Annotated in this window: 45 protein-coding genes and 2 pseudogenes; 26 read left to right on the top strand and 21 right to left on the bottom strand. The window is 73.0% G+C overall.

Annotation, left to right across the window (positions count from 1 at the left end):
• From GVN67_RS07430 to GVN67_RS07410, 5 genes are all read left to right on the top strand, one after another.
• Positions 1-2,353: TonB-dependent siderophore receptor (locus GVN67_RS07430; protein WP_159994353.1), on the top strand; the 2,353-nt coding region annotated here is incomplete at its 5' end.
• A gap of 5 nt (positions 2,354-2,358) precedes the next feature.
• The gene (locus tag GVN67_RS07425; RefSeq protein WP_159994351.1) at positions 2,359-3,180 is read left to right on the top strand and encodes a siderophore-interacting protein; all 822 of its coding nucleotides are present in this window, start codon (positions 2,359-2,361) and stop codon (positions 3,178-3,180) included.
• The gene (locus GVN67_RS07420) at positions 3,180-4,148 is read left to right on the top strand and encodes an iron chelate uptake ABC transporter family permease subunit (RefSeq protein ID WP_159994349.1); all 969 of its coding nucleotides are present in this window, start codon (positions 3,180-3,182) and stop codon (positions 4,146-4,148) included. The genes GVN67_RS07425 and GVN67_RS07420 overlap by 1 nt, the downstream gene beginning before the upstream one ends.
• A complete protein-coding gene (locus GVN67_RS07415) occupies positions 4,145-5,068 on the top strand; it encodes an iron chelate uptake ABC transporter family permease subunit (RefSeq protein WP_159994347.1) in 924 nt (307 codons plus the stop codon). The genes GVN67_RS07420 and GVN67_RS07415 overlap by 4 nt, the downstream gene beginning before the upstream one ends.
• A complete protein-coding gene (locus tag GVN67_RS07410) occupies positions 5,065-6,003 on the top strand; it encodes an ABC transporter substrate-binding protein (RefSeq protein ID WP_159994345.1) in 939 nt (312 codons plus the stop codon). The genes GVN67_RS07415 and GVN67_RS07410 overlap by 4 nt, the downstream gene beginning before the upstream one ends.
• 16 nt (positions 6,004-6,019) lie before the next feature.
• Here GVN67_RS07410 and GVN67_RS29955 read toward each other — a convergent pair.
• Together GVN67_RS29955 and GVN67_RS07400 are read right to left on the bottom strand one after the other, a co-directional pair.
• Positions 6,020-6,199 (bottom strand): annotated as a pseudogene (locus tag GVN67_RS29955) (Atu4866 domain-containing protein); the annotation flags it as partial.
• Positions 6,200-6,388: 189 nt separating this feature from the next.
• Positions 6,389-7,612 carry an MFS transporter gene (locus GVN67_RS07400; protein ID WP_159994343.1) on the bottom strand — a complete coding sequence of 408 codons (1,224 nt, stop codon included), beginning with the start codon at positions 7,610-7,612 and terminating at the stop codon, positions 6,389-6,391.
• A gap of 200 nt (positions 7,613-7,812) precedes the next feature.
• Between GVN67_RS07400 and GVN67_RS07395 the strand changes: the two genes are divergently transcribed.
• Positions 7,813-9,114, top strand: a complete 1,302-nt coding sequence (locus GVN67_RS07395; RefSeq protein WP_235035064.1) for a sorbosone dehydrogenase family protein — start codon at positions 7,813-7,815, stop codon at positions 9,112-9,114.
• Positions 9,115-9,129: 15 nt separating this feature from the next.
• Here GVN67_RS07395 and pqqE read toward each other — a convergent pair whose 3' ends face one another.
• The 5 genes from pqqE to pqqA are packed head-to-tail and all read right to left on the bottom strand — an operon-like array spanning position 9,130 to position 12,312.
• A complete protein-coding gene (pqqE, locus tag GVN67_RS07390) occupies positions 9,130-10,239 on the bottom strand; it encodes a pyrroloquinoline quinone biosynthesis protein PqqE (RefSeq protein WP_255430376.1) in 1,110 nt (369 codons plus the stop codon).
• Positions 10,236-10,505 carry a pyrroloquinoline quinone biosynthesis peptide chaperone PqqD gene (gene pqqD, locus GVN67_RS07385; RefSeq protein ID WP_235035062.1) on the bottom strand — a complete coding sequence of 90 codons (270 nt, stop codon included), beginning with the start codon at positions 10,503-10,505 and terminating at the stop codon, positions 10,236-10,238. Before pqqD ends, pqqE begins: the two co-directional genes overlap by 4 nt.
• Complete coding sequence (gene pqqC / locus GVN67_RS07380) at positions 10,502-11,242, bottom strand: pyrroloquinoline-quinone synthase PqqC (RefSeq protein WP_159994339.1); 741 nt, start codon at positions 11,240-11,242, stop codon at positions 10,502-10,504. The genes pqqD and pqqC overlap by 4 nt, the downstream gene beginning before the upstream one ends.
• The gene (gene pqqB / locus GVN67_RS07375) at positions 11,239-12,171 is read right to left on the bottom strand and encodes a pyrroloquinoline quinone biosynthesis protein PqqB (RefSeq protein WP_159994337.1); all 933 of its coding nucleotides are present in this window, start codon (positions 12,169-12,171) and stop codon (positions 11,239-11,241) included. Before pqqB ends, pqqC begins: the two co-directional genes overlap by 4 nt.
• Before the next feature lie 33 nt (positions 12,172-12,204).
• Positions 12,205-12,312, bottom strand: coding sequence for a pyrroloquinoline quinone precursor peptide PqqA (gene pqqA / locus GVN67_RS07370; protein WP_200845162.1), 108 nt, complete (start codon positions 12,310-12,312; stop codon positions 12,205-12,207).
• Between the two features lie 201 nt (positions 12,313-12,513).
• Between pqqA and GVN67_RS07365 the strand changes: the two genes are divergently transcribed.
• Positions 12,514-12,831, top strand: a complete 318-nt coding sequence (locus tag GVN67_RS07365) for a helix-turn-helix domain-containing protein (RefSeq protein ID WP_159994335.1) — start codon at positions 12,514-12,516, stop codon at positions 12,829-12,831.
• On the top strand, positions 12,828-14,132 hold the full coding sequence (locus GVN67_RS07360; protein WP_200845161.1) for a type II toxin-antitoxin system HipA family toxin: 1,305 nt from the start codon (positions 12,828-12,830) through the stop codon (positions 14,130-14,132). Before GVN67_RS07365 ends, GVN67_RS07360 begins: the two co-directional genes overlap by 4 nt.
• On the opposite strand, the gene GVN67_RS07355 is transcribed toward GVN67_RS07360, so the two are convergent.
• Positions 14,129-14,689: a TetR/AcrR family transcriptional regulator gene (locus GVN67_RS07355; protein ID WP_159994333.1), complete on the bottom strand. Its 561-nt coding sequence runs from the start codon at positions 14,687-14,689 to the stop codon at positions 14,129-14,131. The genes GVN67_RS07360 and GVN67_RS07355 overlap by 4 nt on opposite strands.
• Before the next feature lie 137 nt (positions 14,690-14,826).
• Between GVN67_RS07355 and GVN67_RS07350 the strand changes: the two genes are divergently transcribed.
• Positions 14,827-16,119, top strand: a complete 1,293-nt coding sequence (locus GVN67_RS07350) for an ArgE/DapE family deacylase (RefSeq protein WP_159994331.1) — start codon at positions 14,827-14,829, stop codon at positions 16,117-16,119.
• Here the strand turns inward: GVN67_RS07350 and GVN67_RS07345 are convergent.
• Together GVN67_RS07345 and GVN67_RS07340 are read right to left on the bottom strand one after the other, a co-directional pair.
• A complete protein-coding gene (locus tag GVN67_RS07345) occupies positions 16,106-16,957 on the bottom strand; it encodes a VOC family protein (protein WP_159994329.1) in 852 nt (283 codons plus the stop codon). The two genes, GVN67_RS07350 and GVN67_RS07345, sit on opposite strands and share 14 nt — an antisense overlap.
• Before the next feature lie 17 nt (positions 16,958-16,974).
• Positions 16,975-17,961, bottom strand: coding sequence for a tripartite tricarboxylate transporter substrate binding protein (locus tag GVN67_RS07340; RefSeq protein ID WP_159994327.1), 987 nt, complete (start codon positions 17,959-17,961; stop codon positions 16,975-16,977).
• 113 nt (positions 17,962-18,074) lie between these two features.
• On the opposite strand from GVN67_RS07340, the gene GVN67_RS07335 reads away from it, so the two are divergent.
• The 4 genes and pseudogenes from GVN67_RS07335 to GVN67_RS07325 all read left to right on the top strand — a co-directional run bounded on the left by GVN67_RS07335 (position 18,075) and on the right by GVN67_RS07325 (position 22,774).
• Complete coding sequence (locus GVN67_RS07335; RefSeq protein ID WP_159994325.1) at positions 18,075-19,826, top strand: amidohydrolase; 1,752 nt, start codon at positions 18,075-18,077, stop codon at positions 19,824-19,826.
• 261 nt (positions 19,827-20,087) lie between these two features.
• Positions 20,088-20,942: pseudogene (locus tag GVN67_RS30330) on the top strand (amino acid ABC transporter permease); the annotation flags it as partial.
• 72 nt (positions 20,943-21,014) lie between these two features.
• Positions 21,015-21,809, top strand: coding sequence for an amino acid ABC transporter ATP-binding protein (locus tag GVN67_RS29660; protein ID WP_408906348.1), 795 nt, complete (start codon positions 21,015-21,017; stop codon positions 21,807-21,809).
• A gap of 23 nt (positions 21,810-21,832) precedes the next feature.
• Positions 21,833-22,774 carry an ABC transporter substrate-binding protein gene (locus GVN67_RS07325; protein WP_159994321.1) on the top strand — a complete coding sequence of 314 codons (942 nt, stop codon included), beginning with the start codon at positions 21,833-21,835 and terminating at the stop codon, positions 22,772-22,774.
• A gap of 41 nt (positions 22,775-22,815) precedes the next feature.
• Here the strand turns inward: GVN67_RS07325 and GVN67_RS07320 are convergent, their stop codons facing one another.
• From GVN67_RS07320 to GVN67_RS07310, 3 genes are read right to left on the bottom strand one after another with little or no spacing between them, the layout of a single operon-like run.
• On the bottom strand, positions 22,816-23,400 hold the full coding sequence (locus GVN67_RS07320) for an alkylhydroperoxidase domain protein (protein ID WP_159994319.1): 585 nt from the start codon (positions 23,398-23,400) through the stop codon (positions 22,816-22,818).
• Between the two features lie 17 nt (positions 23,401-23,417).
• The gene (locus GVN67_RS07315; protein ID WP_159994317.1) at positions 23,418-24,005 is read right to left on the bottom strand and encodes a CMD domain protein; all 588 of its coding nucleotides are present in this window, start codon (positions 24,003-24,005) and stop codon (positions 23,418-23,420) included.
• Positions 24,002-25,054 (bottom strand): putative FMN-dependent luciferase-like monooxygenase, encoded by a 1,053-nt coding sequence (locus tag GVN67_RS07310; RefSeq protein ID WP_159994315.1) that lies wholly within the window; start codon positions 25,052-25,054, stop codon positions 24,002-24,004. The genes GVN67_RS07315 and GVN67_RS07310 overlap by 4 nt, the downstream gene beginning before the upstream one ends.
• Positions 25,055-25,452: 398 nt before the next feature.
• On the opposite strand from GVN67_RS07310, the gene GVN67_RS07305 reads away from it, so the two are divergent.
• From GVN67_RS07305 to GVN67_RS07295, 3 genes are read left to right on the top strand one after another with little or no spacing between them, the layout of a single operon-like run.
• On the top strand, positions 25,453-26,073 hold the full coding sequence (locus GVN67_RS07305; RefSeq protein ID WP_159994313.1) for a GNAT family N-acetyltransferase: 621 nt from the start codon (positions 25,453-25,455) through the stop codon (positions 26,071-26,073).
• 5 nt (positions 26,074-26,078) lie between these two features.
• Positions 26,079-27,020: an LLM class flavin-dependent oxidoreductase gene (locus GVN67_RS07300; RefSeq protein WP_159994311.1), complete on the top strand. Its 942-nt coding sequence runs from the start codon at positions 26,079-26,081 to the stop codon at positions 27,018-27,020.
• Between the two features lie 18 nt (positions 27,021-27,038).
• Positions 27,039-28,301 (top strand): LLM class flavin-dependent oxidoreductase, encoded by a 1,263-nt coding sequence (locus GVN67_RS07295; RefSeq protein ID WP_159994309.1) that lies wholly within the window; start codon positions 27,039-27,041, stop codon positions 28,299-28,301.
• Here the strand turns inward: GVN67_RS07295 and GVN67_RS07290 are convergent.
• Positions 28,298-29,512 (bottom strand): MFS transporter, encoded by a 1,215-nt coding sequence (locus GVN67_RS07290; protein ID WP_159994307.1) that lies wholly within the window; start codon positions 29,510-29,512, stop codon positions 28,298-28,300. The two genes, GVN67_RS07295 and GVN67_RS07290, sit on opposite strands and share 4 nt — an antisense overlap.
• A 149-nt stretch (positions 29,513-29,661) precedes the next feature.
• The gene (locus GVN67_RS07285) at positions 29,662-30,456 is read right to left on the bottom strand and encodes a YggS family pyridoxal phosphate-dependent enzyme (RefSeq protein WP_159994305.1); all 795 of its coding nucleotides are present in this window, start codon (positions 30,454-30,456) and stop codon (positions 29,662-29,664) included.
• A gap of 132 nt (positions 30,457-30,588) precedes the next feature.
• Here GVN67_RS07285 and GVN67_RS07280 point away from each other — a divergent pair, with 132 nt between their 5' ends.
• Entirely contained in the window at positions 30,589-31,527 is a 939-nt protein-coding gene (locus GVN67_RS07280) for a glyoxylate/hydroxypyruvate reductase A (RefSeq protein WP_159994303.1), read from the top strand.
• Positions 31,528-31,567: 40 nt separating this feature from the next.
• Here GVN67_RS07280 and GVN67_RS07275 read toward each other — a convergent pair whose 3' ends face one another.
• A complete protein-coding gene (locus GVN67_RS07275; RefSeq protein ID WP_159994301.1) occupies positions 31,568-33,799 on the bottom strand; it encodes a TonB-dependent siderophore receptor in 2,232 nt (743 codons plus the stop codon).
• A 253-nt stretch (positions 33,800-34,052) separates the two neighbouring features.
• On the opposite strand from GVN67_RS07275, the gene GVN67_RS07270 reads away from it, so the two are divergent.
• From GVN67_RS07270 to GVN67_RS07260, 3 genes are all read left to right on the top strand, one after another.
• A complete protein-coding gene (locus GVN67_RS07270; protein WP_159994299.1) occupies positions 34,053-35,384 on the top strand; it encodes a class I SAM-dependent methyltransferase in 1,332 nt (443 codons plus the stop codon).
• Between the two features lie 61 nt (positions 35,385-35,445).
• Positions 35,446-36,471 carry a low specificity L-threonine aldolase gene (locus GVN67_RS07265; protein ID WP_159994297.1) on the top strand — a complete coding sequence of 342 codons (1,026 nt, stop codon included), beginning with the start codon at positions 35,446-35,448 and terminating at the stop codon, positions 36,469-36,471.
• Positions 36,472-36,554: 83 nt separating this feature from the next.
• Entirely contained in the window at positions 36,555-37,955 is a 1,401-nt protein-coding gene (locus GVN67_RS07260) for an L-serine ammonia-lyase (protein ID WP_408906347.1), read from the top strand.
• Between the two features lie 15 nt (positions 37,956-37,970).
• Here the strand turns inward: GVN67_RS07260 and GVN67_RS07255 are convergent, their stop codons facing one another.
• On the bottom strand, positions 37,971-38,894 hold the full coding sequence (locus tag GVN67_RS07255; RefSeq protein ID WP_159994295.1) for a LysR family transcriptional regulator: 924 nt from the start codon (positions 38,892-38,894) through the stop codon (positions 37,971-37,973).
• A 118-nt stretch (positions 38,895-39,012) separates the two neighbouring features.
• Between GVN67_RS07255 and GVN67_RS07250 the strand changes: the two genes are divergently transcribed.
• The 3 genes from GVN67_RS07250 to GVN67_RS07240 are packed head-to-tail and all read left to right on the top strand — an operon-like array spanning position 39,013 to position 42,340.
• The gene (locus tag GVN67_RS07250; protein ID WP_159994293.1) at positions 39,013-40,848 is read left to right on the top strand and encodes a CocE/NonD family hydrolase; all 1,836 of its coding nucleotides are present in this window, start codon (positions 39,013-39,015) and stop codon (positions 40,846-40,848) included.
• A complete protein-coding gene (locus GVN67_RS07245) occupies positions 40,845-41,348 on the top strand; it encodes a GAF domain-containing protein (RefSeq protein ID WP_159994291.1) in 504 nt (167 codons plus the stop codon). Before GVN67_RS07250 ends, GVN67_RS07245 begins: the two co-directional genes overlap by 4 nt.
• Positions 41,345-42,340: a tripartite tricarboxylate transporter substrate binding protein gene (locus GVN67_RS07240; RefSeq protein WP_159994289.1), complete on the top strand. Its 996-nt coding sequence runs from the start codon at positions 41,345-41,347 to the stop codon at positions 42,338-42,340. The genes GVN67_RS07245 and GVN67_RS07240 overlap by 4 nt, the downstream gene beginning before the upstream one ends.
• A gap of 14 nt (positions 42,341-42,354) precedes the next feature.
• Here the strand turns inward: GVN67_RS07240 and GVN67_RS07235 are convergent, their stop codons facing one another.
• Together GVN67_RS07235 and GVN67_RS07230 are read right to left on the bottom strand one after the other, a co-directional pair.
• The gene (locus tag GVN67_RS07235) at positions 42,355-42,969 is read right to left on the bottom strand and encodes a class I SAM-dependent methyltransferase (protein ID WP_159994287.1); all 615 of its coding nucleotides are present in this window, start codon (positions 42,967-42,969) and stop codon (positions 42,355-42,357) included.
• A gap of 208 nt (positions 42,970-43,177) precedes the next feature.
• Positions 43,178-44,389, bottom strand: a complete 1,212-nt coding sequence (locus tag GVN67_RS07230) for a multidrug effflux MFS transporter (RefSeq protein ID WP_159994285.1) — start codon at positions 44,387-44,389, stop codon at positions 43,178-43,180.
• Positions 44,390-44,729: 340 nt separating this feature from the next.
• Between GVN67_RS07230 and GVN67_RS07225 the strand changes: the two genes are divergently transcribed.
• Positions 44,730-45,746 carry a zinc-dependent alcohol dehydrogenase family protein gene (locus GVN67_RS07225; protein WP_159994283.1) on the top strand — a complete coding sequence of 339 codons (1,017 nt, stop codon included), beginning with the start codon at positions 44,730-44,732 and terminating at the stop codon, positions 45,744-45,746.
• Between the two features lie 30 nt (positions 45,747-45,776).
• Here the strand turns inward: GVN67_RS07225 and GVN67_RS07220 are convergent, their stop codons facing one another.
• Positions 45,777-46,673: a LysR family transcriptional regulator gene (locus GVN67_RS07220; protein WP_159994281.1), complete on the bottom strand. Its 897-nt coding sequence runs from the start codon at positions 46,671-46,673 to the stop codon at positions 45,777-45,779.
• Between the two features lie 181 nt (positions 46,674-46,854).
• Here GVN67_RS07220 and GVN67_RS29945 point away from each other — a divergent pair, with 181 nt between their 5' ends.
• Positions 46,855-48,057 carry a carboxymuconolactone decarboxylase family protein gene (locus GVN67_RS29945; protein WP_159994279.1) on the top strand — a complete coding sequence of 401 codons (1,203 nt, stop codon included), beginning with the start codon at positions 46,855-46,857 and terminating at the stop codon, positions 48,055-48,057.
• Between the two features lie 32 nt (positions 48,058-48,089).
• A complete protein-coding gene (locus tag GVN67_RS07210; RefSeq protein ID WP_159994277.1) occupies positions 48,090-49,079 on the top strand; it encodes an aldo/keto reductase in 990 nt (329 codons plus the stop codon).
• Between the two features lie 20 nt (positions 49,080-49,099).
• Here the strand turns inward: GVN67_RS07210 and GVN67_RS07205 are convergent.
• On the bottom strand, positions 49,100-50,066 hold a 967-nt coding region (locus GVN67_RS07205), incomplete at its 5' end, for a TAXI family TRAP transporter solute-binding subunit (protein ID WP_159994275.1).

Below are 50,066 nucleotides of genomic sequence, written 5' to 3'. Positions count from 1 at the left end.
GGTGGCGGGGGCGGCCGTCGCGCCGGGCCAGGCGATGGCGCAGGAGGCGGCGCGCGACATCGACATCCCCGCCGGCCCCTTGCCGCTGGCGCTGAACCGGCTGGCGGCCCAGGCGCAGATCCATATCGGCTTCGAAAGTGCGGCCGTCGCCGGCCGGCAGACGCCGGGCCTGGCCGGGCGCTACACGCCGCGCCAGGCGCTGGCGGCGCTGCTGGAGGGCACGGGCCTGGCCTTCGACTTCGCCGATGCGCGGACGGCGACGGTGCGCGCGGGCCCTTTGCAGCCGATCGGCAGCGACGGGCTGGTGCTGGAGCCGGTGCAGGTCGATGGCGGCAGCGGCGGCGTGATCAACGCCGCCGGCTATGTCGGCGTCAGCAGCGCGACCGGGGCCAAGACCGACACGCCCTTCGTCGAGACGCCGCAATCGATCTCGACGGTGACCGAGGCGCAGCTGCGCGACCGCAACCCGGCCTCGCTGCTGGATGCCATCGCCTATACGCCGGGCGCCCGGGTCAATGCCTATGGCACCGATCCGCGCTATGATTCCTTCTTCGTCCGCGGCTTCAACCTGACCAACACGGGGGTGTTCCGCGACAACCTGCGCCAGCCGGTCGCGGGCTTCGGCTATTTCCTGACCGAGCCCTACGGCATCGAGGGCATTTCCATTCTTCGCGGCCCGTCCTCGACGCTCTATGGCGCGACGGGGGCGGGCGGGCTGTACAATGTCATCACCAAGCGCCCGACCGAGCAGCGGCTGCGCGAGGTCGGCGTGCAATGGGGCTCGGACCAGCGCTACCAGGCGCAGTTCGATTTCTCCGGGCCGCTGACCGAGGACGGCACGCTGCTCTACCGCCTGACCGGCCTCGGCCGGCTGGCGGAGACCGAGTTCGCCGCCGTCGACAACGACAAGATCTATATCGCGCCCTCGCTCACCTGGAAGCCGCGGGAGGGGACGCGCATCACCCTGCTGGGCGAGCTGTCGCGCTCGAGGACCGGCGGCAACCCGGCCTATTACAACGACCGCTATGGCCATGTGTCGCGCTATGAATCCGGCGACCGCGCCTTCAGCCGGCTCGACCACGACCAGGCGCGCCTGGGTTGGGAGATCGAGCATGCGATCGACAGCACCTTCACCCTGCGGCAGAACGCGCGCTATTCCCGCCAGGATGTCGACACCCGCTATGTCTACACGTATTCCGGCGCGGCGCAGGCGGCGAACCCCGCGCTGATCGACCGCGGCACCGGCTATGAGCTGCACAATCTCGACGCCTTCGTCATCGACAACCAGGCGCAGGCGCGCTTTGCCACCGGGCCGCTGGCGCATACCGTGCTGGCCGGCGCCGACGTCACCTGGTCCAGCTACACGCTGCGCGCCGGCTATGGCGCGGCCAGCCCGCTGAACACCGCGGCGCTGAACTATGGCGGCTTCATCCCGACGCCGGCGCTGACATCGCGCACCGCGCAGCAGCAGGTGCAGACCGGCTTCTACCTGCAGGACCAGATCCGCCATGGCGGCTGGACCCTGACCTTGGGCGGGCGGCATGACTGGGTCTCGACCGACACCAAGAACACCAGCCTGGCGACCGGCGCCGGCACCAGCGAGGGCCAGACCGACCGCGCCTGGTCGGGCCGCGCCGGGCTGACCTACCAGACCAGCTTCGGCCTGGTGCCCTATGCCAACATCTCCACCGCCTTCTCGCCGAATATCGGCGTCAATATCCTGACCAGCCAGACCTTCGACCCCACCACCAGCACCCAGCGCGAGCTCGGCGTGAAATACCTGGTGCCGGGCGCCAATGCCGTGCTGACCGCGGCGCTGTTCGACATCGACCAGCGCAACGGCATTTTCTACGAGGTGATCAACGGGCTGAACACCCAGGTGCAGCGCGGAAGGCTGCGCTCGCGCGGCGTCGAGCTCGAGGCCGTGGCCAGCCTCGATGCCGGCCTGTCGGTCGCCGCCTCCTACACCTACACGGAGCTGCGCATCCTCGAAGGCAATGCGGCAACGGAGAGAAATATCGTCTCGAGCGTGCCTTTCCACATGGCCTCGCTCTGGACCCATTGGACGGCGCAGGAGGGCGAGCGCCTGCACGGCCTGCGGCTCGGCGGCGGCTTGCGCTATATCGGCCGCAGCTATGGCGACGACACCAACACCCTGACCAACAGCGCGCGGCTGCTGGTCGACGCCTCGATCGGCTTCGACCTGGGCGCCATCGCGCCGACCTATGACGGGCTGCGCGTGCAGGTGAATGCCAGCAACCTGCTGAACCGCCGCGACACCACCTGCACCGGCGGCTATTGCTACCTCGATCCCGGCCGCTTCGTGCTCGGCGCGCTCAGCTATTCCTGGTGAGCGGCATGCGCACCTTCTTCAATGTCGAGGTGGCGGCGCGGGCGATGCTGTCGCCCGCCATGCTGCGCCTGACCTTCGCCGGCGAGGAGCTGCGCGACTTCGTCTCCACCGGCATCGGCGACGAATATCTGCGGCTGTTCTTCCCCGACCCCGCGACCGGCGAGCGCGTGCTGCCGATCATCGATGCCGAGGGCCGCTGGCGCTACGACGACGACAAGCCGCCGGTGCGCTGCGCCACCTACACGGTGCGGCGCTTCGACCCGGCGCGCCGTTCGCTGGACATCGACCTGGTGCTGCATGAGGGCGGCACCGCCTGTGGCTGGGCGCGCGATGCCCGGCCGGGCGACGCCATGGTGCTGAACCGGCCGCGCGGCCTCTACGCCCCGCCGGAGGATTTCCGCTGGCAGCTGCTGATGGCCGATGCCACCGGCATCCCGGCCCTGGCCCGCCTGCTGGAGCAGACCCCGCAGGACATCCGCAGCCGCGTCGTCATCGAGGTCGCCGAGGCCGCGCATCGCCAGCCGCTGCCCGCGCATCCCGGCGCGGTGGTCAGCTGGATCGAGGGCGCCGGCAATGGCGTGGCGCCCAGCGCGCTGGAGGCGGCCTTCCGCGCCCTGAAGCTGCCGGAAACCCCAGGCTATGTCTGGGTCGCCGCCGAGCAGGAGGCGGCGCGCGCCATCCGCCAGCAGGCCAAGCGGACCCGCCGCCTGCCGCCTGAACGCTGCAAGATCGTCGCCTATTGGGTGGAGGCGCCGCGCCGCGCGCCGCCCGCCGCTGGCCTGTCGCCGGCGTTGCAGGCGGCGCTGGCGGAGGGCTGGGCCGGCTGATGCCGGGCCGCCGCGCGCGTCTTGGCGCCCTGGCCGCGGCGCTGGCCGGGCTGGTCGCCGCCAGCCTGCTGCTGGGCGCCCGGCCGCTGCCGCTGCTGCGGGCGCTGGCCGAGCCCGACAGCGAGGCCGCGGCGCTGCTGGCGCTGCGCATTCCGCGCACGCTGCTGGGGCTGCTGGCCGGGGCGGCGCTCGGCGTCTCGGGGGCGCTGATGCAGGCCCTGACGCGCAACCCGCTGGCCGATCCCGGGCTGCTCGGTATCAGCATGGGCGCCTTGCTGGCGATGCTGCTGGCGGCGGGCTTCCTCGCGGCCACGGGGCTGGCGCTGGCGGCCGCGGCGCTGCTCGGCGCGGGGCTCGCCGGGCTGCTGGTGCAGGGCGCGGCGCTGGCCGGCGGCGGCCTGGGCGCGGCGCTGCGGCTGACCATGGCCGGGGTCGCCGTCTCGGCGATGCTGGGCGGTGTCGCGGGCGTGCTGCTGCTGCTCGACCCGGCGCGCTTCGACCGGCTGCGCGGCTGGATGACCGGCGCCCTGGCCACGCCCGACCTGGCCGGCCCCGCCGCCGTCGCGCCGCTGGTCGGGCTGGGCCTGGCGCTGGCGCTGCTGGCGGGGCGGGGGCTGACCCTGCTGTCGCTGGGCGAGGCGCCGGCCGCGGCCCTCGGCGCGCCGGTGCGGCGGCTGCGGCTGGCGGCGGGGCTGGCCGCGACCCTGCTGGCGGGGGCGGCGACCGCGGCGGCCGGGCCGGTCGCCTTCCTCGGCCTGATGGCGCCGCAGCTGGCGCGCCGGCTGCTGGGCGCCGACCAGCGCTGGATCCTGGCCGGCGCGGCGCTGCTCGGGCCGGCGCTGCTGCTGGCCGCCGATATCCTGGGCCGGCTGCTGGCGCCGCCGGGGGAAATTCCCGCCGGCATCCTGGTGGCGCTCGGCGGCGCGCCCTGCTTTCTGGTCGCGCTGCGGCGGGTGGGGCAGGGGTGACGCGGCGCGGCTGGGCCGTGGCGCTGCTGGCGCTGGCGCTGGGCTTTGTTGGCCTGTCGCTCGGCCGCTATCCGACGCCGCCCGCCGCCGTGCTGGCGACGCTGCTGGGCGGCGGCGACGCGGCGCAGCAGCTGGTGATCCTGGAATGGCGGCTGCCGCGGGTGCTGGCGGCGCTGCTGCTGGGCGCTGCGCTGGGCGTCAGCGGCGCCATCCTGCAGGCATTGTCGCGCAACCCGCTGGGCAGCCCGGACCTGGTCGGCATCGATGCCGGGGCCTTCGCCGGCATGCTGCTGGCCGGGCCCTTCCCGGGGGCGCTGCTGGGCGGCGCGCTGGCCATGCTGGCGGCGCAGGGCCTGGCCGGCGGCGCCGGCGGGCTGCGCTTCGTGCTGACCGGCGTCGGCCTGGCCGCCATGCTGAACGCCTTCAACAGCTGGGTGCTGGCCGGCGCGCAGCTGGAGGTCGCCGCCGCCGCCGCCGCCTGGGCCGGCGGCACGCTGGACGGGATGGAGCCCGCGCAGCTCTGGCTGCTCGGCCTGGCGCTGCCGCTGCTGGGCGGCGCCCTGCTGCTGCAACGCTCGCTCGGCCTGCTGGCGCTGGGCGACGATGTCGCGCGCGGGCTCGGCCTGCCGGTGCGGCGGGCGCGCGGCGCGCTGCTGGCGCTGAGCGCGGCGCTGACCATCCTGGCCACCGCCTGCGCCGGGCCGATCGGCTTCGTGGCGCTGGCCGCGCCGTCGCTGGCGCAGCTGGCCACCGGCGGCACGGCGCGGCAGCTGGCGCCCGTGGCGGCGATGGGCGCGCTGCTGCTGGTGGCCGCCGACCTGCTGGCCACGCATCTTTTCGCGCCGGTCCGCCTGCCGGTCGGGCGGGTGACGCTGGCCTGCGGCGGCGCTTGGCTGCTGTGGCGGCTGCTGCGGCGATGAGGCGCCGCGCCCTGCTGCAGGGGCTGGCGGCGATGCCGGTCGGGGCAGCGCCGTTTCCGCTGACGCTGCGGCATGCGCTGGGCGCGGTGACGATCCCGCGGCGGCCCAGGCGCCTGGTCTCGCTCGGGCTGAACGACCACGACTTCCTCTATGCGCTGGGGCTGGCGCCGCTCGGCGTGCGCGACTGGTGGCGGCACCAGCCCTTCGCCACCTGGCCCTGGAGCGAGGCGCGCCGCCAGCAGCTGGGTGCTGCGCCCGCGGTCATGGCGGGCCCCGCCATCGACCCCGAATGGGTGCTGGCGCTGCGCCCCGAGCTGATCGTCGCGACCTATGCCGACCTGGCGCCGGCGCTGTACCGGCGGCTGTCGCGCATCGCGCCCGTCCTGGCGCGGCCCGAGGGCTATCCGCCCTGGACCGCGCCCTGGCAGCATCAGCTGCGGCTGATCGACCGCGCGACCTCGGGCGACGAGACGGCGGCCGCCGGCATCGTCGCGGCGCTGGAGGCGCGCAGCGCGGCGCTGCGCGCGGCGCATCCCGAATTCGCCGGCCGCCACGCGGCGTTCGTCGATCTGCGCGACGGGCAGTTCGTGCTGTCGGGCGGCGGCACCGGCCCGGGGCGGCTGCTTGGCGCGCTCGGCCTGGCGGTGCCGCCGCGGTTGCAGGCGCTGGCCGGGGCCGATGGCTGGATCCGGCTGAGCCTGGAGCATGCCGCGCTGCTGGAGCTCGATGCCGCCATCTGGCCGGAAGGCGGGCGCGCGCGGGTCGAGGCGATCGCCGCCTATCGCCGGCTGCGGCTGCACCGCGAGGGCCGTTCGGTCTGGCTGCAGCCGGGCAGCGACATGTCGGCGGCGCTGTGGTTCCAGTCGCCGCCCTCGATCGGCCATGCGCTGGAAGCGGTGTCCACGCTGCTGGCGACCGCGATCCCGCCGGGCTGACCCGGCGGCGCGGCACCATGCCGCCGTGATGCGGCGTTTCGGCATCGACGAAGTCGCCATCCGCTGTGAAGCCGGTATCGTCCCGGTCTTCGATATGCGTTGCCGTCACCTCGTCGCGGCCGTCGGGCAGCAGCGCGTGGCGCACCCGGTTGTCGTCGGTGACCCGGAGGCCGGCACAGGGATGCGGGGCCGGCATGCGCGTGGTCTTCGCGACGCGGGGCCTGGCGGCCGCGAGGGTGATCATCGGGCCGGCGGCGAGGATCTTTCCGGGTGCCATGACAGCGCCTCCTCCTCGCCCATGGGTGTGGCGGGACGAAGCTGGGCAGGGGGCGCTGGCGCCACGATCCGGCGCCGCTGAACCTGGGCGGTCAGCGGCGCCGACCCATCAGCCGGGCGCGGCGTCCCGGCCGCGGGCGGCGCTGGCGGCCAGGGCGGCGATGGCCACCACCAGCGGCACGAAGGACAGCCACAGCACCGTGTTCCAGCCATAGGCGGTCAGCAGGCCGCCCGACAGGAAGGAGCCGAAGGCCATGGTGCCGAAGACGACGAAGTCGTTGAAGGACTGCACCCGCGTCCGCTCCTCCGGCCGGTGGCATTCCAGCACCAGGGCGGAGGCGCCAACGAAGCCGAAGTTCCAGCCCAGGCCCAGCAGGATCAGCGTTCCCCAGAAATGCGCGACATCGACGCCGGCCAGGCCGACGGCGGCGGCCGCGGCGGTCAGCGCCAGCCCGGCCATCACCACCCGCGGCGCGCCGAAGCGGGTGATCAGCCGCCCGGTGAAGAAGCTCGGCCCGTACATGGCGATGACATGCCATTGCAGGCCGAGGTTGGAGGCCTCCTGCGGCAGGCCGCACATCTGCATGGCCAGCGGCGCCGCGGTCATCAGGAAGTTCATCAGCAGATAGGAGACCACGCCGCAGATCACCGCGGTGACGAAGCGCGGCTGCCGCACGATGGTGCCGAGCGGCCGGCCGCGCGCCGCATCGCCCGCCGCCGGGCGCGGCAGCCGGATGCCGAGCAGCAGCAGCGCCGAGACGGCCGCGACCGCCGCCTGCGCCAGGTAGGTGGCGGCGAAGACATGCGGCAGCCACAGGTTCATCGTATGGGTCACCAGCTGCGGCCCGATGACGCCGGCGAAGACGCCGCCCGCCATCACCGCCGACAGCGCCCGCGCCCGCCGCTCCGGCGGCGCGCAATCGGCGGCGGCGAAGCGGAAGGACAGCACCACCGCGGCATAGGCGCCGCCGAAGAAGGTCGCCACGCAGAACAGCCAGAAGGCGCCGAGCAGCACCGCCAGCGCCGCCAGCAGCCCGGTCAGCACGCCGCAGCCGGTGCCGGTCAGGAAGGCGGCGCGGCGGCCATGGCGCTGGGCGATCATGCCGGCGGGCAGGGTGCAGGCCGCCATGCCGACGACGAACAGCGAGATCGGCAGCGTGGCCAGCGCCGGGCTGGGCGCCAGCATGTTGCCGAGGATGGCGCCGGTGGCATAGACGACGACCGAATTGGCGCCGGCCAGCGCCTGGGCGACCGCCAGCCGCAGGACATTGCCCCGCTCATGGCGGAAGTGCTCGGCCGGAAGGGTCCCGGCAGGGGGGTGGGCGTGCGACATGGCGTTCCTCGGGCCGGCAGCGGGTGGTCGAGCAACGCCCGGGCCTTTCGGTGCCGCTGCTGCCGCCGATGCGCATGACCCCGGCGGCCAGGTCGGGCGCCAGCATAGGGCGGGTCGCGGAAGGGGCAAAGCCGGCTGGGTGCTTGATCTGGCCGCCCCCCGCTGCTCTTTTGGCAGCGACAGTGGACAGGAGCGGCCCCTTGAGCTTTTCGGCAGTTTTCGCGCAGGTGGTGGCCGCCGTCGGCCGTGTGACCGTCGCCGTCCGCCGGATGAGCGATGGCGACCCGACCCCGGCCTGGGGCCGGGCCCCGGCAATTCCGACGGCCAAGCCGCAGGGCGCCATCCCGACCCTGAAGATGCCGACGGCGCGCGGCTGGAAGGATGGCCGGCTGCCGACCACCGCGCCGGGGCTGAAGGTCAATGTCTTCGCGGGCCAGCTGGCGCATCCGCGCTGGCTCTGCGTGCTGCCGAATGGCGATGTGCTGGTGGCCGAATCCAGCAGCGTCACGCGCAAGGCGAAGAACCTGTGGGACTATGCCCAGGTCGCCACCATGCAGCGGGCCGCCGCCATGGGGGTCAGCGCCAACCGCATCACCCTGCTGCGCGACGCCGATGGCGACGGCGTGGCCGAGATCCGCGAGACCTTCCTCGAGGACCTGAACCAGCCCTTCGGCATGGCGCTGGTCGGCGACACCTTCTATGTCGGCAACACCGACGGGCTGGTCGCCTTCCCCTACACGCCGGGCGCGACGCGCATCACCGCGCCGGGCCGCAAGATCTGCGACTTCAAGCCCGGTGGGCATTGGACCCGCAGCCTGCTGGTCAGCCCAGACCAGACGAAGCTGTATGTCGGCGTCGGCTCGATGACCAACATCGCCGACAATGGCATGGCGGAGGAGGAGGGCCGCGCCGCCATCCATGTCATCGACCTGGCGACCGAAGAGCGCCGCATCTTCGCGACCGGGTTGCGCAACGCGGTGGGCATGGCCTGGGAGCCGGTGACCGGCGCGCTGTGGACCGTGGTCAACGAGCGCGACGGGCTGGGCGACGAGACGCCGCCGGACTACCTGACCAGCGTCGTCGATGGCGGCTTCTACGGCTGGCCCTATTGCTACTGGGACCGCATCGTCGACGACCGCGTGCCGCAGGACGCGGCCAAGGTCGCCGGCGCCACCACGCCGGATTACGCGCTGGGCGGGCATACCGCCTCGCTCGGGCTGTGCTGGCTGCCGGAGGGCACGCTGCCCGGCTTCCCCGCCGGCATGGCGATCGGCCAGCACGGCTCCTGGAACCGCAGCATCCTCAGCGGCTACAAGCTGGTCTTCATCCCCTTCGTCGACGGGCACCCGTCGGGCCCGCCGCGCGACATTCTCTCCGGCTTCCTGTCGCCGGACGAGAAGGAGTCCTATGGCCGTCCCGTCGGCGTGCATATCGGCCCCGATGGGTCCGTGCTGATGGTCGACGATGTCGGCGACGTCGTCTTCCGCGTGACGGGTGCCTGAAGCCGGGGTGCCTGATCAGCGGTTGCTGCGATAGACCAGCGGCGGCGGCGGGGCATCGCCCGCCGCCAGCGCGTCCAGCACGCGGCGGTGATGCGGCGAGCGGTCGCAGACCGGGTCGGAGGCCGCCGCGTCGCCGACCAGCGCCAGCGCCTGACAGCGGCAGCCGCCCCAGTCGCGCTCCTTCAACGCGCAGGACTGGCATTCCGACGGCATCCAGGCGGTGCCGCGGAAGCGGGAAAAGGCCTCCGAATTTTCCCAGATGTCTTGCAGCCCGTGCTCGCGCACGGAGGGAAAGTCCATGTCCGGGATGGTCTCGGCGGCGTGGCAGGGCAGGGCGCGGCCGGCGGGCGAGATATTGATGAAGCGCTGGGCCCAGCCGCCCATGCAGGGCTTGGGCTGCGTCGCGTGATAGTCCGGCGTGATATAGTCGATCGCCATCCGCCCGGCGTAGAGCGGGCGCGCCGCCTCCACCGCGGCGGTGGTGGCCTCGAGCTGCGCGGCGCTGGGCAGCAGCGCGTCGCGGTTCATCAGCCCCCAGCCGTAATACTGGGTATGCGCGATCTCGACACGGCGCGCGCCGAGCTCGGCGGCCAGCGCGATCATGCCGCCGACATGCGCGACATTCTGCCGGTGCACGACGAAGTTGATGGTCAGCGCCAGATCGGCGGCGCGGATCATGCGGGCGGCTTCCAGCTTGCGCGCCTGCGCGCCCTTCATGCCGCCGATGCGCTCGGCATTCCCGGCGTCGACATCCTGGAAGCTGAGCTGGACATGGTCGAGCCCGGCCTCGACCAGGGCCGCCAGCCGCGCCTCGGTCAGGGTGACGCCGGAGGTGATCAGGTTGCTGTAGAGATCGACGCTGCGGGCATGCGCGACCAGCGCCTCCAGATCACGCCGCGCCATCGGCTCGCCGCCGGAGAAATGCACCTGCAGCACGCCAAGCGCCGCCGCCTGGTCGAGCACGCGCATCCAGCCTGCGGTGTCGAGCTCGTCGGCCGCGCGGTCGAGCGCCAGCGGATTGGAGCAATAGGGGCATTTCAGCGGGCAGCGATGCGTCAGCTCCGCCAGCAGCGCCATCGGCGGCGCGACCCGCGGCAGCGGCGGGCGGGGCGCCAGCACGGTCATGCGCGCAGCAGCCCCTTGCCGGCCAGGTCCTGCAGCATGGCCAGCACGTCGGCCGCGATCAGCTCGCGCGGCGCGGCGTAATCCGCGGCCAGCGCATCGATGATGGCGGCGATGCTGCGCTGGCCATCGACGCGCTGCAGGATGGCGGCGGCCTGCGCGTCCGGCTGGAACAGCCGCTCCGGCGCCAGCAGCGCCCAAGCCTCCCGCGCCTTGTCGAAGCGGAAGCGCACGCCGGGGGCGAAGCGCGGGATATCGGCCTCGGTCACGGCCGCCAGGCGCCCGGGGGGATGACGCCCGGCGCCAGATAGGCATAGGCCAGCGCGTCGAGCTGCGCCCAGAGCACGCCGCATTTGAAGCGCAGCGCGTCGAGCACGGCCTCCTGCTGCCCGGGCGTGCGGGCATGCTGCTTGACGTGGTCGAGGGCGAATTCCACGTCCTTCGGCGCCTGGGTCAGGCGCGGCGTGAAATAGGCCAGCGTCTCCGGCGTCACGAAGTCATAGTGCCGCAGCATGCCCGAGACGCGCTCGCTGATGATATTGGGAGAAAACATCTCGGTCAGCGAGGAGGCGATGGCCTCCAGGATCGGCCGGTCGCGCACGAAGTTGACATAGGCGTCGACCGCATGCCGGGTGCCGGGCAGGATTCCCGTGGTGGAGACGACATAGTCGCGGTCCAGCCCCAGCCCGTCGGTCAGCTTCAGCCAGCGGGCGATGCCGCCATTCTGCGCCTCGCCCTCGGGCAGCAGGTCGCCGTCATGGTCGACGATGCGGGTCCGCCACAGCCGCCGCAGCGCGGGATCCTCGAGGCGGGCGACCAGATAGGCGTCCTTGGCCGGGATCCGCGCCTGGTAGTAGTAGCGGTTCAGCGCCCAGGCCTGCACCTGCGGCCGCGTCAGCTGCCCGTCATGCAGCGCGCGGTGGAAGGGATGCAGGTTGTGGTAGCGCTCGGCGCCGATCTGGCGCAGCGCCGCCTCCAGCGCCTGCGGGGACAGCAGCTCGGTCATGCCAGGCGGATCTCCATGCCGTCATGCGCGACCTCCCAGCCCGCCGCGGCGGCGGCCGCGCGTTCGGGGGAATCGTCCAGCAGCACCGGGTTGGAATTGTTGATATGGACGAAGATCTTGCGGGCGACGCCAAGATCGGCGAAGGCGCGCAGCGCGCCGGCGGGGCCCTCGGCCGAGATATGGCCCATGCGCTGGCCGGTCTTCGGGCCGAGGCCGGCCCGGATCATCTCGTCGTCGCGCCACAGCGTGCCGTCGAACAGCACCAGCGCGGCGCCCTTCAGCATCGCCGCCAGCGCGGGCGTCATCGCGGCGCAGCCGGGGATGTAGAACAGCCGCTGCAGGCCGTCATCGAGGGCGACGCCGACGGTGCCGCCGTCATCGTCGTCGAGCGCCAGCGTGCCGTCGGCCGCCGCCTCCATGTAGAGCGGCACCTTGCCGGGCACTGGGAAGAGCAGCGCGTCGAGGCCGGTGGGCTCGCCCGAAGCGTCGCGCAGCGGGAACCATTGCCGCAGCGGCACGGTCTCGCGCGGCACGGTGTCGCGGTTCAGCGCCTCGAAGATCGGGTTGGCGTCGAGCAGGCCCAGCACCTCGGCCGTGGCCATCAGCCGCAGCGGCTGGCGCTCGCGCAGCGTCAGCAGGCCGGCGACGCAATCGACCTCGCCGCCGGTCAGCAGCACGCCGGCGATCGGCGTCGAGCGCAGGCCGTCCCGCGGCTGCAGCGCGCGGTTCTCGGCGATCTGCTGGCGCAGGTCAGGGGCGGCGTTGATGATGGTCCAGCGGCGGCCATCGGCGCTGACCGCCAGCGAGGCCTGGTGGCGCGGCCGGGCGGCCGGGTCGCCGGCGCGCGCACGGGTGCAGGCGGCGGCGTTGGAGTTCCACTGGGGAAAGCCGCCGCCGGCCGCGGCCCCCAGGACCAGGGCGTGGATCATGCCCCGGTCAGAGGCCCGCGCCGGCGGCGCTGGTCACTTCTTCTCGGCGCAGACGTAGCTGTTGATCTCGGCGCCGAGCGCGATCTCGACAAGCTTCGGGGTCTTCCAGGTCATGGCGATCTCCTGTGCGGTGATGGGCATCAGTCCAGCCCGATCTTAGGCGGGGGCCCGCATCCCGGCCAGATAAAATCTGGCAATCCTGCGGCGCCCCGGACGCTTGCCCGGCCTGCAGCATCGTGCACTTATGCGGATCGGCACGAATGCGCAGATCCGGGACCCGTCCGTCTGCACGAACGTGCAGTTCTGCAGATGTGATCGTCCGTTCACCCCGGGAGGCCCGCCATGCAGGTCCGCACCGCCGCCGAGATCGGCCTGATGATCCGCGCCACCCGCCGCGAGCGCGGCCTGACCCAGGCGGCGCTGGCGCAGCGCGCCCAGGTCAGCACGCGCTGGCTGATCGGCATGGAGGCCGGCAAGGACGCCGCCGAGCTCGGCCTGGTGCTGCGCGTGCTGGCAGTCCTGAACCTGCGGCTGGAGCTGGCCGCCGGCGCCCGGCCGCGCCGCGCCAGGCCGCCCGCCGCGGCCGAGCCCGAGGCCGCGCTGCCGGCGGTGCCCAGCATGCAGGCGGTGCTGCGCCGGCTGGGCGCGCGCGAGCCGTGAGCGCCGCCCGCGGCCTCGACGTGCATCTCTACGGCCAGCGGATCGGCGTGCTGCGCCAGGACGCGCATGGCAACCCGGGCTTCCGCTACGACGAGGCCTGGCGCGGCCGGGCGGGCGCGGTGCCGCTGTCCCTGTCGATGCCGCTGCTGCTGCCGCACTTCGGCAAGCGGCAGGTCGCGCCCTTCCTCTGGGGCCTGCTGCCGGAGAACCCGAAGGTGCTGGAGGCGCTGGCGCGCGGCCACCAGGTGTCGCCCCGCAACCCGGTCGCGCTGCTGGCGCTGATCGGCGAGGATTGCGCCGGCGCCGTGCAGTTCCGCCCGCCCGGCGCCGCGGTGCAGGACGCGGCCGAGGGCGCCGTCGACTGGCTGACCGAGGCCGATATCGGCCAGCGCCTGGCGCAGCTGCGCGGGCAGTCCGGCGGCATGGGCCGCAAGCCCGGCGAGCGTGGCCGCTTCAGCCTGGCCGGCGCGCAGCCGAAGACGGCGCTGCACCTGGCGGGGGAGCGCTGGGGCATCCCGTCCGGCCGGGTGCCGACGACGCATATCCTGAAGCCGCCGATGCCCGGCCTGGAAGGCCAGGTCGAGAACGAGCATTTCTGCCTGTCGCTGGCGCGGCGCCTCGGCTTCCTGGTGCCGCGCAGCGCGGTGCGCCGCTTCGGCGACGAGCCCGCCATCGTCGTCGAGCGCTACGACCGCTATCCGGTCGAGACGGAGAGCGGCACCCTCTGGCAGCGCATCCACCAGGAGGATCTGTGCCAGGCGCTGTCGGTGATGCCGGAGCGGAAATACCAGGCCGATGGCGGCCCCGGGGTGAAGGCGATCCTGCGGCTGCTGGCGGCGCATTCATCGGCCGCCGTCGAGGACCGCCACGCCTTCCTGCGGGCGCTGGCCTTCAACTTCCTGATCGCCGGCACCGACGCCCATGCCAAGAATTTCTCCCTGCTGATCCTGCCGGGGGATGCGGCGCCCGAGGTGCGGCTGGCGCCGCTCTACGACATCAACTCGGCGCTGCCCTATGACGACGACCTGCGCGGCGTCGAGCTGTCGCTGGGCATCGACGGCCGGCGTGGCTTCGACATCATCATGCTGCGCCACTGGCAGGCCGAGGCGCGCGCCAGCCAGATGGATGCCGACCGCGTCGTCACCGAGCTGCGCGCGATGATGGCGGCGATTCCCGACCTGGCCAGCGCCACGCTGCAGGAATGCCGTGCCGAGGGGATCGGCCACCCGGTGCTGCACCGGCTGGTCGACCGGCTGGCGGCACGCTGCGCGCGGCTGCAGCGGCTCTACTTCGCGGCCTAGACCAGCGCGAGCGCCAGCAGCGCCTCGGCATCCAGCGGCGCGATGCCGAAAAGATGGCGGTAGAACAGCCCGCCATAGAGCGCGTCGTAGATCGCCTCCGGCGCGGCGCGGCGGGCGATGCTGCCATCGGCCTGGCCTTCGGCGATGATCTGCGCCAGCGCCGCGCGGCGATGCGACAGGTAGCGGGCGAAGAAGCTGGCCGCCGAGCCCGACTGGGCAATGCATTCGGCGATGACGGCGAGCTGCACGCGGCCCAGATCGCTGTCCAGTGCTGCGATGTAATCGGCGACATGGGCGCGGATGCGGGCAGCGCCATGGCCCTCGCGCGCCAGCGGCAGCGTCGCCGCGGCGTGGTGCAGGAAGGCGTCGATCAGCAGCGGCTCGCGCGAGGGCCACCATTTGTAGATCGTCATCTTCGACACCTGCGCCGCCCGCGCCACGGCGTCGATGGTGGTCGCGGCCAGGCCCTGGCCGGCCATCAGCGCATAGGCCGCCTGCAGGATCGCGGCGGTGGTGGCGGCGGAGCGCGGGCGGCCGCGGGCGGCGGGCAGGGTCATGCGGCGCGGGAGCTCCGTGTCAGGGCCGGGCAGGATAGGGCGCGGCGCGGCGGGCGGCGAATCCCGCTTGCCCTTTCCCATTAAATGGACTTACCGTCCACTTAATGGAAGCCGCCGAGCCGCGGCAGGAGAGACCCATGGCCCTCGACCCCGCGCTGCGCCAACAGATCCTGGATTCGGTGGAGGCCGGCTTCGCCGAGCAGCTGGCCTTCACCCAGGCGCTGATCCGCTTCCCCTCGCTGCGCGGCGCCGAGCATGCCTGCCAGGATTTCGTCTATCGTGCGCTGCGCGACCGCGGCTTCGCCATGGACCGCTTCGCGATGGATCGTGACGCCATCACGGCGCATCCCGGCGGCGGTCCCTGGAGCGCGGAGCATTCCGACGCGCCGATCGTCGTCGGCCTGCACCATCCGCGGCAGGAGACCGGGCGCTCGCTGATCCTGCAGGCGCATGTCGACGTGGTGCCGACCGGCCCGGCCGACATGTGGGGCCACGCGCCCTTCGACCCGGTGGTGGAGGGCGACTGGCTCTATGGCCGCGGCGGCGCCGACATGAAGGCGGGGCATGCCGCCAATATCTTCTGCCTGGACGCGCTGCGCCGCATCGGGCTGCAGCCGGCGGCGACGGTGCTGGTGCAGTCGGTGGTGGAAGAAGAATCCACCGGCAATGGCGCGCTGATGACGCATCTGCGCGGCTACAAGGCCGATGCCGTGCTGATCCCGGAGCCGGAGGAGGAGATGCTGGTGCGCGCCAATGTCGGCGTGCTGTGGTTCCAGGTCGAGGTGCGCGGCCTGCCGGTGCATGTGCGCGAGATGGGCCGCGGCGCCAATGCCATCGACGCCGCCTGGCGCGTCGTGGGCGAGCTGCGCGCGCTGGAGGAGGAATGGAACGCCGCCAAGGCGGGGCGCGAGCATTTCGCCGAGATCGAGCATCCGATCAACCTGAATATCGGCAAGATCGAAGGCGGCGACTGGGCTTCCTCGGTGCCCGGCTGGTGCCGCATCGATTGCCGCATCGGCCTCTATCCCGGCATCGATGCCGGCGTCGCGGCGCGCGAGATCAGCGAGCGCGTCGCCCGCTTCGCCCGCGGCGACGGCTTCATGGGCAACAACCCGCCGGTCGTCACCTTCAACGGCTTCCATGCCGAGGGCTATGTGCAGCCGCCCGGCAGCGAGGCCGAGGCGGTGCTGGCCCGCGCGCATCAGGCGGCGACCGGCCAGGCGCTGCGCAGCTTCATGACGCCGGGCTATCTCGATACCCGCGTCTATGCGCTCTACGATCGCGTTCCGTCGCTGTGCTACGGCCCGATCTCGGAGAATATCCATGGCTTCGACGAGCGGGTCAGCCTGGCCTCGGTGAAGCGCATCACCGGGGCCATGGCCTTGTTCGTCGCCGAATGGTGCGGCGTGGAGCCGGTCAGCCCGGGCTGAAGACCAGCGCTGCGCCGCCAGCCAGGGCGGGCGGCACCATCAGCCCTTCGGCCACCGGCTGCAGCACATCGCCGAGCAGCGCACGCACCGCCGCATTGCCGTCGTCGGTGCGCACGACGAAGCCCGCGGTGAAAGGCAGGCTGGGCACGGCGACGCCCGGCAGCACCGCCGGCAGCGCGGCGGGCGGCAGGATCCGCACGGCGCCGCGCGGCAGCCGCAGCACCCAGCCGCCGGCGCCGTCGGCCACGGCGGCGATGCCGGTCAGCGTGCCGAGCCGCGCAGCACTTTCGCCCGGGTCCTCCGCCACCAGGATGGCGCTTTCCAGCGCGACGGCGCGGTTGCGATGCGTCAGCCAGGGCTCGCGCCACAGCAGCTCCGGCGTCAGGTGGCGCACCAGCTGCACGCGGCCTTCCGGCGCATCCGGCACCGGCAGCCGGGCGAAGCGCGCGATCGGCCCATCGGCCTCGCCCACCGGCCGCTGCAGCCAGGCGACACCCGGGATCGGCACGCCGGCGCCGCGCAGCCGCTCGAGATTGGCGACCTCGTCCTGCATCTCGAAGGCCAGGATATGGACGCCCTCGTGCCGCGCGAGGAATTGCTTCAGCCCATTGTCGAACAGCGTCGGATCGACGAGGCCGAGCAGCTCGATGAAGCCCTCGCGCAGCATGACGCAGTGGTTGGCGCTGCCGAACAGCTCGACCGGCAGTTCGGGCGACCGCCTGCCGCTCTGCTGCGACAGCGGCGACAGGGTGAAGCCCAGCCGCGCGTACAGCGCGCCCAGCGCGCGCGGATCGGCGGTGGCCAGGCCGACATGGTCGAGCGCGGTGGCAGCGGTCATGGCGAGTTCTCCGGCGGTCATTCGGGTTCGAAGCCTGCCAGGCGCAGCAGCTCCTGCGTGCGACCGTATTCCTGGCGGATGAAGGCGTCGAGCGCCGGGCCGTCCTGGTGCAGCGTCTCGATGCCCAGCGTCGCCACGCGCGCGCGCAGCGCTGGGTCGGGCAGGATCGTCGCCAGCGCGCTGCTGAGCTTCTCGGCCACCGCGTCGGGCAGGTCGCGCGGCCCCCAGATCGCCCACCAGGTCTGGATGTCGACGGTGGGGAAGCCGGCCTCGGCGGTGGTCGGGATCTGCGGCACCGCCGGGTTGCGCGCGGCGGAGGAGATGGTCAGCCCCTGCGCCTGGCCGCCCAGCACCGGCGGCAGCGTCGCCAGCACCGGATCGAACAGCAGGCCGATGGTGCCGGCCATCAGGTCGGCCAGCGCCGGCGCCGTGCCGCGATAGGGCACGACGGGGATATCCACGCCCAGCTGGCGGATGAATTCCACCGTGGCTAGGTGCCCGGCCGAGCCCAGCGCGCCGGTGCCGAAGGACCAGCGCCGCGGATTGGCCCGCGCCGCCGCCACCACCTCGGCGATGGTCTTCTCCGGCCGGTCCTTCGAGGTCAGCAGCAGCACCGGCGCCTGGCCGACGCGCACCACGGGCCTGAGGTCGGTCAGCGGGTCGTAGCCGGGGTTCTTCAGCACCAGCCGCTGCACCGCCTGGATGCTGGCGGAGAACAGCAGCGTGTGGCCGTCCGCCTCGCCGCGCGCCACATAGGTGCCGCCGACCGCGCCGCTGGCGCCGCTGCGATTCTCGACGACGAAGGCCTGGCCTAGCGTTTCCTGCAGGCGCTGGGCCAGGATGCGGGCCATGCCGTCGACCGAGCCGCCGGGGGCGAAGGGCACGATCAGCCGCACCGGCCGCTGCGGCCAAGCGCTGGACGATTGCGCGCGACCGCGGCGCGCGGTCAGCAGGAAGGGGGTGGCGAGGGTCAGGGATGCCAGGATTTGGCGGCGCGCGGCCATGGCGATGCTCGATCTCGTCGCTGTTCGCCGCCAGCTTACGGATCGTGGCACGATTTGCTATGGTCATTTCTCAAATACACGAAAACATACCGCGTTAATTTCAGGAGCGCTGCATGTCCGCATCCCCGCCGCCCCCCTTCCAGGAGACCCGCGGCGCCACCAGCCCGGCGGTCGCCGCCGGCGCGGTGGAGGCGGCCGAGCTGATCCTGCTGCGCGGGCGCATCCACACCATGGACCCGGCGCAGCCGGCGGCGGAGGCCGTGGCCATCGCCGGCGGCCGCTTCCTGGCGGTGGGGCCGGAGGCGGCGGCGCTGCGCCATCAGGGGCCGCGCACGCGGCTGCTGGCGCTGGAGGGTGCGGCGGTGGTGCCGGGGCTGACCGACGGCCACGCGCATATGGACCGCGAGGGGCTGCGCGGCCTGCTGCCGAGCCTGGCCGGCTGCCGCTCGATCGCCGAGATCCAGGCGCGCATCAGCGATCTGGCGCGACAGGCGCGGCCGGGCGACTGGATCGTCACCATGCCGATCGGCGACCCGCCCTTCTATCTCGGCCTGCCCGGCAAGCTGGCGGAAGGCCGCTGGCCGACGCGGCAGGAGCTGGACGCGGCCGCCCCCGACAACCCGGTCTATATCAAGCCGATCTGGGGCTATTGGCGGCACACGCTGCCGCTGGTTTCCATCGCCAATTCGCGCGCGCTGGCGCTGGCCGGCATCGGCCGCGGCACGGCGCCGCCCTCGCCGGATGTCGAGATCCAGCGCGACGCCGCGGGCGAGCCCACCGGCATCTTCCTGGAAAACACCTTCATGCCGCTGGTGGAGCTGACGCTGCTGCGCGCCGTGCCCGGCTTCACCACGGCGCAGCGCGCGGCCTCGCTGCCAGCGGCGATGGCGGCCTACCACGCGCAGGGCACCACGGCGGTCTTCGAAGGCCATGGCGTGGCCAGCGAGCTGCTCGACGCCTATCGCCGCGTGCATGCGGCCGGGCAGATGACGATGCGCACGCATCTGGTGGCCAGCCCGAGCTGGCGCCAGCTGGGCGACGTCGATCCGGCGGCGCTGATCGCCGGCTGGGGCCACGGGCTGGCGGGGCAGGGGCTGGGCGACGACCGGCTGCGCCTGGCGGGGCTGGCGGCCGAGCTCGGCCAGACGCGCGAGAACCTGCTGCGCGCCGCGGCGGACAGCACCGGCTGGGCCGGCTTCCACTACGATGCCGGCATGGAGCGGGACCGCGCCAAGGCGCTGCTGGTGGCCTGCGCGCGGGCCGGCATCCGCGTCACCGGCATCTGGCCGAACATCCTGGAGCTCTTCGCCGAGGTCGACCGCATCGCGCCGATCCGTGACCTGCGCTGGGTCTTCGGCCATATCACCGCGCTGACGCGCGACCAGGTCGGGCAGATCCGCGACCTCGGCCTTGGCGTCACGACGCACACCAACCGCTATATCCGCAAGGAAGGCCATCTGCTCGCGGACCGCCTCGGCCTGGACACCGAGGAGAAGATCGTGCCGCTGCGCTGGCTGGGGGAGGCCGGCGTGCCGGTGTGCCTGGCCACCGACAATGTGCCGATCTCGCTGTTCCCGCCGATCGCCCAGGCGGTGACGCGCTGGAGCCCAGCGGCGCAGCGTGCCATCGGCCCGGGCCAGGCGCTGAGCCGGGCCGAGGCGCTGGGCTGCGTCACCCGCAACGGCGCCTGGCTGACCTTCGAGGAAGACCGCCGCGGCAGCATCACCCCCGGCAAATTCGCCGATCTTGCCGTGCTGGACGCCGATCCCTTCACCGTCGCCGACGCGGCGCTGGAGCGCATCGCCGCGCGGGCGACGCTGGTGGGGGGCGATTTCGTCCATGGCGCGCCGGCGCCGGCGGCATAAGCACGGTATCGGGACGTATGAATATTGACTCACGCTGATGAAGCGTGACTAATGCTGCCCATCGGGCCTGCGCCGGGCGCAGGGGATCGGGGGGACGCAGCATGCTGATGGATTGTCGACGCTAGCACCCCTTGCGCGGCGGTGCCCTGGCCGAGGCCGGGGCGCGCCGCTGCCCGCCTGACCCATCGCCGGCCTTGCCGTGACCCGCCCTTGCCGGCGGGTGCTGGCTCGCGCCCGGCCGTCTCCAAGCAGGGTGGCTTCATGAGCGTCTCGACCGACAGGCTGGGCGGCATCGCCGTGCCCAAGCCGCAGCCCTGCGACCTGGCCGGGCTGCGGCTGCGCCCGGCCCGCCATCCGGCGCGCCGCATCGGCACGCTGCTGGCGGCGCTGCTGCTGCTCGCCGTGCTGCACTCGATCCTGGCCAATCCGCGCTGGGGCTGGGATGTCTTCGCCGAATGGTTCCTGGCGGAGCCGGTGCTGGTGGGCCTCGGCCGCACGCTGCTGCTGACGGCGCTGGGCACGGTGTTCGGCTTCATGCTGGGCACGGCGCTGGCGCTGGCCCGCGTCTCCGGCTCGCCGCTGCTGGCTGGCGTCGCCTGGGGCTATGCCTGGATCTTCCGCTCGATCCCGCTGATCGTGCTGCTGCTGATCCTGAACAACCTCGGCTATCTCTACCCGACGCTGGTCCTCGGCATCCCCTATACCGACATCGCGCTGTTCAGCGCCTCGACGACGCAGCTGATCACGCCCTTCGCGGCGGCGGTGCTGGGGCTGACGCTGAACCAGGCGGCCTTCTCCTCCGAGATCATCCGCGGCGGCATCCTGTCGGTCGACCAGGGACAGCTGGAGGCGGCGGCGGCGCTCGGCCTGCCGCGGCATCGCCAGGCCTTCCGCATCGTGCTGCCGCAGGCGATGCGCTCGATCCTGCCGAACGCCTTCAACGAGATCATCGGCTTGGCGAAAGGAACTTCCCAGGTCTACATCCTGGCATTGCCAGAACTGTTCTACACCATCCAGGTGATCTATCGCCGCAACCTGGAGGTGGTGCCGCTGCTGATGGTGGCCACCGTCTGGTACCTGATCATCCTGACGGCGCTGTCCATCATCCAGCGCCAGGTCGAGCGCCACTATGCCCGCGGTGCGCTGCGCGAGGTTTCTTCCAGCCTCTTCGCGCGACGTCGCGCGCCGGTGGTGGCGGCCACCGACCTGCCGCCTTCGCCGCCCGGCGCCAGCGTCGAGATCCGTGGCGTGACCAAGAGCTTCGGCGCGCTTCGGGTGCTGGACGAGGTGTCGCTGCAGCTGCCGGCCGGCAGCGTCACCGCCATCATCGGCCCCTCGGGCTCCGGCAAGTCGACGCTGCTGCGCGCCATCAACCGGCTGGAGCGCCCCGACAGCGGCTTCGTGCTGATCGACGGCGAGGTCATGGGCTATCGCCGCGAGGGCGATGTGCTGCAGGAGCTGAAGGAAAGCGAGACCCTGCAGCGCCGCGCCGTGCTCGGCATGGTGTTCCAGAACTTCAACCTCTTCCCGCATCTGACCGCGCTGCAGAATGTCGCCGAGGCGCCGGTCGCGACCGGAGGCGCATCCCGCGCGGTGGCTGAAGCCGAAGCCGCGGCGCTGCTCGCCCGCGTCGGCCTGGCGGACAAGGCGGAAGCCTATCCGCGGCAGCTTTCCGGCGGCCAGCAGCAGCGCGTCGCCATCGCCCGCGCCATGGCGCTGCGGCCGCGCGTGCTGCTGTTCGACGAGCCGACCTCGGCGCTCGATCCCGAGCTGGTCAAGGAAGTTCTCGACGTCATCCAGGCGCTGGCACGGTCGGGCACCACGCTGGTGATCGTCACGCATGAGATCGGCTTCGCCCGCGAGGTCGCCGACCGCATCGTCTTCATGGAGGCCGGCCGCATCGTCGAGGCCGGCACGCCCGAGCAGATCTTCAACAACCCGCAGCAGCCGCGCACCGCCGCCTTCCTGGCGAAGGTGCTGTGACGCGGCCTGACAGGAGCATCGCCATGGCCAGCCTTTCCCGCCGCCTCTGCCTGCTGGGCGGCATCACCGTCGCCGCCTCGCCGCTGCTGCCGAGGCCCTTGCGCGCGCAGGAGGAGATCGACCTCAGCCCGGCGCAGCCGCATCGCGTGCGCGCGCAGAAGGTGGAGGAGGCGATCCGCCTGCTGCCGCGCGACCTGCGCCTGGCCAATGCCGGCAAGCTGACGGTGGCCACCAACCCCGGCCGCTTCCCCTTCGGCGGCTATGCGACGGACAGCCGCACGCCGATCGGCGCGGAGATCGACATCGCGCAGCTGGTGGCCGACAGCCTGGGCCTGACGCTGGAGGTGGTGCCGACCGCCTGGGCCGACTGGCCGCTCGGCCTGATCTCCGGCAAGTTCGATGCGGTGACCAGCAATGTCACGGTGACGGAGGAGCGCAAGCAGCGCTTCGATTTCTCGACCTATCGCAACGACCTGCTCGGCTTCTATGTCGCGGTGGAAAGCCGGCTGCAGGCGATTGCCAAGCCTGAGGATGTCGCCGGGCTGAAGGTCATCGTCTCCTCCGGCACCAACCAGGAGCAGATCCTGCTGCGCTGGATCGAGGCCAACCGCGCCAAGGGCCTGCCCAACACCGAAGTGCAGTACTATGACGACGAGGCCGTGCTGGACCTGGCGCTGCAATCGGGGCGTGCCGACGCCTATCTCGGGCCGAATGCCACCTCGGCCTTCAAGGCGGCGCGGCAGCGCAAGACACGGCTGGTCGGCACCTTCTCCGGCGGCTGGCCGGTGACCGCGGAAATCGCGGTGACGACGAAGAAAGGCGTGGGTCTCGCCGAGCCGATCACCGTCGCGCTGAACGCGCAGATCGAGGCCGGCACCTATGCCCGCGCGCTCGGCCGCTGGAATCTCTCGGCCGAGGCGATCCAGCGCTCGCGCACCAATCCGCCGGGCCTGCCGCCGAAGTGACCGGCGTGGCGGCAGCCCGCGCGGGTTGCCGCCGCCGCGTTTCAGGCGGGCACGGTCGCGCCGCCCAGCGCCAGCATCAGCCGGTTCGCCCAGTTGAAGAAGGCGGCGGACTGGATGACATCGGCGATGCCGAGCTCATCCAGCCCGGCGGCGCGCAGCCGCTGCACATGCGCGGGCCCGAAGGCGATCGGCGTCGCCGTCAGCGCGACCGAGGCGGCGACGATGGCGTTCCAGCGCTCGCCGAGATCGGCGCCGGTGCCTTCTTCCAGCAGCCGGTCGACATCGGCCTCGCGCTTCGCATAGGTGGCGGCGAAGCGCGCATGCACCGAGGCGCAGTAGATGCAGCCATTCGCGCGCGACACCGCGGTCGCCGCCAGCTCGCGATCGGCGCGCGGCGCGCCGCCCTCGGGATTATAGAAAATATCCTTGTCGGCCAGGGTGCGGTGCTGCAGCGCCGCCGGGTCGCGCGCCAGCAGGCGGAAGTAGGGATTCTTCGCGCGGGCCGCATCGATCAGCGCCTCCAGGTGGCGCGGCGTCAGCTCGGCCTCGGTCAGCGGCGGCAGCCAGGGCGTCCAGCCGATCTGCGCGCGGGTGAAGGCGGTGGGTTCGGCAAGGCTGTCGGACATGGCTTGCTTCTCCGGCATCAGGGCGTCGTGGCCAGCACGCGCAGCCCGGCGGCGACGCGGATCTGGAAGGCGAGGAAAGCGACCAGCTGCGACAGCGTCACCAGCCCGTCCGGCGTCCATCCCGCCGCCTGCAGCGGCGCGAAGCGCTCGGGCGCCGCGTCGCGCGGGTGGAAGACCAGGAAATGCGCATAGGCGAAGGCGGTGGCCAGCTTCGCGCCGAGCAGCGCTGCCACCGCCGGCGGCAGGGCGAAGCCGGGCGCCGGGCTGTCCTCGGCGCTCAGCGGGCCGGGCGGGAAGGCGCCGCGCGGGCCGGTCGCGGCGGTCGCGGCGGCGGCCTGCGCCACGGCCTCCGCCAGCGCGGCGCCGCCATGCTGCGCCAGGCCCGCGGCGTAGAGCGCCACGGCCTCGGGCGCGCCGTGCAGGCCTGCGACGAAGCGGGCGACGGCGAAGCGCTCGGCCAGGCTGACATCGCCCGGCGCGTCGGGCGACAGCAGCGCGCGGTGGCTGGCCTCGGCATGGTCGCGCGCGGCCGGGCGCCCGGCGCGGATCTTTTCCAGGGCCGAGCCGGGGGCGATCCCGGCGAGCCGATCGATGGTGTCCGTCATTGGGCGGCAACTCCTGCCTGGTGGGCGATGGCGCGGGGCGCGCTGCGCTGCCAGCCGAGCGCCGGCGCGACGCCCTGGGCGACCAGCTCGATGGAGCGCAGCGTGACGTCATGCGGCGGGTCGATGGAATGCACCTGCACCGCCAGCTCCGTCGCGCGGTCCAGCACGCGGTCGGCAGCGAGCGAGGCGGTGACCTCGTCCACCGTGCCGACATGCGAATCCTGGCGGCGGATGATCTCTGCCAGCGAGCGCGGCGCGTCGGGCAGGCGGCCCTGCGCCACCAGCCGCGCGTCGAAGCGGCGCAGCCCGGCCTCGGCCAGGCGGTGGGCTTCCTTGCTGTCATCGGCGACGAAGACCGAGCGGCTGGCCAGGATGCGCGGCGCGACGCCGGCCGGCAGCGCGGCCAGATAGGCATCGACCATCGGGTCCTGGATCTCGGCCAGGCTTGCCGCGGGCGCCTGCTGCGGCCGCGGCTGGGTGCGCGACAGCAGCAGCCCGGCGCCGCGCTGCCCCGCCGCCCGCGCGCCCTCGACCGAGAAGGTCGCCTGCCACAGCCGCTGCCCCAGCCCGGGATGTGGCGGATAGAGCCGGTCGCCGCCGGGCAGCGCCTGCTGCGCCAGGGCCGCGACCAGCGCGTCCAGCTTGCCGTCGAACAGCGCGCGGCGGTCGGCATCCCGCAGGCCGAAGGCGGCGAAGGCCTCCGGATTGCCGCCCGATCCGACGCCGAGCTCCAGCCTTCCGTTCGACAGGATGTCGAGCACGGCGGCATCTTCGGCGACGCGGATCGGCAGTTCCAGCGGCAGGGTGACGATGCCGGTGCCCAGGCGGATGCGCGTGGTCAGCGCCGCCACCTGCGCCAGGAAGACGAAGGGCGCGGGCAGGCCGCCCTCGGCCGCGTGGAAATGATGCTGCGCCACCCAGGCGCTGTCATAGCCCAGCGCCTCGGCATGGCGGATCTGCGCCAGGGCGCAGCGATAGCGCTCTGCTGGGCTGCCCTCGTCGAGCAGCCGGGTGAAGAAGCCGAGCCGCAGGCCCTGTCGCGCCGTCATGCCGCTGTCTCCGCCGCGCCGGGCGGGCGCGCCGGGCCAGCGTAGGCCGGCGGGCGGCACCGCGGCAATTGCCGGGGCCAGGGGTGAAGGGGGGTCGGCATTTTCTGTCCGGAAGCGGCTTCGGTCATGAATATGCGGTGGTGAATCGTGATTGGCAATGTGGCGGGTCGATGCGTTGATTTCCTGGATATAAACAGAGCTAATCCAGCGGATTGGCCAACCCCCTCGCCGCCCGCTCTGGCGCTGCCCCTGCCACCCGAGACCACAAAACCCACGGCGCCATCCAAAAAAACGCCTAAGAAAAATGTGAATCACTTGAAGACGCGTTCGAACAGGGACAATCTGCGCCGTGACGCAAGGCCGCTCCCCGCGACCCCCTGGCTGAGAAGAGGCTCGAGATGAGCGACACGATCATCCATTCCCCGCTGCAGGCGCCCGAAGCCCAGGCCGTGCTGGACGCGCTGGTCGAAGAATTCGCGGCCATGTACGGCACCGACCGCCCCGGCGGCGCGCGCGGCGAGGTCGACCGCTATCCCGCCGCCGCCTTCGCCCCGCCGCTCGGCGATTTCCTGGTGCTGCTGCGCGACGGCGTGCCGATCGCCGGCGGCGCCTTCATGAGCCATGACGACGAGACCGCCGAGATCAAGCGCGTCTGGGTGCATGCCGATCATCGCCGCCAGGGGCTGGCGCGGCGCATCATGGCGGCGCTGGAGGCGCGCGCGGGCGCGCTGGGCTATACCCGCGCCTATCTCACCACCGGCTTCCGCCAGCCGGAGGCGGTCGGGCTCTATGTCTCGCTCGGCTATCGCGCGCTGTTCGACCTCGAGGCCGATCCGGCGCTGTTCCGCTCGCTGCCGTTCGAGAAGCATATCGGCGCCCGCGCCGGCCAGCCCGCCACCTCGCCGCGGCGGCGGCCGGCGGCCTCGCTCGACGCCGCGACGATCGAGGTCACCGCCACCAAGCAGGCGCAGGAGCGCCGCATCCTGGCGCGGCTGGCGCAGCACGCGGCGGTGGTCTGAGCGTCATGCGCATCGCCCTCGGGCTGGAGGCCGCGCAGCCCGGCCTGCTGCCGCTGCTGGCCGATCCTGGCCTGCTGGCCGCGATCGATGCCACGGCCGAGCTGCTGACCCTGGCCGATGGCTTCGCGCAACCGGGTGCCGACGGTCCGGATGCGCTGCTGCTGGCCAATTGGCTGGGCGCGCGCAGCCGCCAGGTCGGCATCCTGCCTGGCGTCGCCGTGAACTTCCTCGAGCCTTTCCATGTCTCCACCGGCATCGCCACGCTGGACCATGTGACCGAGGGCCGCGCCGGGCTGCTGGTGCAGCCATTGCGCGGCGCGCGCCCTGCCCAGGCGCGCCGCGCCATCGGCCCGCTGCCCGGCTTCCCGGAGCCCGAGGCCGCGGCGCTGGCCGCCGACACGGCGGAGGCCATCGCGGTGATCCGCGCGCTGTGGGACAGCTGGCAGGACGACGCCATCATCCGCGACCCGGTCAGCCAGCGCTTTGTCGATGCCGAGAGGCTGCATTACATCCGCTTCCAGGGGCAGCGCTTCAGCGTGCTCGGCCCCTCGATCACGCCGCGGCCGCCGCAGGGCCAGCCGGTGGTCGCCATCGATCTGCAGGCCAGCGACGACCCGGCCCAGGCCGCCGGCGCCGAGCTGGTCTTCCTGGGCGCGGAGGCCACGGCGCTGGCGCCCGCGCTGCGCGGCGCGCCGCTGGTCTTCGCCGATGTGCTGGTGGGCGACAGCGCGCGGCCGGGGCTGCGCTGGGACGGCAGCGCCGGGCAACTGGCGGCGCTCGGCCGGCTGCCGGGGGTCGCCGGGCTGCGGCTGGTCCCGGCCGATCCGGCGCGCGACCTGGCGCCGCTGCTGGCCGCGCTGCCGCCGGTCCGGCCGGGCGCGGGCAGCCTGCGCCAGCGGCTCGGCCTGCCGCCGGCGCCGAACCGCAACATCAACGTCGCCGCCTGACGCCGATCGGACAGCAGCATGGCGAAGAAGCAGGTCATCCTCGGCGCGCAATTCCCGGGCGTGAACAATTTTACCGTCTGGAGCGACCCGGCGGCGGGCAGCCAGATCGCCTTCTCCTCCTTCCGCCACTTCGCCGAGACGGTGGAGCGCGGCAAGTTCGACTTCATCTTCCTGGCCGAGGGGCTGCGGCTGCGCGAGCAGAAGGGGCGGCTGCACGAGCTCGACGTCGCCGGCCGGCCCAACACGCTGGCGGTGCTGACGGCGCTGGCGGCGGTGACACAGCATGTCGGGCTGGTCGGCACCCTGACCACCACCTTCAACGAGCCCTATCCGCTGGCGCGTCAGCTGGCGACGCTGGACCTGCTGTCGGGCGGCCGGGCGGGGTGGAACTTCGTCACCTCGCCGGGCGCCTTCACCGGCGCCAATTTCCGCCGCGGCGACCACCTGCCGCATGCGCAGCGCTATGAGCGCGCCCGCGAGTTCGTCGAGGCCGCGCGGCAGATCTGGCGTGGCGGCGACTTCGCCGTGCTGTCGCGGCATTTCGACATCGCCGGCCGCAGCGGGCTGGGGCCGCTGCCGCAGGGCGCGCCGGTGCTGGTGCAGGCCGGCGAATCCGATGCCGGGCGCGAGCTGGCGGCGAGCCATGCCGATGTCATCTATTCGCGCCACAGCGAGCTGGAGGCCGGCCGCGCCTTCTATGCCGACGTCAAGGGCAGGCTGGCCCGCTATGGCCGGCGGCCCGACGCGCTGAAGATCCTGCCCGGCGCCAATTTCGCGCTCGGCGACACCGAGGCGGAGGCGCGGGACAAGGCGGCGCAGATCCGGCTGCAGCAGGTCAGCCCGCGCAGCGCGATCACCTTCCTCGAGCAGGTCTGGAACCGCGACCTCTCCGCCTATGACGCCGAGGGGCCGCTGCCGGCGATCGACCCCGATGTCGAGGCCGATGCGCTGTCGCAGGGTCGCGCCATGCGCTACGACGACCGCCTGGCGACGGCCCGGAAATGGCGCGAGATCGCCGAGCGGGACGGGCTGTCGATCCGGCAGCTGGTGATCCGCGTCACCGGCCGCAAGCAGTTCACCGGCACGCCGCAGGCCGTGGCGCTGGAGATCGAGCGCCACGTGCAGGAGGATGCCGCCGACGGCTTCGTCCTGGCCCCGCATCTGACGCCGGGCGGCTTCGACGAATTCGTGGCCAAGGTGGTGCCGGTGCTGCAGGATCGCGGCGTGTTCCGCCGCGACTATGCGGCCAGCACGCTGCGCGGGCATCTCTGGGCGGCTTAGGCAGCCGCCCTCCGTGGCCGGCTGCGCAGCAGCAGCGTCACCACGATCAGCACATTCGCCGCGTTCCACACCACGCCGTTGACGAAGGCCGCCGCATAGCTGCCGGTGGCATCGAAGATGACGCCGGACAGCCAGCCGCCCAGCGCCATGCCGAGCAGCGTCGAGCTCAGCACGATGCCGACGCGGATGCCGACCTCGGAGGCCGGGAAATTCTCCCGCACCACGACGGCGTAGGAGGGCACGATGCCGCCCTGGAACAGGCCGAACAGCGCCGAGAGGATGAACAGCGAGCCCAGCCCGTCGAAGAACAGGAACAACGACAGCGCCGCGCCTTGCGCGATCGCGCCCAGCAGCAGCGTGCGCAGCCCGCCGATACGGTCGGCCAGCAGCCCGGAGACCAGGCGCGAGACGATGCCGCAGGCCAGCATCACCGACAGCATCTCCGCTCCGCGCGCCACGCCGTAGCCCAGGTCGCCGCAATAGGCGACGATATGCACCTGAGGCATCGCCATGGCGACGCAGCAGGCGATGCCGGCGATGGCCAGCACCAGGGTCAGCCCGTTGCGCGACAGGCCCAGCGGCCGGGCCTCGCCGGCGGCGCTGCGCGGGCCGCCGCCGTGTGATCCCGGCGCCCGGGCGCGCAGCATCAGCGCCAGCGGCAGCATCGCCACCAGGCAGATGCCGCCCACCACCATATGCGCGACCCGCCAGCCATGCGCCGCGATCAGCGCGGTCAGCAGCGGCGGCCAGACCACGCCGGCCAGGTAGTTGCCGGAGGCGGCGAGCGCCACCGCGATGCCGCGACGCCTTCGGAACCACAGCGAGGCGTCGGCCATCAGCGGCGCGAAGGAGGCGGAGGCGCCGAGCATGCCGATCATGCCGCCCTGGGCCAGGGCATAGACCATCAGGCTGGGCGCCATCCCCGCCACGACATAGCCGGTCGCCAGCATCAGGATGGCGAAGAGCAGCGGCCGCATGGCACCAAAGCGGTCGGCCAGCCGCCCCATCAGCACGCCGCCGATGCCGAAGCCCAGCATGGTCAGGGTATAGGGCAGCGAGGCGTCGGCGCGGCTGGCGCCGAAATCCGCCTGCACATGCGGCAGCGCCACGACCACGGTCCACATGCCGGCGCCGCCCAGCGTCGACAGCGCGACGATGGCGCCGAGCCGGATCCAGGCGGCGCGGGAATCCAGCAATTCCTCGCCGCTCATGCGGCGGCCGCGCGCCGCAGGCCACCGTCGCCGGTGGCCGCCCCGGAGATCGTCATATCCGCGTTTCCTCTCGCCATCCTGCCGCCGGTTGGCCGGCGTGCCCTTGAAGCTTGGCGCAACACGGCGTGCCGCGCCAGGAGGGGGGGCGCTCAGCCCGGCGTCGGCAGCAGCCCCGGCCAGTAATGCCCGTCCGGCGTCGGGCGGCGGCCGAAGATCGCCTGGCCGACGCGGATGATGCTGGCCCCCTCGGCGATCGCCGCCTCGAAATCGCCGGTCATGCCCATCGACAGCGCGGCCAGCCCCGGATGGTCGCGCAGGGCAGCGTCGCGGATGTCCCGCAGCCGGGCGAAGCAGGGGCGGACCTGCGCCATGTCGCTGCTGAACAGCGCCAGCGTCATGAAGCCGCGCGGCCGCAGATGCGGAAACCGCGGCAGGGCGTCGAGGAAGGCCGGCACCTCCGCCGGCGGCAGGCCATATTTGCTGGCCTCGCCCGAGGTGTTGACCTGGACGAAGACATCCATCGTCTGACCCTCCTGCGCCAGCCGCGCCTCCAGCAGCCCGGCCAGGCGCAGGCTGTCCAGCGCGTGGAACTCCTGCGCCAGCCGGGCCAGGTGCTTGACCTTGTTGGTCTGCAGATGGCCGATGATGCTCCAGGCGATGGGCAGGTCGGCCAGGGCCTCGCGCTTCCCGGTCGCCTCCTGGATCTTGTTCTCGCCGAAGGTAGTGACGCCGGCGGCATGCGCCAGGCGCAGCACGCTGGCCGGCACCGTCTTGGTCACCGGCAGCAGCCGCACCTCTGACCGGTCGCGCCCGGCGCGCTGGCAGGCGGCGGCGATGCGCGCCTCCAGCGCCGCGAGGTTGTCGCGGAAGCGCGCCTCGGGATCGGGGCCGAAGCGCTCGATCTCCTCGGCGGTCAGCGGGGCCGGCGCGATGGTGCTGCTCATCCGGCCAGTCTGGGCGCTGACTGGAACAGAGGGAACGACCAGTTCGCTGGATTCGGATTGGTCCAGTTGGGCGTCTGGCCGGGGCGGCGCCGCTGCCGCATAGTGCCGCTCCTTCCGGAAAAGGTCCCCGCGGTGAGCATTCTTCTGATCGGTTCCCTCGACGACGACGAATATGCCGAGTGGAAGACGCATCTGCTGGCGCATCTGCCGGCGGGCGAGACGCTGGTGCTGGCAACCGAGCCGCATGATGTCGACGCCGTTGAGATCGCGCTGGTCGCCAATCCGCCGCATGGCACCCTGGCGCGCTACCCCCAGCTGCGCTTCGTGCAGAGCCTCTGGGCCGGGGTCGACCGCATGCTGCTGGACCCGGCCTTCCCGCGGGCGATCCCGATCGCCCGGCTGGTCGACCCGGCGCTGACCCAGGCCATGGTCGAATGCGCGCTCGCCAGCGTGCTGCTGCTGCACCGGCAGTTCCCTGCCTATGGCCGGCAGCAGGCGCAAGCCGACTGGCGGCAGCTGGCGCAGCCGCTGGCGGCGCAGCGCCGGGTCGGCGTGCTCGGCCTCGGCGCGCTGGGCGGCGCCTGCGCCCAGGCCATCGCCGCGGTCGGCTTCCCGGTCTCCGGCTGGAGCCGCGCGCCCAAGGCGATCGCGGGCATCGAATGCCTGAGCGGCGCGGACGGCATGGACCGGCTGGTCGCGACCTCGGACATCCTGGTCAACCTGCTGCCGCTGACGCCCGACACCGCCGGCATCCTGGATGCCCGGCTGTTCGGCCGGCTGCCGCGCGGCGCCGGGCTGGTCAACCTGGCGCGCGGCCGCCACCTGGTCGAGGCCGACCTGCTGGCGGCGCTGGAAGCGGGCCAGGTGAGCCATGCCGTGCTCGACGTCTTCACCCAGGAGCCGCTGCCGGTCGAGCATCCCTTCTGGGCGCATCCCGGCATCACCGTGCTGCCGCATGTCGCCGCCTATAGCGCGCCGGAATCGGCAGCCCGCATCGCGCTGGAGAATGTCGCGCGGCACCGCGCCGGGCAGCCGACCACGGCGATGGTCGACCTGGCCCGGGGGTATTGAGGCGGGGGGGCGGGCTGGTCGGCCCGCCCCCTTCTGTCGTTCAGAACGACGCGGTCAGGCTGACGAAATACGCCCGGCCGGGCTCGTTGTAGCTGTTGGCGCCGGCGCCGCTGGAATTCGCCTCGCGGAACAGCTGCTTGTCGAGGATGTTGTTGACGCCGGCGGAGACGCGCGTGTTCGGCGTGATGTCGTAGCTGGCGCTGAGGTCGAGCACCGAATAGGGCTTGCGCTCCAGCAGCTCGTTGCCGGTGCTGGCGAAGCCGATCATGCTGACGGTGCGCGCCTCCTGCCGGCCGTAATGCGTCAGGCCGAGGCGCAGCACCAGGTCTTCCCGCGCCTGCCAGTCGACCGTGCTGTTGATGGTGTATTCCGGCACCAGCGACAGCGGCTGGCCGGTGGTCTTGTCCTCGCTCTCGATCATGTAGGTGAAGTTGGTGTTCCAGGTCAGCGTCTCCAGCACGGGGATGCTGACATTGCCCTCGATGCCCTGGATGATCGCTTCCGGGGTGTTCTCCCAGCGCAGGATGCGGCCATTGCTGGTGGTCTGGCCGGTGGGAACCAGGCCGGCGACGATCTTGTCGCGATAGTCGTTGTGGAAATAGGTCAGGCTGCTGCTGAAGCCGCCGCGGGCATAGGCGACGCCGATCTCCTTGTTGACGCTGGTCTCCGGCTGCAGCTCGGGATTGCCCTGCACGTAGCAGCCGGCGCCGAGGCTCGGATAGCCGTTGGGGCAGCCATTGCCCATGCTGAAATAGACGTAGTTCGGGTTCGACTGGTACAGGTTCGGCGCCTTGAAGGCGCGGGCGATGCCGCCCTTGATCGAGAAGCCGTCGAAGACCTCGTAGGAGGCGTTCAGCGACGGGCTCCAGTTCGCGCCGAACTCGCTGTGGTGGTCGAAGCGCAGGCCGGGCGTCAGCACCAGCCGCGAGGTGGCGTAGACATTGTCCTCGACGAAGAAGGAATAGGTCTCGGCGAAGGCGCTGCCCGGGCGGGTGCCGGTGGCAGCCCCCGGCAGCTGGCCGCCGGTCGCCAGGCTCTGCGACATGGAGTAGGGGTCGCTCATGTTCTCACGGAAGAACTCGGCGCCCAGCGTCAGCCGCTGCGGCGCCAGGAAGCTCAGCGGGATGTTGAGCTCGCCGCTGGCCGTGTAGTTGTTCAGCGTCGCGCTCGACCAGCCGGTCTCGGTGTTGATGCTGCCTTCGGAGGAGCCGGCGGTGCCCTCGTTCAGCCGCTTGTTGACCGTGCCCTCATACATGAACAGCAGCCGCGAATCCGCCCAGCCCCAGTCGCCGCGATGCAAGAGCGACGCGGTGCTGCGCGTCATGATGTTGGTCTCGGCGCCCTCATTGGCCAGCTGGGTCAGCAGGGCGCTGCCGGCGGCGCTGACGGCGCGGTCGCCGGCGTAGAGGTTGCCCTGGCGGCTGTAGCCGAGCTCCAGCTCCAGGCTCTGCCGCGCGTCGATGTCCCAGCGCAGCAGCGTGTTGATGTCGCGGTTCTCGACGCCCTCGCGCCCGGCCGGCGGCGTGGTGCCGGCGGCGGCGCCGGAGGCCGCGCGGTTCAGCTCGACGTTGTCGGCATCGGTGCGGTTGAAGTTGCCATAGGCGCGGAAGCTCAGCCCGGGCAGCGTCGTCGGGCCCGACAGCGTGGCGGTGACGCGGTTGCTGCTGCCCTCGTCACGGTCCTCCGGCTGCGCGGTGTAGAGCGTCACCGAGCCGTGATAGTCGTCCGTCGGCGGCTTGGTGATGATGTTGACGACGCCGCCCGCCGCCCCCGAGCCGTAGCGCGCCGCGGCCGGCCCGCGGATCACCTCGATGCGCTCGATGGCGTCGGCCGGCACCCAGTTGGAATCGCCGCGCGTGTTGCGCTCGCCCGAGCGGCCCATGCGGACGGCGTTGCGCGAGCGCACGGGCTTGCCGTCGACCAGGACCAGCGTGTTCTCGGGCCCCATCCCGCGCAGGTCGATCTGGCGGTTGTTGCCATACTGGCCGCTCGACGAATTGCCGGTGAGGTTGACGCCCGGCATGGTGCGGACGATCTCGGAGATGTCGTTGACCGGCGGCGCGCGGCGCAGGTCTTCCCGGTTGATGATCGAGACGCCCGGCGCCTGCTTCACCTGCTCCTCGGCGGTGGCCACCACGTCCATCTGCGGCAGCTGCACGGCGGCCGGGCCCTGCTGCGCCCGCGATGCGGAAGACGGCAGGGCGAGCAGCGTGACGCTGCCCAGCAGCGCGGCGCGCAGGGTGGTGGTGAGGCGGGGGCCGTGGGCGTGCATGGGAAATCCTGTCCGTCGTCGAGGTGTCACCTGCGCAGACGGACGAGCCCCGCAGGCGGACAGCGGCGCGGCGCCGGGTTGCGCCCTGTTTTCGTGACGAAAAGTAACGCCGCAGGCGGACAGAAGAAAAACGCCGGGGCATGCAGAAAAACGCGCGGCTGCGCTGTCCCTCGGGCGGTCTCGTCCGTCCCTATCATGGGAGCCGCGCGCTCCGCCCGTTCCACGCCGCAGCCCGAGGTCGCCGACGCCCGCCATGAATGCCGACTATGTGCGCGACCTGGTCTATCCGGCGCAGTTCCACCGCGAGATGACGCCGGCCTGGATCGATGCCGTGGGGCGCGGCCTGGGCTTCGCCGCGCCCGAGATCGGCCGGCCGTTCCGCTGGTGCGAGCTGGGCTGCGGCGAGGGGCTGAACGCCCTGGTGGTGGCCGCCAGCCATCCGCAGGCGCAGGTCGTCGCCATCGACGCCAATGCGGCCGCCATCGCCGGCCTGGCCGCGGCGGCGCAGGCGGCGGGGCTGCGCAACCTCGTGGCGCTGCAGGCGGAATTCGCGGACCTGCCGGAGGCCGGGCCGGGCGGCTTCGACTTCATCGTCACCCATGGCGTGCTGTCCTGGGTGTCGGATGCGACGCGCCAGGCGATGCTGCGCTTCATCGACCGCGCGCTGGCGCCGGGCGGCCTGGTCTATGCGCATTACATGACGCATCCCGGCCTGTCGGCAGCCGTCGCCGCGCAGCAGCTGGTGCGCCGCCACGCGGCGACGGGCGATGGCGATTCCGCTCAGCGCGTGCAGCGCGGCCTGGCCCTGCTGTCGCAATTGTCGCAGGCGGGCGCGGGCTTCTACACGACCTATCCGCAGGAGCGGCAGCGGCTGCAGGCGGCCGCCGGCCAGCGCGCCGAGACCCTGGCGCATGAGCTGCTGGCGGCGCATTGGCGGCCCTTCCATGTCGCGGCGATGCTCGACGAGATGGCCGGCATCGGCCTCGACTATCGCGGCAGCGCGACGCCGCCCGACAATATCGACGCCGTCAGCCTGCCCGCCGCCAGCCGGCCGCTGCTGGCCGGCCTCGCCGACCGCGCCACGGCCGAGACGCTGCGCGACCTGGCGCGCAACCAGGCGCTGCGGCGCGACCTGTACCAGCGCGGCGGCGCCAGCCTGGCGCCGGCCGCGCATCGCCAGGCGCTGGACGGGCTGGCCCTGGCCGCGCTGCCCGGCCTGCCGGCGACCGCCTCGCTGCGCTTCGACACGCCGATCGGCCCGGTCGAGGGCGATCCGGCGCTGTTCGGCCCGATCCTGGCGGCGCTGCGCCAGGGGCCGCGGCGGGTGGGGGAGCTGGCGCGGCTGCCCGGCTTCGCGCCGCATCCGGTGGCGCTGAACCAGGCGGTGCAGATGCTGCTGTGGAGCGGCTGCGCCCATCCGGTGCTGCAGCCGCTGCCCGACCCCGCGGCCGGCCAGGCGGTCAGCCGCGGCCTGTCGGGCTGGCGGGTGGCGCCGGCGCTGGGCACGGCGCTGCCGGTGCCCGACGTCGTCGATGCCGCGACGCGGGCGCAATGGGTGGCCTTCGGCGCCGTGCCGCCCGGCTGAGGCCGGCTTGCCGATCGCCGCCGTTGCGCCATGATGCGGCCGCGCAAGGAGCGGGGGACCGATGCAGGGCGATTTCCAGAGCGACAATGTCGCGGGCATCCATCCGGCCATCATGGCGGCGCTGGCCGCGGCCAACCACGGCACCGCCACGCCCTACGGGCTGGATGACAGCGCCCGCGCGCTGAACGACCGCTTCTCGGCGTTCTTCGGCGCGGCGGTGACGGTGTTCCCGGTCTCCACCGGCACGGCGGCCAATACCTTCGCGCTGTCGGCCTGCCTGCGCCCCTATGCCGGCGCCTTCTGCCACGAGGGCGCGCATCTGCGGCTGTCGGAGGGCAATTCGCTCGCCGCCGCCGGCGGCGGCGCCGCGCTGATCGGCCTGCCCGGGGCGCTCGGCCGCATCGACCCCGCGGCGCTGCGCGAGGCCGTGGCGCAGGCGCCGCGCGGCAACACCCAGAAGCCGCAGCCGGCGGCGGTGACGGTGACCCAGGCGACCGAGCGCGGCACCGTCTACAGCCTGGACGCCCTGGCCGCGATCGGCGCCTGCGCGAAGGAGAACGGGCTGCTGTTCCACATGGACGGCGCCCGCTTCGCCAATGCCCAGGCCTGGCTCGGCTGCTCGGCGCCGGCGATGACCAGCGGCATCGGCCTCGACCTGCTGTCCTTCGGCGCCACCAAGAACGGCGTGATGAGCACCGACGCGCTGGTGGTCTTCCGCCCCGAGCTGGTCGAGCCGGTTGCCTTCACCCTGCGCCGCGCCGGGCAGACCTGGTCGAAGATGCGCTTCGCCGCGGCGCAGCTGCAGGCCTATGTCGCGGGCGACCTGCATCTGGCGCTGGCGCGCCGCGCCAATGCCCTGGCGGCGCGGCTGGGCGAGGGGCTGTCCCGCCTGCCCGGCGGCGCGCTGCTGGCCCCGGTCGAGGCCAATATCGTCTTCGCGACGCTGCCGCCGGCCATGATCGACGCGCTGCAGGCGCAGGGCTTCTCCTTCTATCGCCGCGGCGCCGGCGAGGTCCGCCTGGTCTGCCGCTTCGACCAGCCGGAGGCGGAGATTTCGGCGCTGCTGGCGGCGGCCGGCGCCGCCTGAGGCGGCGGGCCCTGGCGCACCCCCTGCCGGGGGTGGTCTAGTTCGGGCGCGGGACGTGCGGATGGGCGCGGCGACGAGGGGGAATGCGAATGACAGATGGCTCGGCGACGGCGCCGCCCATGCCCTGGGCCGGGCTGTTCGACCTGTTCAGGATCGGCATCGGCCCGTCCAGCTCGCACACCGTGGGCCCGATGATCGCCGCCTACCGCTTCGCCAGCGCCCTGCCGGCAGCCCCCGTGACGGCGATCACCGTCGCGCTCTACGGCTCGCTGGCGCTGACGGGCAAGGGGCATGCGACCGACAACGCGGTGATGCTCGGCCTGCTCGGCGAGCGGCCCGACAGCATCGACCCCGATGCGGCGTCGTCGCTGCTCGACGCGCTGCGCGACAGCGAAAGCCTGGCGCTGCCCTCGGGCCGGCGCGTCGCCTTCCGGCCGGCGCGCGACATCCTGTTCCACAAGCGCGAGGTGCTGCCGCGCCACACCAACGGCATGGCCTTCACCGCGACGCTCGATGACGGCACGCAGCATCGCCGGGTGTTCTATTCGATCGGCGGCGGCTTCATCGTCGAGGAGGGCGATGACGGCGTCGGCGGCGACATGGCGGCGCCCGAGACGCCCTATCCCTTCGGCACGGCAGCCGCGATGCTGGCCATGGCCGAGGCCGCCGGCGTCAGCATCGCCGAGCTGCAGCGCCGCAACGAGCGCTGCTTCCGCAGCGATGCCGAGATCAGCGCCGGCATCGCGCGGATCTGGGCGGCGATGCGCGACTGCGTCGCCCGCGGCCTGCGCCAGGGCGGCGAGCTGCCGGGGGGCCTGCGCGTCCGCCGCCGCGCCCCCGCCCTGCACGAGCGGCTGCTGGCCCGGCGCAAGGCGAACGAGCTGGACCCGCTCTACGGCATGGACTGGGTCAATCTCTACGCGCTCGCGGTGAACGAGGAGAATGCCGCCGGCGGCCGCGTGGTCACCGCGCCGACCAATGGCGCCGCCGGCATCGTGCCGGCCGTGCTGCACTACTATGTCCGTTTCGTGCCCGGCGCCGACACCGCCGGCGTCGAGACCTTCCTGCTGGCGGCGACGGCGGTGGGCTCGCTGATCAAGCGCAACGCCTCGATCTCGGGCGCCGAGGTCGGCTGCCAGGGCGAGGTCGGCTCGGCCTCGGCGATGGCGGCGGCGGGGCTGGCGGCAGCCCTCGGCGGCAACAACCGCCAGGTCGAGAATGCCGCCGAGATCGGGCTGGAGCACAATCTGGGCCTGACCTGCGACCCGATCGGCGGCCTGGTGCAGATCCCCTGCATCGAGCGCAACGCGATCGGCGCGGTGAAGGCGATCAACGCCGCGCGGCTGGCGCTGCATGGCGACGGCGAGCACCATGTCAGCCTGGACCAGGTGATCCGCACGATGCGCGAGACCGGCCGCGACATGCTGTCGAAGTACAAGGAAACCTCGGAAGGCGGCCTCGCGGTCAACGCCATCGAGTGCTGAGGCGGGGCGCGCGGGTCAGCCGCGCCGGGTCGCCGCCGCCAGCGCCGCCGCATGCCGCTGCCCGGCCGCGGCGACCAGGGCAGCGAAGGCCTCGACCGTGCCGGAGCGCGGCTGCCAGGTCGGGAAGAGCAGCCCGTAATGCAGCGGGATCGCCGGGCGGAAGCGGCGCATCACCAGCGGCGCCGCGCCGCTCGATTGCGCGACGAAAGGATCGGCGATGGCCAGCGCGATGCCGCGCGAGGCCAGCTGGCAGGCGACCGCGCCGCTGGTGGTCTCGAAGCGGATGCGCGGGCTCTGGCCGGCTTCGCGGAACAGCGCCTCCAGCCGCTGCCGGATCAGCGAGCGCGGATGCGTCACCACCAGCGCCTCGCCGGCGATATCGGCGAGCTCCAGCGCGTCCCGCGCCGCCAGCGGGTGGTCCGGATGCAGCGCGGCCACCGCCTCGACCTGGCAGAATTCCTCGACCTCCAGCGCCGGATGGGTCAGCGGCAGCACGGTCACCGCCAGGTCGAAATGCTCCTGGCCGACCCAGCTCTCGATATCCAGCCGCACCCGGGATTCGACCGTCGCGGTGAAGCCCGGCGCGCGCTCGGCCATCGCCGCCAGCGCGTCGCCGATGAAGGCGTTGCTGACCTGCGGCGCGATCAGCAGCCGCAGGTGGTCGTCGCGCTGGCCCTGGCGGATCTCGCGGCCCAGCCGGTCCAGCCCGTCATGCCCGGCCAGCACCCGCTCGGCCTGGGCGTAGAAGCGGGCGCCCTCGGCGGTCAGCAGCAGCCGCCGGTTGTGCCGGGTGAAGAGGGCGAAGCCGAGCTCCGCCTCCAGCGCCGCCAGCAGCCGGCCGACCTGCGGCGCGGTGCGGCCGAGGCGGGCCGCGGCCTGCGCCACCGAGCCGGTCTCGACGAAGGCGCGCAGCGCCGCCAGCGAGCGATAGCCAAGCATGCCGCGGATCCTTCAGCGGGACATAAGCTGTGGAAAGCGCAGCTCGACGCCGGAATTACGCATTTGACGCATTTGTTGCAACTCAGCACGCTGGGCCCCAGCAGCAGCGGAGGCGACCATGTCCGACGGCGATACCGGCAGCGCGGCCTGGCAGCTGCCGCCCGGCGACTACCTGGCGGCGCGCGCGGCGCCCTATGGCCGGCCGGAACAGCCGGCCTCCCGCTACCTGACCATGCGCGACGGCTGCCGCATCGCCATCGACGTCTGGCTGCCCGAGGGCGCGACCGGCCCGCTGCCCGCGATCCTGGTGCTGACCCCCTATTACCGCCGCTTCGCGCTGCGCCCGGGCGGCGGCGGCGACGCCACGCCGAACGCGGGCAAGCTGATCAACCTGTTCGTGCCGCGCGGCTATGCCGTGGTGGTGGTCGATGTGCGCGGCACCGGCGCCAGCTTCGGCACCCGCGACAGCTTCCGCTCGCCGCGCGAGCGCGAGGACAGCCGCGAGATCGCCGACTGGATCGTGGCGCAGCCCTGGTCGGACCAGCGCATCGGCGCCACCGGCATCTCCTATCCGGGCGCCGCCTCCGACTTCCTGGCCAGCACCGGGCATGCGGCGGTGAAGGCCATCGCGCCGCTCTTCGCGGTCTGGGACACCTATGCCGACAACTACTATCCCGGCGGCATCCTGCTGAAGGAGCTGGCGCGCAGCTACGACGCGCTGATGGTCGCCATGGACCATGACCGCCGCGACCTGCTGAAGGACTTCGTCTACTACGCCAATCCAGACCTGGCCGGGCCGCATCCGGTCGACGAGGATGCCGATGGCGCGCTGCTGGCCGAGGCGCTGCACGGGCATCTCGGCAATTTCCGCCAGCCGGACTTCATGGGCGAGTTCCGCTTCCGCGAGGAGCCGCTGCCCTATGACCCGTCCTTCTCCTCGGCCTCCTTCAGCCCCTATTCGGTGCGCGAGGGCATCCGCGCCGATGTCGCGGTGCTGGCGGTCTCCGGCTGGATGGACGGCGCCGGCTATGCCAATGGCGCCATCGCCCGCTTCCTGACGCTGCGCGACAACCCGGTGCATCTGCTGCTGGGCCCCTGGGACCATGGCGCGCGCTGCAATGTCTCGCCCTGGCGCGCCCGGCAGGAGCCGGATTTCTCCCTGCTGGGCGAGGTGCTGCGCTTCTTCGACCACTATCTGATGCAGCGCGCCACCGGGCTCGAGGCGGAGGCGCGCATCCATTATTTCAGCCTGCATGCCGAGGCCTGGATGCCGGCCGCCGCCTGGCCGCCGCTGCCGGAGACGCGGCGGCTGGCGCTGGCGACGGAAGGCCTGCTGGCCGAGGCCGCGCCCGCCTCGGCCACCACCGCCGAGACCCACGCCGACTTCGCCGCCGGCAGCGGCCATGGCACCCGCTACGAGCGCATCGCCGGCATCAACAGCGTTCTCTACTATGCCGACTGGCCGGCGCGGGAGGCGAAGCTGATCGGCTGGTCCTCGGCGCCGCTGGCCGAGGAGAGCGAGCTGACCGGCCATGGCCTGGCCGATCTGTGGCTGTCCTCCAGCGAGCCGGATGCGGCGCTCTTCGCCTATCTCTCCGAGGTCGAGGCCGACGGCACGGTGCGCTACGTCACCGAGGGCCTGCTGCGCGCCCTGCACCGCAAGGAAAGCCCGGCCCCCGACCACTACCGCGCCAGCTGGCCGTTCCGCAGCTTCCGGCGCGAGGATGCGGCGCCGCTGGTGCCGGGCCAGGCCGAGCGCATCCGCATCCCGCTGCTGCCGGTCTCCTGGGTGTTCCGCGCCGGCAGCCGCATCCGCCTGTCGCTGGCCGGCGCCGATGCCGACCATTGCGTGCAGGTGCCGCATGGCCGGCCGCCGCTGTTGTCGCTGCGGCTGGGCGGCGCGCAGGCCTCGGCGCTGGAGCTGCCGCTGCGTCCCTGGCGCGCGGCCCGATGAGCCTGGACGCCGTCATCGACGCCTTGGCCGCGCCGTACCAGCCCCAGGCCGCGCTGGCGGCGCTGGACGCGGCGCTGCAGCAGGCGGTCGGGCATCGCTTCCTCTCCGTGCTGGTCTATCGCCATGCCGAAGGGGTGGCCGAGCGGATCCACAGCAACCGGCCGGAGCTGTTCCCGGTCGGCGCCCGCAAGGCCTTCGCCGACGCGCCGACCCAGCGGCGCGTGGCGGAGACCGGGAAGCCCTATATCGGCCGCGACGCCCACGACCTGCGCCGCGACTTTCCCGACCACGAGAAGATCTTCGCGCTCGGCTGCGAGAGCATCCTGAACATGCCGGTGCTGTGGCGCGGCCGGAGCCTGGGGCAGGTCAACCTGCTGCACGGCGCCGGTCACTATCATGACGACCATCTGCCGCCCGTCCGCGTGCTGTCCCACCTCATGATCCCCGTCCTGCTGCTCGCCGGCCACGGCGCGGCGGACGGAACTGCGAGCACCGCATGACCGAACTTTCCTGTCCCCGCCGCGGCCTGCTGGCCGCCGGGCTGCTGGGCGCCCTCCTGCCGGGCGCGGCCCGCGCGCAGCCGGCGGCGCCCTGGCCGCAGCGCGGCCCGATCCGCCTGCTGGTGCCCTTCGGCACCGGCGGCGCCACCGACATCGTCGCCCGCGTCTTCGCCGAGGCGATGTCGCGCCACCTGGGGCAGACCGTCGTCGTCGAGAACCGCCCCGGCGCCGGCGCCACCATCGGCACCACCGCCGCGGCGCGGGCGCCGGCCGATGGCTACACCCTGGTGGTCTCGACCATCAGCGGGCTGGCGATCGGCCAGACGCTGTATCGCGACCGCATCGCCTGGGACGCCGATCGCGACTTCGCCCATATCGGCATGATCCTGCAGACGCCCTGGATCCTCTGCGTCCGGCCGGGCGGGCCGGTCCGCAGCCTGGCCGACTGGCTGGCGGCGGCGCGCCGGGCCGAGGGGCTGGCCTATGGCACCACCGGCGTCGGCTCGGTGGCCCATCTGCTGGGCGTGCAGCTGGCGCAGGCCTCGGGCGCCACGATGGAGCACGTGCCCTATCGCAGCCTGACCCAGTCCAGCGCCGACCTGATGGGCGGCGTGCTGCCCGGGGTGATCGAGAGCCTGACGGCGACCAGCGGCTTCATCCGCGCCGGCAGCATGCTGCCGCTGGCCAGCTCCGGCTCGCAGCGCTCGCCGCTGTTCCCGGAGATCCCGACCTTCGCCGAGCTCGGCTTCCCGGGCGTGGTCGCCGATGGCTGGGCCGGGCTGGCGGCGCCCGCCGGCACGCCGCGCCCGGTGCTGGCGGCGGTCGCCGCCGCGCTGCGCGCCGCCCAGGCCGAGCCCGCCGTCGGCCAGCGCCTGGCCGACCTGTCCAGCACCCCGGGCCAGCTCTATCTCGACGACGCCCAGGGCTTCGTCCGCCAGCAGGTGGCGCAATGGGCGCCGGTGGTGCGCGCCTCGGGCGCGGTGCCGGAGTAAGCGGCGAGGGGGGGTCAGCCCCCGGCCGGCGCCTCGCCCAGGACCGCGTAGTAGCGGGAGCGGTTGAGCAGCGCCGCCAGCGGCGCGCCGGCGGCGTGCAGCTTCACCGCCGTCACCCAGGACAGGTCCAGGGCGCGCGCCGCCTCCAGCCCGGCCTGGCGCCAGCAGGCCAGCGCCGGCCCGGCATCGGCCGCCGCCGCCAGCGGGCCGCCGCCATGGCGGCCGGCGGCGCCCAGGCGGCGCTGCAGGGTTGCGATCCAGCTGCGCTCGTGGCGGTGGCTGGCCTCGATGGCGGCGACCCGCCCGCCCGGCGCCACCAGCCCCCGCCAGCGGCGCAGCGCCTGGTCCGGCCGGGGCAGCAGCCACAGCAGGTTGCGGCTGACGATGGCATCGACCTCGCCGGGCGCCAGCGGCGGATCGGCGGCATCGCCGCTGCGGCATTCGGCCTGCGGATAGGGCGCCAGCCGCTGCCGGGCCAGGGCCAGGCGGCTTTCGGCGCGGTCGATGGCGATGACGGCGCAGCCCTGGCGCGCCAGCAGCTCGGCGACGATGCCGGTGCCGCAGCCCAGGTCGGCCACCCGGCGCAGCGGCCGCTGCCCGGCGCGGGGCGCCAGCAGCAGCGGCAGCACCCCGGCCCAGACCGGGTGCTCGCGGAAGCCGTCGGCGCGGCGCGCGCCGTCATGGCGCAGGATGCTTTCGGCGTGGCCGCGGGCGTCCCAGTAATCGGCATCGGCTGCAGGCAGGGCGGTGCTCCTTCTCGTCGCGACCGGCGGGCCAGCGTAGCAGGGATCGCCGGTCAGCGCGTCGCCGGACAGCGCCGTGGGTCAGCGCCGTGGGTCAGCGCGCCGCCGGCCCGCGGATCAGCAGGGTCGCCGCGGCCAGGCTGCCGAGCCCGCCCACCGCCATCAGCCAGCCCATGGTCCAGGGCGTGCCGTCGGCGAAGCGGTCGATCAGCGCCGTGCTGAGCACGCCCGAGCCGTAATGCACGGCGCCGACCAGGGCCGAGGCCGCCCCGGCGCGCCGCGGATGGAAGGCCAGCGCGCCGGCGACCGAATTGGCGATGATGAAGCCGGCCATCGACATATAGACGAACAGCGGCGCCACCAGGGCGGGCAGCCCGCCCCATCCGGTGCCGGCCTGCAGCGCCGCGGCCAGGCCGGACAGGGCCAGGCCGGCGGCGCCGAAGCGCAGCAGCCGGGCGCTGCCGAAGCGGCCGACCAGCCGGGCATTGACCGCGTTCGTCGCCATGACGCCCAGGATGCTGGCGCCGAACAGCAGGCCATAGAGCCGGTCCGGCACCTGGTAGTAGGCGATATAGGCGAAGGGCGTCCCGGCGATATAGGCGAAGGCGCCGGCATAGAAGAAGCCGCCGACCAGGGCGAAGCCCATCACCGCCGGGTCGCGCGCCAGCAGCAGGTAGTCGCGCAGCGCCCCGGACAGCGGCGCGCGGCTGCGCCGGGCCGGCGGCAGGCTCTCGGGCAGGGCCAGCAGGCTCAGCAGCGCCACCAGGCCGATGCCCGCCAGGATCCAGAAGATGCTGCGCCAGGTGCCGAAGGCCAGCACCTGCCCGCCCAGGATCGGGGCGATCAGCGGCGCGATGGCCATGACCAGCATCAGGCCGGACAGGATCTGCGCCGACCGTTCCCGCCCGTGCAGGTCGCGCACCATGGCGCGCGCCAGCACCGGCCCGGCGCAGGCGCCCAGCGCCTGCACCAGGCGCCAGCCGACCAGCTGCCAGGCGGTCTCCGACAGGGCGCAGCCGGCGGAGCCGATGACGAACAGGACCAGCCCGGCGGCGATCGGCAGCCGCCGGCCATGGCGGTCGCCGATCGGGCCCCACAGCAGCTGGCCCAGGCTGAAGCCGACCAGGAAGCCGGACAGGGTCAGCGCCATGCGGCCGGGGCTGGCCTGCAGCGCGGCGCCCATGGCGGGCATGGCGGGCAGGTACATGTCGGTGGAGATGGAGGCGAAGCCCATCAGCAGCGCCAGGATGCAGCTGGTCCGCAGGCCGCTGGCGGGCCGGGCCGCGGGGTTGGAGGCTTGGGGCATGGTGTCGGGGGATCCGCGGCAGCCGGGCGCGGGCGCCGGGCGGGGAGACAGGGTGGCGCGGCGAGGCAGGGCAGCGCCGCGGCGGGTCGATGCTACACCCCCGCCGCGGCCGCGATCATGCGTCGAGAGCTGCATGAGGCGATGCTGCGCCTTCATGAATGCCGCCCTGCAGCCTCCCGGCGCCGCGCGCCGTTTCATGAAGCCCGCGCATAGGATCAAGCCGATCCTGGTGGCTGTCGGGCGCGCCCCCCGGCCGATATCCCCGCCTGTCTGACAGGCCTGTCTGACCGGCTTGTCTGACTGGCCTGTCTGACCCGCCTGTCTGAAAGGATGACGCCCCATGCTGGGAACCATGCTGCACGGCCCGCGCGACGTGCGGTGCGAGGAGATGCCGGAACCCGCGATCCGGCTGCCGACGGACGCCATCATCCGGCTGTCGGCCAGCTGCATCTGCGGCTCCGACCTCTGGCCCTATCGCGGGCTGAACGCGGTCACCGCGCCGCTGGCCATGGGCCATGAATATTGCGGCATCGTCGAGGAGGTCGGCGCCGCCGTCACCACCATCCGCCCCGGCCAGTTCGTCGTCGGCTCCTTCTGCCTGTCCGACAACACCTGCCCGCATTGCCGCTTCGGCTTCCCCTCCTCCTGCGCGCAGCGCGAGTTCATGACCGGCGCGCAGGCGCCGCTGGCGCGGGTGCCGCTGGCCGACGGCACGCTGGTCGCCACCCCGGGCCTGCCGGATGACGCGCTGATCCCGGGGCTGCTGGCGGCCTCCGACGTGCTGGGCACCGGCTGGTACGCGGCCGATGCCGCCCGGGTGCGGCCGGGCGCCACGGTGGTGGTGGTCGGCGACGGCGCCGTCGGGCTGATGGGCGTGCTGGCGGCCAGCCAGATGGGGGCCGGCCGCATCATCGCCATGAGCCGCCACAAGGCCCGCCAGGACCTGGCGCAGGAATTCGGCGCGACCGACATCGTCGCCGCGCGCGGCGAGGCCGGGGTGGCGCAGGTCAGGGCGCTGACCCGCGGCATCGGCGGCGACGCGGTGCTGGAATGCGTCGGCACCGCGGAATCGATGGCCCAGGCCCTGCAATGCGCCCGGCCCGGCGCGATGATCGGCTGCGTCGGCGTGCCGCATGGCGTGGCGCTCGACGGCCAGTCGCTGTTCTTCGCGCAGGCCGGGATCATGGGCGGGCCCGCCCCGGTCCGCCGCTTCCTGCCGCATCTGATGTCGCTGGTGCTGGAGCGGCGGATCGATCCGGGCAGGGTCTTCGACCTGACCGTGCCGCTGGCCGATGTCGCCGAGGGCTATCGCGCCATGGACGAGCGGCGGGCGATCAAGACGCTGCTGCGGATGTAGCCGCCGGGCGCGGCCAGGAGGCGCGCGGCGCTACCGGCTGCGGTAGCGCAGCGCGTCGACCAGCAGCGCGAAGGCGGCCGAGGGCTGCCGCCGGCTCGGATAGTACAGGTGGTAGCCGGGGAAGGGCTGCGACCAGTCCGCCAGCACCTGCACCAGGCTGCCATCGGCCAGGTGCGCGCGGACATGGTCCTCCATGACGAAGGCCAGGCCGAAGCCGGCAAGGGCGGCGCGGACGATCATGGTGACGTTGTTGAAGGTCAGCTGGCCGTCCACCCGCACGCGGATCTCGCGGCTGCCCTGCTGCAGCTCCCAGGAATACAGCCCGCCGGAGCTGAGCATGCGCAGGTTGATGCAGCGATGCTCGGCAAGCTCCGCCGGCAGCAGCGGCGCCGGGCGCTGGCGCAGGTAGTCGGGCGCGCCGACCACCACCATGCGCAGCGGCGGCCCGATCGGCACCGCGATCATGTCCTTGGCCAGCGCCTCGCCCAGCCGCACGCCGGCGTCGAATTGCTGGGCGACGATGTCGGTCAGGCTGGAATCGGTGCTGAGCTCGACATGGATGTCGGGATAGTTCGGCAGGAAGCGCTCCAGCGCCGGCCAGACCGTGGTCCAGGCGGCATGCTCGGAGGCGGTGATGCGGATCGTCCCGGCCGGCTTGTCGCGCAGGTCGCCGAGCGAGGCGAGCTCCACCGCGATGCTGTCCAGCGCCGGGCGCAGCGTCGCCAGCAGCTTCTCGCCGGCGGCCGTCGGCGCCACGCTGCGGGTGGTGCGGGTCAGCAGCCGCACGCCGAGGCGCGCCTCCAGCCGCCGCATCGTGTGGCTGATCGAGGATTGCGAGGTGGCCAGCCGGGTCGCCGCCCGGGTGAAGCTGCGCTCCTCGGCGACCACCAGGAAGACGTTCAGGTCGAGCAGGTCCTCGCGGCGCATGCATGAATTCCGAGCATGGGTTCCCCCGATCTATAGCGCGGGACGATGGCCGATGCGCGGGGCGCGGCGCCGCGGTTTCATGATCATCCAGCATTGGTCCTAGCCGATTTCGCCCGGTAATCCGGCGACCCCGCCTCGGCTAGCGTGGCCGGCCATGCCAGCGTCGCCCAGGGGATTGACCATGAGACTTCTCGGAATGGCCTTCGCGGCCAGCATGGCGGCGGCCGACGGCGCCGCCGGCCAGACCCCGCAAACCTTCCCGCGAATGGCGCCGGAGGCCGCCCGCCAGGTCTCGCCGCCGCTGGCCGAGCTGACCGACCGCGTGCTGTTCGGCGAGATCTGGCGGCGCGAGGCGCTGGGCCCGCGCGACCGCAGCCTGGTGACCGTCGCCACGCTGATCGCCAATGGCCGCGCCGCCCAGCTGCGCGGCCATCTGGGCCGGGCGCTGGACAATGGCGTGACCCCGCTGGAGATCAGCGAGACCATCGCCCACCTGGCCTTCTATGCCGGCTGGCCGGCCGCCATCTCGGCGGTGGCCGAGGCCAAGGCGGTCTATGACGCGCGCGGCATCGCCGCCGGGCCCGCCCTGGCCGAGCCGGCGGCACCCCTGGAGCTCGAGCCGCTGGCCGAGGCGCGCCGCCGCGCGGCTGTCGAGGCCGCCGTCGCCGGCGTGGCGCCGCCGCTGGCCGCCCAGACCAACGACACGCTGTTCGGCGAGCTCTGGCGCCGCCCCGGCCTGGCGCCGCGCGACCGCAGCCTGGTCACCCTGGTGGCGCTGGTCGCCAATGGCCAGGCCGAGCAGCTGCCCTTCCACCTGGAGCGCGCGCTGGAGGCCGGGCTGACCCGGCCGCAGCTGGCCGAGGTGATCACCCACCTGGCCTTCTATGCCGGCTGGCCGCGCGCCATGTCGGCGGTGCCGGTGGTGGCCCGGGTGCTGGCCGCGCGCGATGCCGCCGCCGCCCCCGCGCCGGCGCCCGCGCCGGAGCTGGTGATCCAGCGCCGCGCCGCGCATCCGGCGGTGCCGGGGCCGGCCGGCAACTTCACCGGCACGCCGCAGGTGGGCTCGCGCTTCCAGGTCGAGCCGGGCAGCGCCATCGGCGGCGGGCTGGTGGCCTTCCCGGCCGGGGCGCGCACCAACTGGCACAGCCATCCGCGCGGCCAGACGCTGATCATCGTCTCCGGCGAGGGCTGGGTGCAGCGCGACGGCGGCGCGGCCGAGCCGCTGCGCCCGGGCGACGTGGTCTGGATCCCGCCCGGCCTGCGCCACTGGCACGGCGCCACGGCGGCCTCGGCCATGGCGCATGTGGCGATCGCCGGGGCGGTGGAGGGCAACACCACCACCTGGCTGGAGCCGGTGACGGCCGCGCAGTACCCCGGCCCGTGACGGCCGCGAACCCCTCGACCGGAGAGACAAGCATGAAGACGCGCGAGCTGGGCCGCAGCGGCCTGACGGTCTCGGCCCTGGGCCTGGGCTGCATGGGGCTGAATTTCGGCTATGGCACGGCGCTGGGCCAGGCCGAGGCGATCGCCCTGATCCGCGCCGCGGTCGATCGCGGCGTGACCTTCTTCGACACCGCCGAGGTCTATGGCCCCTATACCAACGAGGAGCTCGTCGGCGCCGCGCTGGCGCCGCTGCGCGACCGGGTGGTGATCGCCACCAAGTTCGGCTTCGACATCCGCGACGGCGTCTCGGTCGGGCTGGACAGCCGGCCGGAGACCATCCGCCGCGTCGCCGAGGCCTCGCTGAAGCGGCTGCGCACCGACCGCATCGACCTGTTCTACCAGCACCGCGTCGACCCGGCGGTGCCGATCGAGGCGGTGGCCGGCGCCGTCGGCGACCTGATCCGCGAAGGCAAGGTGAAGCATTTCGGCCTGTCCGAGCCCGGCGCGCAGACCGTCCGCCGCGCCCATGCGGTGACGCCGGTGGCCACGCTGCAGAACGAATATTCGCTGTGGACGCGCGGGCCGGAGACCAACGGCATCCTGCAGGCCTGCGAGGAGCTGGGCATCGGCCTGGTGCCCTACAGCCCGCTGGGCAAGGGCTTCCTCACCGGCGCCATGGGCGCCGCGACGACCATCGCGGCGAGCGACTTCCGCGCGAAGCTGCCGCGCTTCACCCCTGAAGCGATGGCGAAGAACCAGGCGCTGGTCGACCTGCTGGCCGGGATCGGCCGGCTGAAGGGCGCCACCCCCGCGCAGATCGCGCTGGCCTGGCTGCTGGCGCAGAAGCCCTGGATCGTGCCGATCCCCGGCACCACGAAGCTGCACCGGCTGGAGGAGAATCTCGGCGCCGCCGAGGTGGCGCTGACCGCGGCGGACCTGGCCGCGATCGAGGGCGCCGCCGCCGGCATCGCCATCGAGGGCGCCCGCTATCCGGCCGAGCTGGAGGCGACCACCGGGCGCTGACAGCGGGCCGCCGACCGCCCTCAGGGATTGAAGCGGATCCAGCCCGGCACCTGCGCCGTCAGGTTCACCTCGCGCCATTTCGGGTGGCGTGGCGGCTGCAGCAGCTCGGGGAATTTCTGCCGGAAGCTCTCCAGGAAGCGGACCAGCTTGGCATGGCGCTCATTGCCGGGGGGCCAGGCATAGACGGCGAGCACGGCGCCGACCGCCACGGTCTGCGCCGTGCTGCCCTCCGGCACCAGGGCCGGGTAGTCGGCATGCTCGATCGGCGCCGGCAGGTAGGTCTGCAGCAATTGCGGCCCGGCCGGCAGCGACAGCAGGTGCAGCCCGTCCTCCGGCCGCAGCGCGGAGAACAGCCGGGCCGGCTTGCCGGTGACATAGACCAGGGCCGCGATCTCGCCGCGCTTGAGGCGTTCCAGCGCCACGTCCTGCGGCGCGTGCACCGGCTGCACCTCGATGCCCAGCGCGCTGAACAGCACCGAGGCGGTCATCGCCGTGCCGCTGCCGCGCAGGTCGACATTGACCGGGCGGCGCGCCAGGTCGGCCACCCGCGCGATGTCGCGGCGGGCCAGCACATGCACCTCCTCGTCATAGAGCTTGGCGATGTACTGCACCAGCTGGGCGACGCCGGGGAACAGCCGGTCGCGCGTCGCCGCCGCCATCACGTCCGACTGCACGATGGCGACATCGATGCCGCGCACATAAAGAAGATCGGAAATGTTCTGCAGCGAGCCCTTGCCGATCACCGGCAGCACGCGCAGCGCCTCGCCATCGTCCAGCACCGCGGCCAGGTCGGCGGCGATGCGGATATAGGTGCCGTCGACGCCGCCCGAGATGACGCCGACGGTGCCGGCATTGGCCCCGCGCGTGGCCTCCACCATGCTGCGGCCGGGGCGGGCGGTCTGCGCCATGGCATCCGGCAGCGCGGCCGGCGCGCCCGCCAGCGCCGCGGCGCCGGCCATCAGCGCGGCGCGCCGGGCGAGGGGAGGG

The organism is Roseomonas sp. 18066 (assembly GCF_902706185.1).
GTDB lineage: Bacteria > Pseudomonadota > Alphaproteobacteria > Acetobacterales > Acetobacteraceae > Pseudoroseomonas.
The sequence above is the reverse complement of the archived record's forward strand: the minus strand, read 5'-3'. Positions and strand labels throughout refer to the sequence as shown.

Excerpts from the sequence above, each read along its gene's own strand:
- GVN67_RS07425 (WP_159994351.1), top strand. The coding sequence starts at position 2,359 with ATGCGCACCTTCTTCAATGTCGAGGTGGCGGCGCGGGCGATGCTGTCG.
- GVN67_RS07420 (WP_159994349.1), top strand. The coding sequence starts at position 3,180 with ATGCCGGGCCGCCGCGCGCGTCTTGGCGCCCTGGCCGCGGCGCTGGCC.
- GVN67_RS07410 (WP_159994345.1), top strand. The coding sequence starts at position 5,065 with ATGAGGCGCCGCGCCCTGCTGCAGGGGCTGGCGGCGATGCCGGTCGGG.
- GVN67_RS07400 (WP_159994343.1), bottom strand. The coding sequence starts at position 7,612 with ATGTCGCACGCCCACCCCCCTGCCGGGACCCTTCCGGCCGAGCACTTC.
- pqqE (WP_255430376.1), bottom strand. The coding sequence starts at position 10,239 with ATGACCGTGCTGGCGCCCCGCCCGCCGCTGCCGCGGGTCGCGCCGCCG.
- pqqC (WP_159994339.1), bottom strand. The coding sequence starts at position 11,242 with ATGACCGAGCTGCTGTCCCCGCAGGCGCTGGAGGCGGCGCTGCGCCAG.
- pqqB (WP_159994337.1), bottom strand. The coding sequence starts at position 12,171 with ATGATCCACGCCCTGGTCCTGGGGGCCGCGGCCGGCGGCGGCTTTCCC.
- pqqA (WP_200845162.1), bottom strand. The coding sequence starts at position 12,312 with ATGCCCATCACCGCACAGGAGATCGCCATGACCTGGAAGACCCCGAAG.
- GVN67_RS07365 (WP_159994335.1), top strand. The coding sequence starts at position 12,514 with ATGCAGGTCCGCACCGCCGCCGAGATCGGCCTGATGATCCGCGCCACC.
- GVN67_RS07355 (WP_159994333.1), bottom strand. The coding sequence starts at position 14,689 with ATGACCCTGCCCGCCGCCCGCGGCCGCCCGCGCTCCGCCGCCACCACC.
- GVN67_RS07350 (WP_159994331.1), top strand. The coding sequence starts at position 14,827 with ATGGCCCTCGACCCCGCGCTGCGCCAACAGATCCTGGATTCGGTGGAG.
- GVN67_RS07345 (WP_159994329.1), bottom strand. The coding sequence starts at position 16,957 with ATGACCGCTGCCACCGCGCTCGACCATGTCGGCCTGGCCACCGCCGAT.
- GVN67_RS07340 (WP_159994327.1), bottom strand. The coding sequence starts at position 17,961 with ATGGCCGCGCGCCGCCAAATCCTGGCATCCCTGACCCTCGCCACCCCC.
- GVN67_RS07335 (WP_159994325.1), top strand. The coding sequence starts at position 18,075 with ATGTCCGCATCCCCGCCGCCCCCCTTCCAGGAGACCCGCGGCGCCACC.
- GVN67_RS07325 (WP_159994321.1), top strand. The coding sequence starts at position 21,833 with ATGGCCAGCCTTTCCCGCCGCCTCTGCCTGCTGGGCGGCATCACCGTC.
- GVN67_RS07320 (WP_159994319.1), bottom strand. The coding sequence starts at position 23,400 with ATGTCCGACAGCCTTGCCGAACCCACCGCCTTCACCCGCGCGCAGATC.
- GVN67_RS07315 (WP_159994317.1), bottom strand. The coding sequence starts at position 24,005 with ATGACGGACACCATCGATCGGCTCGCCGGGATCGCCCCCGGCTCGGCC.
- GVN67_RS07310 (WP_159994315.1), bottom strand. The coding sequence starts at position 25,054 with ATGACGGCGCGACAGGGCCTGCGGCTCGGCTTCTTCACCCGGCTGCTC.
- GVN67_RS07305 (WP_159994313.1), top strand. The coding sequence starts at position 25,453 with ATGAGCGACACGATCATCCATTCCCCGCTGCAGGCGCCCGAAGCCCAG.
- GVN67_RS07300 (WP_159994311.1), top strand. The coding sequence starts at position 26,079 with ATGCGCATCGCCCTCGGGCTGGAGGCCGCGCAGCCCGGCCTGCTGCCG.
- GVN67_RS07295 (WP_159994309.1), top strand. The coding sequence starts at position 27,039 with ATGGCGAAGAAGCAGGTCATCCTCGGCGCGCAATTCCCGGGCGTGAAC.
- GVN67_RS07290 (WP_159994307.1), bottom strand. The coding sequence starts at position 29,512 with ATGAGCGGCGAGGAATTGCTGGATTCCCGCGCCGCCTGGATCCGGCTC.
- GVN67_RS07285 (WP_159994305.1), bottom strand. The coding sequence starts at position 30,456 with ATGAGCAGCACCATCGCGCCGGCCCCGCTGACCGCCGAGGAGATCGAG.
- GVN67_RS07275 (WP_159994301.1), bottom strand. The coding sequence starts at position 33,799 with ATGCACGCCCACGGCCCCCGCCTCACCACCACCCTGCGCGCCGCGCTG.
- GVN67_RS07270 (WP_159994299.1), top strand. The coding sequence starts at position 34,053 with ATGAATGCCGACTATGTGCGCGACCTGGTCTATCCGGCGCAGTTCCAC.
- GVN67_RS07265 (WP_159994297.1), top strand. The coding sequence starts at position 35,446 with ATGCAGGGCGATTTCCAGAGCGACAATGTCGCGGGCATCCATCCGGCC.
- GVN67_RS07260 (WP_408906347.1), top strand. The coding sequence starts at position 36,555 with ATGCGAATGACAGATGGCTCGGCGACGGCGCCGCCCATGCCCTGGGCC.
- GVN67_RS07255 (WP_159994295.1), bottom strand. The coding sequence starts at position 38,894 with ATGCTTGGCTATCGCTCGCTGGCGGCGCTGCGCGCCTTCGTCGAGACC.
- GVN67_RS07250 (WP_159994293.1), top strand. The coding sequence starts at position 39,013 with ATGTCCGACGGCGATACCGGCAGCGCGGCCTGGCAGCTGCCGCCCGGC.
- GVN67_RS07245 (WP_159994291.1), top strand. The coding sequence starts at position 40,845 with ATGAGCCTGGACGCCGTCATCGACGCCTTGGCCGCGCCGTACCAGCCC.
- GVN67_RS07240 (WP_159994289.1), top strand. The coding sequence starts at position 41,345 with ATGACCGAACTTTCCTGTCCCCGCCGCGGCCTGCTGGCCGCCGGGCTG.
- GVN67_RS07230 (WP_159994285.1), bottom strand. The coding sequence starts at position 44,389 with ATGCCCCAAGCCTCCAACCCCGCGGCCCGGCCCGCCAGCGGCCTGCGG.
- GVN67_RS07225 (WP_159994283.1), top strand. The coding sequence starts at position 44,730 with ATGCTGGGAACCATGCTGCACGGCCCGCGCGACGTGCGGTGCGAGGAG.
- GVN67_RS07220 (WP_159994281.1), bottom strand. The coding sequence starts at position 46,673 with ATGCGCCGCGAGGACCTGCTCGACCTGAACGTCTTCCTGGTGGTCGCC.
- GVN67_RS29945 (WP_159994279.1), top strand. The coding sequence starts at position 46,855 with ATGAGACTTCTCGGAATGGCCTTCGCGGCCAGCATGGCGGCGGCCGAC.
- GVN67_RS07210 (WP_159994277.1), top strand. The coding sequence starts at position 48,090 with ATGAAGACGCGCGAGCTGGGCCGCAGCGGCCTGACGGTCTCGGCCCTG.